We start from the raw sequence: 57,671 nt of genomic DNA on the forward strand, positions 1-57,671 counted from the left end.
CCGCGGTGCTTGCCGGAACCGCGGCACTTCGTGCAGGTGCAGGAAAGCTCACGCTGGCAGTTGCCGAGTCCGTGGCAGTGCAGGTGGGAGTCGCGCTGCCGGAATGCGGGGCCATGGGCTTGCCGGAAAACGCCAACGGGTCCGTCACTGGAGAAGGGCTGGACCGGATTTCCTCTGCTCTGGATCGGGCCGACACCATCCTGGTCGGTCCCGGTTTGGACGATCTGGACCTGGCCGAGGAGTTGTTGCGCAGGCTGCTCGAGCGAGAGAATTCGGTCGGTAGGTCGGAAGACGCACACCGGCCCGCCATTGTCATCGACGCCTACGCGTTGGCTGGGCTGCTCAAACTCGAAGAGAGACTGGACCCGTGGCGGGGCCGGCTCATCCTGACGCCCAACATGCCCGAGGCGGAAATCCTGTTGGGCCGGGGACTGAAGGACCTGGAATCCGATGTGATGTCCATAGCCCGCCGTTTCGACGCCGTGGTGAGCTGTCAAGGCGTGATCGCAGGCTCCCCCGGCGATGGGTCCGGGAACGCCGAACTGTGGAAGATCACGACGGGATACGGGGGGCTGGGGACTTCAGGAAGCGGAGACGTTTTGGCAGGTGCCATCGCCGGGGTCCGGGCACGCGGAACCAGCGGCCCCCAAGCCGCCTGCTGGGGAACCCATCTTCACGCGGCCGCAGCCGACCGCTTGGCCAGCAAACTCGGGCCTCTTGGATTCCTGGCGCGTGAACTGGCCGATGAACTCCCCGCGCTGATGCTGGAACTAAACACCTGACACCGCCCCCGATGGGGACGAGACACCCGGCTCACCTCGTGCTGCCGCACCCGATTCCGGATGCCGGGCATTCGGCCTGTTCGCCACCGGGCCCACCGGTCAGGAAAGGAACTTGTCCGGGGTCAGCGGCAACTCGCGAACCCGGATTCCGGTGGCGTTGTAGGTGGCGTTGGCTATGGCCGCGGCCGCACCCACGATGCCGATTTCACCAATCCCCCGGGCCCCGAGGGGACCGGCGCGGTGGTCGGTTTCCTCGAGCCAGATGGCATCCACGTCCTCTATGTCCGCGTTGGCGGGTATGTGGTATTCGGCCAGGTCGTGGTTCATCACTTTCCCGAACCGGGCATCCATGAGCCCGTCCTCGTGCAGCGCCATGCCAATACCCATGGTCATGCCGCCGATGAATTGGGAGCGCGCCGTGCGGGGGTTGATGATCCGTCCGGCGGAGAACACCCCGAGCATCCTCGAGACCCGCACCTCCCCTGTGTCCGCATGCACGCGGGCTTCAGCGAATTGCGCGCCAAAGGAGTGCATCGCGTAGCGCTCGGTGTCAGGGTCCTTCATCCCCTGGGCCTGCGCCTGCGCCCCGGCCTCCGGATTGTCGCCATGCTGGGTGCGGAAGGCCGCGGCTGCGGCGATGATCGCACCTCCCCAGCTCGCGGTGCCCGAGGACCCGCCGGCCACCGAGGCAACGGGCAGGGAGGTGTCGCCGATTTCAAGTCGTATTCGCTCCACCGGGCAATCCAGCGCGTCAGCCGCGATCTGGGTCAACGTGGTCCAGGTCCCGGTGCCCAGATCCGCCGCACCGATTTGCACCGCGTAGTTGCCGTCGGCATTGAAGCGAATCCGCGCGGTGTTCTCGGGAACGCGGGAGAACGGGTAGGTCGAACTGGCCACGCCCAACCCCACGAGCCAACCGTCTTCTTCCCGGCTGCCCGGACGGGCATTGCGCCGGTCCCAACCGAAACGCTCGGCGCCCTTGGCCAGGCACTCCAGCAGATGGCGGCTGGAGAACGGCTTCCCGGAATCCGGATCGAGCTGCGGTTCGTTGCGGACCCGCAGCTCGATGGGGTCCAGCCCGCAGGCCTCGGCCAATTCATCCATGGCAACTTCTGGGCCGAACATGCCAGGACATTCCCCTGGCCCGCGCATCCACGACGGGACGGGGATGTCCAACTTGGCCAGGCGGTGGGTGGTCTTGCGGTTCGGCGACGCGTACATCATCCGTGCCGGCACGCCCGTTTGCTCGGCGAACTCCTTGATCCGGGAAGTCGGCTCCACCACGTCCTGGCAGACCGCGGTGAGGTGGCCGTCCTCGGTGGCGCCCAGGCGCACATGCTGGATGGTGGGGGTCCGGTAGCCGGCGAGGGAAAACATCTGCTGGCGGGTCAGGGCGAACTTCACCGGCCGGCCGTCGCTGCATTGGGCGGCCAGTGCTGCCAGGACCACGTGTGCGTGCGGCAGGCCCTTGGATCCGAAGCCGCCGCCCACATGGGGTGCAATGACACGGACGTTTTCGGGTTCCAATCCGAAGATCGGCGCAATGGTCTTCCGCACCGGATGCACACCCTGGGTCGAGTCGTACAGCGTCAGCGCACCGCCCTCCCACACCGCCACGGTGGCGTGCGGCTCCATGGGGTTGTTGTGCTCGGCCGGGGTCGTGTAGACGTGGTCAATGACCACTGCGGCCTCGGCGAGCGCTGCCTCGACGTCGCCTTCGGCGGTATCGGTGTCAAACCCCCCGTTGACCTCTTCGGGTGCATAGAGGCCCGGATGGTCGGATGTCAGCAGGGCGTCGTGCTCGTCCGCTTCGTATTCCACGGCCACCAATCCGGCCGCGTGACGCGCGGTTTCCAAGCTCTCGGCAATCACCGCGCCCACGAACTGGCCGCGGAACCCCACCTCGGGGCCCTGCAGCACGGTGTATTCGGCATCGTCGGTCTGGGCCAGCTTCGGTGCGTTCAGATGGGTGATGACGGCAATCACGCCGTCAAGGGCCTCGGCAGCACCCGTGTCGATCCGGCTGACCTTGCCCAGCGCGATGGTCGCCTGCACCGGGTAGAGGTAGGCAGGGTTCTCCACCGGCTGGTCGAAGGCGTAGGGCGCGGTGCCGCGCACCTTGGCCAGGCCGTCAAGGCGACGCAGGTCGGTGCCGATGGCCCTGGATTCAATCAATTCAGACATTGCTTATCCCTCCGGTGACCTCGCGCAGCACGGCTACCATGGTGTTGCGGGCCATGGGTATCTTGAAGGCGTTGTCCCCGAGCGCCGAGGTCGATTCAAGTTCCGCCTCGGCTGCCCGGCGAAAATTCTCCTCCGAGGCCTGCGCCCCGCGCAGGATCGCCTCGGCGCGTTCTGCCCGCCAGGGCTTGTGTGCCACTCCCCCCAGCGCCATGCGGACCTCGCGGATGGTTCCGTCCCCGTTCATGGAAACCACTGCAGCCACGGACACCAGGGCGAAGGCGTATGAGGCGCGGTCCCGCACCTTCCGGTATGCCGAGTGGCTCTGCGTGGCCGGCGGCAGCAGCACCGCGGTGACCAGCTCCCCATGTTCCAGGACGGTGTCGCGTTCCGGTTCGTCGCCGGGAAGCCGGTGGAACCCCGCCAGCGGAATGTTGCGTTCCCCGCTGGGTCCCCGGACCACGACCTCGGCATTCAGTGCCGCCATCGCGACCGCCATGTCCGAGGGGTGGACGGCCACGCAGGCTTCCGAGGCGCCGAGGATGGCGTGGTTGCGGGTGTAGCCCCCAATGGCCGAGCAACCGGTACCGGGCTCGCGCTTGTTGCACGGGGTGCTCACGTCCTGGAAGTAGAGGCATCGGGTGCGCTGGAGCAGGTTCCCTCCGGTGGTGGCCATGTTGCGCAGTTGGCCGGAAGCCCCGGCCAGCAGTGCCTGGGAAAGCACCCGGTAGCGTTCCCGGATGAGTGGATGGGCGGCAAGGTCGCTGTTGCGCACCGTCGCGCCGATCCGCACGCGGCCATCGGGCAGCTCTTCCACGCCATCCAAGGGGAGCCTGCTGATATCCACCAGCAGGTCCGGGTTGGCAATGCCAAGCTTCAGGTGGTCCACGAGGTTGGTGCCGCCTGCCAGGAACATGGCGTCGGGTTCTCCGGCCACCGCGGCCACCGCATCGGCCGGGTCCTCGGCACGCCGGTACTCGAAGGGCTTCATGATCCTGCACTTCCCTTCGGTGCCGGGGCTGCGACGCCGGTTGTGGACGCCGCTTCCTTCGCCGCCACGTCCCTGATGGCGGCAACGATGTTCACGTAGGCGCCGCAGCGGCAAAGGTTCCCGCTCATGCGTTCACGGATTTCTTCATCGGTGAGTTCCACCGGGGCGCCGGCATCTGCGGTGACGTGGCTTGGGTGGCCCTGGGCTGCTTCCCTCAGCATTCCCACGGCGGAACACACCTGGCCGGGGGTGCAGAACCCGCACTGGAAACCGTCCCTGTCCAGGAAGGCCTCTTGCATGGGATGCAGCTGCTCTCCCTCGCCCAGCCCCTGGGCCGTGGTCACGTCCGCGCCGTCCTGGGCCACGGCGAGCACCAGGCAGGAGGTCACGCGCCGTCCCTCGAGCAGCACCGTGCAGGAGCCGCACTGTCCGTGGTCGCAGCCCTTCTTGGGAGACGTGACCGCCAATCTGTCCCGCAGGGCGTCCAGGAGGGTCGTGCGGGTGTCAACGGTCAATGACCGCTTGGCACCGTCTACCAGCAGGGTGATCTGAACGTTCATGGATGAGCAACTCCGTTGGTCCGAGCGGATTTTTCGGCCATTCGGACTCGCGCCGAATGCCAAACGTGCTTGTCCCGAACCTATCCCAGCGCTCCGGGGCGGACAACCCCTTTGTGCATGGACCCGGTTGGCCCCGACCCGGCGCCGGCAGTGCGGAGTGCGCCGCGGAAAGCTCCTTGTTTCCCGGGTTCCAGCGTCGCTGCGCTCGCCGGTGGGTGTTCATGGGCAACGCGACAAAACCTGCCCACCGATCCTCCATGGGGGGTCCGGTCGAAACCGAAGGGACGATCTCTGGTACATCCCGGCAACCACCTTCACGTCCACGGGATTGGTGCCCGGAATTGGTGCCCGGACAGTGTCCGCTATCGATGACGCACCCCGCTCTTGTGTGACGGGCCCCGGTACGTATACTCCGAAAGGACAGCAGCGAAAAAGGGATGGTTCCGATGCCCGTTCCGCGATTCGCCGGAGGGAACCTTGTCAGATCCCCGCCACCCGGGCGGGAAGTAGATGATGCATTGCTCTTTCAGTCCAGGAAGTGCGTGACCAAGCAAGGAGCCGCCGGTGTTCGAACCTCCCAGCATTGTCTTCGCCGCGGCGGGGGTCGCCGTCTTCGCCGCCGCTGTGCTGCCGCGGATACTGCGAAAAGTCCCGGTATCCATGCCGATGGTCTTCCTTGCGGCCGGGCTACTGGCCTTTACCGCGATCGGAACCCTGCCGGACCCCGATCCGGTCAAGTACGGGGAATTCACCACGCACTTGACCGAAATCTGCGTCATTGTCTCGCTGATGGGTGCCGGCCTGGCCCTTGACCGTCCCGTGGGCTGGCGGCGGTGGTCCACCACCTGGCGGATGCTGGGTGTGGCGATGCCGTTGTGCATCGCGGGCTTGGCACTGCTGGGGTTGTGGGTACTGGGGCTCGGGCTGGCGGCTGCCGTGCTGGTCGCCGCCGCTCTTGCGCCCACGGACCCGGTACTGGCGTCAGAGGTCCAGGTCGGGGAACCAGCGGATGACGATTCAGAAGCCGATCAGGAGGACGAAGTCCGTTTCGGGCTCACGTCCGAGGCCGGAATGAATGACGGACTGGCCTTCCCTTTCGTGTATCTGGCCATTGCGCTCAGCATGGCCGGGGCCTCCCCGGCAGAATGGTTTCCGCAGTGGTTCGCCGTGGATGTGGTGTGGCGGATCGGCATCGGAATCCTGGCGGGCCTTGGAACCGGAAAGCTGCTGGGGCGGATTTTCTTTACGGCAAGGCACGGCAGTATCCGTCTGGCTGAGCATTCGGAGGGGTTCGTGGCCTTGGCGGCAACGTTCCTGGCCTATGGCGTGACCGAGATGGTCGAAGGCTATGGCTTCGTCGCCGTCTTCATCTGCGCGGTCACCATCCGGGCCGCCGAGCACACCCACGGCTACCACCGGGTGTTGCATAGCTACGTCGAGCAGTTGGAACGACTGATGACAGTCATCATCCTGGTCCTGCTCGGTGGTGCCATCGCGCGGGGGCTGTTGCACGGCATCGGGTGGGCGGAAGTGCTGGTGGCCCTCACTTTTCTTCTTCTTATCCGGCCGGTGGCGGGCTGGATTGGTCTTGCCGGAGGCAGGACCGGTCCGCGGGACCGCATCGCGCTTTCGTTTTTCGGCGTTCGTGGCATCGGTTCGTTGTACTACCTGGGCTACGCGCTGGGGGAAGGGAACTTCGAGGGCCAAGCCGAAAGGCTGTGGGCGATCGTCGGGTTGGTTGTGACACTGTCCATTGTCCTGCACGGGGTTTCCGCCGGACCGGTCATGACCTCGCTGGACCGACTCCGCGAACGGCGTGCCCAGCAGCAGTTCGGGGACCAAGGACAGGCCCCGACCGTCTAGCGGCAGTCAATCGTCGGGGTGAATCAGCCTCTGGCACATCCATCCACGGCGCAAAATGATGCGGCAGCCCAAGCTTCTGGGCAAAATTGGTGTCATGGACATCAGCGACGAAGTTACCACCCAAGGATCAACGGTTGAGGACTGGACGCGGGCCTTGGCGCAATCCACCGGCTCCCCCGGCGGGGGCGCCGGGACTGATGCTCGCCATCGCCGCTTCGCTGACTTCCATGGTGGCCGGCTACACCGAAGCCGAAGAACATGAGCGCGGGGAGCTAGACAGCATTCGGGCACGGGCCCGGTCCCTCCGGAATGACTCTCTCGAATTGGCCGATCAGGATGCGTCTGCGTCCCGCGCCTTTGGAGCCGCATTTCGCCTGGAACCCGGAACGGAACGGGAAGCGGCCATATCCCGGGCATCAGTCGATGCTGCGAAGGCATCCGCCGTGCTCGGCAAACGAGCCATGGACGCCATCAACGATTTGGCGTGGCTCGCCGCCAACGGCAACCCCGCACTTGTTGCCGACGTCGTCGTCGCATTCGGCGCCCTCAGGGCAACGGTGGCCGGCGCGCGCACCAACGTCAGTTTCGACCTCGCTTCGCTCACTTCCGGCGGCAGCACCATGGAGCAGATCCGCGAGGAACATCCCGCCCTCTGGGCGATGGTCGGCGATCTCAACGACGCCAGCGAACGGATCGACGCACTCACGGCCGAGATCGATCACCATGCCGCCCCAACCGACGCCGTCTAAGCCGGCCACCCTTGGATCCGTCCTGAACGCTTAGCTGCTGTGTCGGATCGAGGATGGCCCGACCACCGGCCGCCAACACTGCAACCTCCGCCCAAAACATCCCGGTAGTCTGGGAGGGCAGACTAACGATGGAAAGGTGGTACACATGGGCACCGGCAGAGCACCGCGCCGCCATCCCATTGCGGCTTTCCTCCCTTTACCTGCCCTTCTGGGAATGGTCCTGCTCATCCTCGGGCTCATGGGGATGCACACCATCTCCGGCGGCCACGCCGAAACATCCAAGCCCACCTCTTCGGTGTCGGCTTCCACGGTTGGCGAAGGCCATCACCATTCCGGCCCAGCGGACCACACCCACGTTCCGTCGGCGTCTTCCCCCGCGTCAGCATGGGCGGACTTGCCTTGCCTCAGCTGCTGCGGCGACATGTCGCAGGCCTCGGCGTGCGACCTGGTGCCGGTGGCCAGTGGCCTGTCGTGGCTTTTCCTCCCGGTACTCATGGTCATGCCCGGCGGCCTGGGATTGCGCGGACCGCCAATGGTCACCGGAGCCACAAATCACGTCCCACCTCCTCCTTCACTGATCGAACTGTCCATCAGCCGTACGTAAGACACCGGTCCCCCGCCACAGCGGACGGGCCAGCTTGCGCATGCCCGCACCGCCGCGGGCCGATAGACAGAATCCAATCGATTTTTGAAGGAAAACTCTCCCATGAAACGCCTTACCCTTATTTCAGCGACGGCCGTTGCAGCCACCTTGGCACTTGGCGGGTGTGCCTCGGAGACCGGATCGGAATCCACCATGCCGGGCATGGACCACGGCACCGCTTCCGCATCCCCGTCCGCCGAATCATCCGCAGCCGCAGAGCACAACAGCGCCGATGTGATGTTCGCCCAAATGATGATTCCGCACCACGAGCAGGCCGTGGAAATGAGCGACATGGTGTTGGCCAAGGACGGCATCGACCCGTCGGTCACCGAGCTGGCCGAAGATATCAAGTCAGCCCAAGGCCCGGAAATCAAGACCATGACCGGCTGGCTCAACGCCTGGGGTGAACCGGTCGCCATGTCCGGGGACCACGGGATGGAGGGCATGATGACCGAGGACGACATGGCCGCCCTTGAAGCAGCCCAGGGAACCGAGGCAGCCAGGCTCTTCCTGACGCAGATGGTCAAGCACCACGAGGGCGCCGTCAAGATGGCCCAGGAAGAAACCGCCAACGGGTCCAACCCGGACGCCGTCGCCCAGGCGGAAAAGATGGCCAAGGACCAGAGCGGAGAAATCGACAAGATGAAGGAACTGCTGGCCGGCCTCTAAGGAAGCATGCCGTTTGGTTGCGGGGCGCGATGCGCCCCGCAACACCCTCGTCATTTCTTTTTTCTGTTCTGGAGACTCCATTCATGATCCGCCCTGCCCTTTCCCCTGCCCGCACTAGGGGCCGTGCGGCTGCTGCCGCCGCCGCCCTTCTCCTCCTGCTGACCTCCTGCACCCCGGCGTCCCCCCAAGGCCCGCAACCCGAAGCGCCTGCCCAACCCTACGCCCACATCCATGGCATGGCTGTCGATTCCGAGACCGGAAAAGTCATGCTGGCCACTCATGACGGGCTCTTCGGCCTCGGCTCCGGATCCCCGGAAAAGATTGGCCCCGCCATCGACCTGATGGGCTTCGCACCCGCCGGCAATGACCACTACTACGCCTCCGGACACCCGGCACCGGACACCGGTCTGCCCGAACCGGCAGGACTGCTCCGCTCCCAGGATGGCGGGGAAACCTGGCAACAGGTCTCCTTGGGCGGCGTCTCCGATTTCCACGCCCTGGCGGTCACCCGCAGCGGAATCATCGGTTTTGACGGAACCCTGAAGACCACCGCGGACCTGGAAACCTGGACCACCCGCGAGGTCGGGTTCGACCCCTATCACCTGTCTGGGACACCGACCGGCGATGTCGTCCTGGCCACCACGGCTGCCGGCGTGCACCGTTCCACCGACGGCGGTAAAACCTGGGCGGCACCCTCGACCGGGCCGGTCCTGCTGCTGACAGCCTTTGCCACCGCTTCAACGGTCATCGGCGTGGCACCGGACGGGGCAGTGCATGTCAGCTCGGACGCGGGCCGGACCTGGCGGGCAACCGGGACCGTCACCGGCCACCCCTCGGCACTGACCGCCGCCGGCCCGGATGAGCGCCCGCAGATATGGGTTGCCACGCCCACCGGCATCGAGCATTCCGTCGACGGCGGAGAAACCTTCAGCACGGAGACCAAGTGAATCCGTTCGGTAACCGCCCCAAAAGCCGGAGGAACACCAAGCCAATGCCCCTTCCTGCAGGCGTCACGATTCGCCGCGCCTCATCCTCCGATCTTTCCCTGACGGGCCACTGGCAATGCCGGTACCTCCGCGACGGGTTGTTTCCCCGGCTGGGTCCCAGGTTCGTCCGGCACTGGCATGCGACCTTCCTCGACGCACCGCGCGGGTTCGCATTCATCGCCGAAGCCCAGGGCCCGGACGGCCGGGTACCGTTGGGCTTCCTCTTCGGCTCCAGCGACCAGCTCCGCCACGTCGATGACGTGCTCCGAGTGCACCGGACGCGGCTGGCCGTCCAGGGCGGCCTCGCCCTGGTGATTCGGCCCAAGCTGTTCCTGGGATTCTTGCGCACCCGCGGCAGGTCCTACCTCAGACGACTGCTCAAGCGACCGGTCACCGTGGTGGCTCCTGCGGCCCCCCGTGTGCCTGTGTCCGTGCCTCGTGTCGCTGTCATCACCGCTCTTGTGGTGCATCCGGAATCCCGGGGCCACGGCGTGGGCGAACGGCTGGTGAAACATTTCCTCTCCCAGGCTTCGGACGCTGGGGCGCCGTTGGCCGAACTGGTGACCAAGGCAGGTCCGGGCGGAGCCGGGCGCTTCTACGAACGGCTCGGATGGGCACCCGTGCATGCACATACAACTAAGGACGGAGAAACAGCGAAGACCTATCGTGTCGATTTGTCCCAGGGGAAACCCGAGGGGGATCGCCCTTCAGCGCAGGAGTTGCCGCCGGAGTAGTCACCGAGCAGTCATTGGCCGAACCTTGGTTTGTGCCCGGACCCCGCCCTTCGTGATCTCCGTGCGAGCGCCCATCGTCCACTGGTATCCGCTCGCCCAAGAACACCATCGTGTCCAACAGCCGGATAGGGTTTGGCGAGCATCTGCTACATGAGGCACCGATCGAATGTGCGAGTGCTCTCGAAGAGTTCCGGCGAAGTCTTCATAAATGGCCATGAGGCTCACATACTGATTTGACGGGACCGTCCCCGTTGCGGGGCGGCCGAAATGCTGGACGCGTCAGAGCAGGAGTCCCTCATGAATTCCAAAGACAGATCGCAGTCAATCATGCGGCGGAAGCCCATCGACGAGATCGAGGAAGAGAACAAACACAGCGGCCTGCACAAGTCTCTCGGACTGTGGCAACTGACCGCAATCGGCGTCGGCGGCATCATCGGCGTCGGCATCTTCTCCTTGGCGGGCCTGGTGGCCCACGGCAGCGATACCGAGCCCGGCGTCGGCCCCGCCGTGCTGATCTCCTTCCTGATCGCCGGCCTGGCATCTGCGGCTGCGGCCCTGTCATACGCCGAGTTCGCCGGCATGATCCCGCGCGCCGGCTCGGCCTACACCTACGGGTACGTGGCCCTCGGGGAAATCATCGGCTGGTTCATCGGCTGGGACCTGTTGCTCGAATACATCGCCATCGTGGCGGTGGTGGCCATCGGCATCTCCGGATACTTCGATGCCTTCCTCGCCGGCATCGGCATCGACCTGCCAGACTGGGCCGCCTCCACCGCCGACGAAGGCCGCGGCGGCATCGTCAACATCCCCGCCATCGTCGTCTGCGTCCTGGTGACCTGGATCCTCTCCCGCGGGACGCGCACCTTCGGGCGCTTCGAACTGGTCGCCGTCGCCATCAAGGTCGTGCTGATCCTGTTCATCATCGGCTTGGGCATCTTCTACATCAACACCCAGAACTACGACCCGTTCATGCCCAGCGGATTCGGCCCAGTCGTGGCCGGCGCCGCTACCGTGTTCTTCGCGGTCTTCGGCTACGACGCCATGAGCACGGCGGCAGAGGAGTCCACCGACGGCAAGAAACACATGCCCAAGGCCATCATCTTCTCCCTGATCATCGCCATGCTCCTCTACGTCGCCGCAACGCTGGTGCTCACCGGCATGCAGAACTACCAGGACATCGACCCGACCGCCGGATTCGCCTCCGCATTCAACGGCGTGGGGCTCCCGGTCATCGCGACGATCATCTCAGTCTTTGCTGTCCTGTCCATCCTCACCGTGATGCTCACATTCCTGCTGGGCGTCACCCGCGTCTGGTTCTCCATGAGCCGCGACGGTCTGCTTCCGGGCTGGTTCTCCAAGACCGACCGCCACGGAACCCCTCAACGCGTCACTTGGATCGCCGGCATCGCCTCCGCCTTCCTGGCCGGCGTCTTCCCCATCAAGGCCGTCGCGGACCTGACCAACATCGGCATCCTGGCCGCCTTCGTGGTGGTCTGCCTCGCCGTCATCATCTTCCGCTACAAGAAGCCCGACGCCCACCGCACCTTCCGGCTCCCCTTCATGCCGGTGGTCCCGGCCTTCGGGGTGCTGGCCTCCGGATTCCTGATGCTGCAGCTGCACTGGGAAACCTGGCTCAGGTTCGGCGTCTGGCTCGTGGTCGGCCTGGCCATCTACTTCTTCTACGGCCGCAAGCACTCCCTCATGAACCCGAACAGCCCGCGACACGACGAACGCGTGGTCCTGCCCCACGGGGATACCTAGGCCGCCACGGAGCAGTATTTTGCAGACCCATCCCCACCGCGAAGACGTGCTCCGAAGAAGCCGGGCACTACCTGAACGACAAGATGCAGCCCTGGTGGGATCACCAGGTTGGTGCCATGTGCCGACGCTGCGCCCACAAGCCGATGAGCTGGCTGTGGGTTGTCCCCGTCCACGGCGGCAGGGGACATCTTGGCCCGAGCGAAACGGGCGGGAAGTGAAATCCGTTGAGCCATTCTCTATCAGATAGTTTGATAAGTGAGAGAACCCGGTTCGGAGTCCTGCAGATATTGAAGGGTCTCCGCAGCCGAGGATGCCAGCAGGGGGTGCCCATCAACTGGAACTCATTGAACCAACACCTACTCCGGCAGGCCCCTGAATCATCCTCTGCGTGTCAGTCTAGGCAGCACATCGGTGACGTCGTCCTGGGCCCGGAAGGCAGGGACAGGGAAATTGCCGGCAGCGATCTGTAACTTGACCTGCTCAAGCTCAATTTTGAGCTGGTCAACGGTGGCACGGTACTTTTCGAAGTCCGCTTTCCGGCGCCGGGCACGGTTGAAACTGATGATGGCTGCGACGACCGCCAACGGGAATGACACCAGCAGGGCCCAGCCGGACGTGGCAAAGAATTCAAGCGCTACGGGAACTGCCTGCTTGAACGCCAGGAATTCGTTCACCCCGCCAATCACTGACTGCAGAGCCGAATCCAAGGGGGCCAAATACTCCCCCACGACGGGCGTCCCGGAAAACGACGGAGCGCTCAGCGACGGTTCTGCCCCGGCAGACCAGCGCGAATCACCAATATGGCCTAGGACGTACATCCCGGCACCAGCATTGAGTGCCGCGAAAAGCACGACGGAACCGAGCGCGGTCCAATGGAGACTGCGCCAGCGCAAGATTCCGAACACAAGCAAGTAGGCGGCGGCGATACCCCACGAATAGATGTGGAACTGATCGCGGCTCATGCTGCCCAGTAGATCCAATGACTTCCCCGCCCGTTGCCGTTGGAGTCAAGGTTTGCTCCAGACCGAAGCGATCCTATCCCAGTCATCCCCGGAATGCCGCGGAGGTTACTGGCGCAGAGACCTGAAGTTTGCAAGTGTCATCGATGCCTGGTTCTCGCAGGTTTCGTGAGCACCAGTGCGTTCACGAAACGGAGGACTGTCACCTCCCGAGCCAAAGGACCTAGTGACATCTTCGACGCGGCCAGGAGGGTGGCCGATATGGATTGGCGCGCCAACGCACTTGATAATGCAAACATCACAGAGCTTCGAGATCGGCACATCCGAGTCCGGCACCGTCGTGCGTGGGCAAGAAGCCGCAAAAATCATGGCCGCTCCATCCAGCATCCGGCACTTGTATATGTGCAGTATTCAAAATTCGCGGCGGCGCAGATCCGACGGGGGCCCTGCATTCGGCTAGCCACGTTGTCGGGCACTCGCTTAGGGTGGAAAGTGGACGAAAGGAGCACTTCATGAAGAAAATCCTCATGGTTCTTACCAGCGTTTCCGAGCTCGGCGATACGGGAGAGAAGACCGGCTACAACGTGGCCGAGGCCGCACATCCCTGGAAGGTTTTCAAGGATTCCGGGCATTTCGTCGACTTCGCCTCGATCAAGGGCGGCCAGCCACCGCGCGACGAGGTCGATACCGAAGATCCCATCCAGGTTGCCTTCACGGAAGACGAGACCACCCGCGCCGGCCTCTACAACACGGCCCGGGTCGACGTCGTTGATCCCGAACAGTACGACGCGGTGTACCTCGTGGGAGGCCACGGCACCATGTGGGACTTCCCGGACAGCGAGGGCCTGCAGAACCTGGTGGCCAGCGTCTACAACACGGGCGGAGTGGTCGGCGCGGTCTGCCACGGACCAGCAGGCTTGGTGAACGTGGAACTGCAGAACGGGCTTCGCCTCGTCGAAGGCCGAAGGGTGGCTGCCTTTACCAACGACGAAGAGGTTGCCGCGGGGAAGGACAAGGTCATCCCATTCTTCCTGGCAGACCGGCTGGAGGAACAGGGTGCCACCCACGTATCCGCGGGCGTCTGGGCGGAAAACGTAGTGGTGGACGAACGCCTGGTGACCGGCCAGAACCCGGCCTCCGCTGCAGGCGTCGCCAAGGAAATGGAAAAGCTTCTGGCACAGATCATCCACCGGGAAAAGGCCGAGGAACAACATGAAGCCGAGGCCCTTCGCGCCGAGCATGACGCCGAGAAGGCCGCCAAGAAGGCGTCCGACGCAGCCACCGAGCACTGACCTCAAGAACGCACCACAGCTGGCGGCCACCCCGGACAACGGGCGCCCGCCAGCCGTCTTTTCCGACAAGTCCGCGCATCGCCAGGCCGGGATTGGACTGCGGTTTCCAATATTTGTTGTCGTCCTCTTCGCGAAGCTAAACGTCACTGCGCCACTCATCAGGGGGGCCAGGGTGCCGGAATCTTTTAGCAGTGTCCGCAATAAAGGAACCTTGCCGTGCCACTCATTCCCAACAAGGCACGCCGGCTGCAAGCAGCACCGGAACGGACTCCCAGGAAGCCCGTCTCGGATCGGAAAAGGAAGGCTGTCGGCTGACTTCCTGTCTGCAGAGGGACATGCCAAAGTCTGTCGCTGCCACGAACATGGCCAACAGCTCCTTGGCAGAGGCTTCCCCACACTTCGAGGAATTGATTCGGTTAAGCATGATCGGCATGTGGCATTTTGCCGGGTCCTTCGCCCAGAATTCGTCGCCTTGTGCTGTGTCGTCAGAGAACTCCCTTACAGTGAGCAGTGCTCACAGCGGTCCACCGGCTGTCCTGAACGATGCTGCGAGAGTCACTACTAGTTGCGCGTCGATAACCAGAGCCCCTTGGAGTTCTGATTTCGGGCAAAAAAATTCCCCGGTTCCCTTTGACGGGAACCGGGGAATTTCAATCAAACCTAGCGACGCAGGCCGAGGCGCTCGATCAGCGCACGGTAACGCTCGATGTCGGCACCCTTGAGGTACGCGAGCATACGACGACGACGACCAACCAGGGCCATCAGGCCGCGGCGGGTGTGGTGGTCATGCTTGTGCATCTTCAGGTGCTCCGTCAGATCCAGGATGCGGCGCGACATCACGGCGATCTGGACCTCGGGGGAACCGGTGTCGCCTTCGCTGGTGGCGTAGGCCTTCATGATTTCCTGCTTGATAGCGGCGTCTAATGCCACAATAACTCCTAGAGTTGTACCGCGTTTCAAAACACCGTCACCGGCAGGTGCACTCGCAACCGCGGACTGCAGCGGGCACCGCAGATAAGTCTAGCAAACGGATGCCCGCCCTCGGCACCCTTGCGACCCAAGCCACATGAGTGCTGGTGTCCGTCTTCGTGCTTGAACCTTAGGCGCGCAGGCGGGCCCGCCATGCATGGGTCAGGTACGGCAGGCCAAAGGGGACGCCGGGGACATGCCCGAGGTGGTCGAAGAGATACCACGTCAGGTTGTGTTCCACGCGGGCCCTCGTCGCCGCCCCGGCGCGCAGGTAGTAGCTGCGGGACTTGGCCAACGCAATGACCTGCTCAGGGGTCAACGCCTGTTCCCAGGTCCAGGCCCCGGATTCGGGCGCGTGGAACTCGGGACCCAGAGGAGGTACGAAGTCGGGGCGGTGCACATCCCCGGCATGCATGATCCGTGCCAATCGGTGGACCCAGGGCACCGAGACATCAAGTTGGTTCCAGACCAAGGCGAGCTGGCCGTTGGGGCGCAACAACCGGGAGGCCTCGGCGCTGGCGGCCTTCGGATCCACCCAGTGCCACGCCTGGGCATAGGTGATGACATCCGCACTCGAAGCATCCAGCCCCGTCTCTTCCCCGGTGCCGGGAACGGCGTCAACCTCGGGCAGCCGTTCGCGCAGCACGGCAAGCATGTCCTCGGAGGGTTCCACGGCGCCGACCTTCAGGCCGCGGCCCAGCAGCTGCGCGGTGAAGATCCCGGTGCCGGCCCCCACGTCCACGGCATCGCGCGCGGCCGGCGGCACCATGAAGTCCAGGGCGGCATCCGGATAGGACGGGCGCACGGCGTCGTAGTGCGCTCCCCCGGCCTTGAACGCCCTGGCCAGTTCCCGGCGGCGCTTGGCATCCATGGTGAACGCGCGGGCGGGCAACCCGGGGACCGGCCGCGGGGTTGCCCCGGTTGGCCCTGGGCCCGAATCAGGCATCAAGAAGGACGGTACGGGTGCGTGCCACGTCCTCACGCATCTGTTCGATCAGTGCCTCGATACCGCGGTAGGCCACCATCGGTCGCAGGTGCTCGACGAACTCCACCGCGACCTGCTGCCCGTACAAGTCGAAGTCCTCCACGCCCTCGGCCGGGCGGTCGATCACGTGGGCCTCCACCTGGCGGCTGACCCCCTCGAAGGTCGGGTTCGATCCCACGGAGATGGCGGCGGGCCAGCGCACCTGGGCCTCATCGACCAGCCACCCGGCGTACACGCCGTCGGCGGGGATGATGCCCGAGGCCGAAGGGTCAAGATTTGCGGTGGGGAATCCGAGTTCGCGGCCGCGCGCGGCCCCGTGCACTACCTCGCCGCGCATCCGGTGCGGGCGGCCGAGGATCTGGGTGGCGGTGGCAACTTCCCCGCGGTTCAGCGCCTCGCGCACCCAGGTGGAGGACCAGCGGCGGTGCTCTCCCACGTCTTCGACGCCAATGACGTCAAACGCGTACTGCTTGCCCAATTCGACCATCGCGTCGAAGTCCCCGGTGTTGTTGCGCCCAAAGCGCACGTCGTGGCCAACCACCACGGTGCAGGCGTTCAGCGCGCCGACAATGACCTTGGCGACGAATTCCTCGGCGGTGGCCCGGGCAAAGTCCAGGGTGTAGCGGATCATGAGCAGTCCGTCGAGGCCCTCCTCGGCGAGGGTCTCGATGCGATCCTCGAGTCCCATGATGAGTTCGGGGGCGTCGTCGGGGCGGTGCACCTGGGACGGGTGCGGGTCAAAACTGATGGCAACGGCCTTGGCCTTGCGCTCCCGGGCGGTGGCCACCACGGCGGCGAGTACCTCGCGGTGCCCGCGGTGGACGCCGTCGAAGTTGCCGATGGTCACTACCGAGGGGCCGATGCCGGGCGGTACGGCTTCGAGGCCTTTCCAATAGTGCACGTTGCTCCTTCGCTGGTCATCCGGGCGGCCGCGTTGAGAGCGGCCATAACCATTATGAACGACAAATACGCCAAGTGCCGATTCCTGTGTCCACCTTGCGCCCATTGACGTGGCGTGGGACATAGGATGGGCGCGTGGCCGCAAATCCGACCGGCCCGTTTGGCAAAGGAGCCCTGATGGCCGACTTGAATGAACTGCTTGACATGATCCCCCTTGACCAGCTCGGCGCGAAGCTGGGCGTCGATCGCGACACCGCCCGCGCCACGGCAGCCACGGCACTTCCCTCGCTGCTGGCCGGGCTGCAAAACAATGCCGCCTCCCCCGAGGGCGAGGACGCCTTGGCTTCGGCCATCAAGCAGCACGACGCGACATTCCTGGACGGCGGGGTCGACATCGACGCCGTTGACACCGCGGACGGCCAAAAGATCGTGCAGCACGCCCTGGGAGAGAACCAGCCGGCGCTTGCCTCACAGCTCAACGGCGCAGCACCGGGCGGAGTCGACCTGGGATCGCTGGTGCAAAAGGCGTTGCCGATCCTGGCCCCGATCGTCATGTCCTATCTGGCCAAGAAGCTGTCCTCCTCGCAGGGCGGGCTGGGCGGCATGCTCGGCGGGCTACTGGGCGGCCAAGGCGGGGCCGCAGGACAACAGCCCGGCGGCCTTGACCTCGGCGGGATCCTGGGCGGACTGATCGGCGGCGGAAACACCCAGCAACAGCAGCCCCAGCAGGGCCAGGCTGCCGGAAGCCTTGACCTCGGTGGAATCCTCGGCGGGCTTTTCGGCAAAAAGTAGCCCGGTCTCCACAAACACGGGAGCCGGAGTTCCCTCGCGCTGCCCCCATGGGCGGGGCGAGGGAACTCCGGCTCCTTGCATCTGTGTGGAACTAGGCCGCGGGCTGCGCCTGTCCGCCGTTCATGCGGTGGCGCGCCAGCCACCACAAGCCGATCAGCGGCAGCACCAGCGGCACGTAGCCGTAGCCGGAACCGAAGTGTGACCATACGGCGGGGTGGGCAAAGAGGCTCGGCAGGACGAAGCTCAGCGTCCCGACCACCAGCACGCCGATGAGCTCAAAGAGCACCGCGTACCACGACAGCCTCCAGCTGCCCGGCTTCTTCGAGGCCATTGCGAGGGTCGCCACGATGTAGACCAGCCCGGCCAGGGCGCTGAGCAGGTAGGCCAGCGGGGCCTCGGAGAAGTCCATCAGGATCTGGTAGACGGCACGGACCGTGGCCGAGAGTGCCAGCACCCCGTAGACAGCGATGATGATCCGGCCCAGCCCGGAGCTGCGCCCTCCGTTGGAGCGCTGCTTTTTTCCCGCGCTGCGGGTCGCCGCGTCGGCAATGCGCGAACGCTTCGCCGTGTTCTTTCCCTGCTCGCTCATGCCGGCAGTGCTCCGTCCCAAATTTGTTCCATCCTGTACAGCATGACAAAGACGATCGCCCCGGAGACCGCCAACACCGTGTTCGAGTACCGCGACTTGTCGGTGACCGCCCAGATGAACGCGAGCGCCGGTATCAGCAGCGCCGTAAGCAGGTAACCCCAGAATTCCCACGGTTCCCCGCTGATCGGCTGTCCCCCGGCCTGTCGGATGGCCGCGGCGATCCCGTAGACCACCAGGAACACCTCCAGCAGCGCCACCGACACCAGGGCAAAGTCGTCCGGGTAGGTGCGGATGATGGTTGCCACCACGCCCAGCAGCACGGCCACGGCACACAGGATGGCCCCGGCAATAAAGAATCCGTCAACGATCACGGCGGAAGTTGCTCCTTAGAAGATATTCGTTCATCCAATACCCCGGCCACCGGTACCTTCCGGTGCGTGGGCACCTAGGATGCGGTGGCAAACACCAGTTCGGGCTTGGCGTTCTCGCCCTTGTTCTTCAGCAGCGCCACCAGGGTCCCGTCCGGGGCAAACGCCGCGGTCACGTCCTCGGTCTCGTTCAGGCCGATCCTCCGGCCGAAGGAGAGCTCGGTGCGCTCGTGCTCGGTGAGGTCGCGCCGGGTGAAGAGCGCATCGGCGGCCTTTTCCAGGGGCAGGTACTCGAAGTCCTTGGCCAGCTGTTCCAGCGTGCGCGCCCGTTCCAGCGTGTAGGGCCCGACCTCGGTGCGTCGCAGCGCGGTCAGGTGTCCGCCCACCGCCAGGTCCTCGCCCAGGTCGCGGGCCAGCGCCCGGATGTAGGTGCCCGAGGAGCATTCGACGGTCACGTCGATGTCCAGCACCTTGCCGCCGCGTTCGCGGCGGATGTCGTGCACCTCGAAGCGGTGGATGGTGACCGGGCGGGAGGCCAGCTTCACATCTTCCCCGGCACGCACGCGGGCATAGGCCCGCTCGCCATTGACCTTGATGGCACTGACCGAGGAGGGCACCTGCTCAATGGGGCCGGTGAGCTTGGCAATGGAGTCGCGGATCGCGTCCTCGGTGACGGCAGCGGCGATCCGCACCTGCACGATCTCGCCCTCGGCGTCGTCGGTGACTGTCGACTCACCCAGGCGGATGGTGGCGGTGTAGGTCTTGTTGGCGCCCACGATGTAGGTCAGCAGGCGGGTGGCCTTGTTGATGCCCAGCACCAACACGCCGGTGGCCATCGGGTCCAGCGTGCCCGCGTGACCGACCTTGCGGGTGCCGGCCAGGCGGCGCGTACGGCCCACCACATCGTGGCTCGTCCAACCCTGCGGTTTGTCGACAATGACCAGACCTGAGCCAATGGGTTCCGTGGGGTTCTGCGCGGCTGTTTTCACGCCCTCCAGTATAGGCCGGTTCCCTGGGGGCTTTTGCCTTGCCTAGTTCCACGCCACGGCCCATCGCCGGTGTCGCGCCTGGACTCAGTCCTGCTGCACGACGGTGCTGGTGACAGCCGCACCCAATTCGACGGTTCGTGAGACGGTGCAGTACTTGTCGTGGGAGAGCTTCACGATCCGCTCGACCATGCCGGCGGCCTTGCGGCCTTCCTCCGAATCCGGGAACGCCAAATCGAAGGACATGCGGATATCGTCCATCCGGCCGGCGCCGTCCTCGACAATCTTGTTCCCCTGGGCAGCCACCACGAAGCGCTCCGGTTCGGTGCGGCGCGTCGTGGCAGCGTCAACGTCGATCGAGGAACAGCCGGCAATGGCCGCCAACAGCAGCTCCACCGGGGTCATCAGCCCCTCGCCCTGCCCGAACTCGACGGAGGCTCCCTCGGGGTTCGTCGCGCGGTAGTGCATGGAGGAGAGCCGTTCGAGGCTGATCTGTCGAAGTTCTTTGCTGTTTTCGCTCATGAAACCATCCTCGCATGAAGGCCCGCCCGCAATGTCGCACTGCGCGGCCTCGTAGTCGATCCAGCGGGGGCATTGACTTGCCTTGGGCCCGGCCCCTACCGTCGGGGCAAGTGATGCCGGGGAATCACAAGGGGGATGGAGATCATGAGTGGGCACGAGCGCACCGTGCTGTGGGTCGCCGTCCTCGCATCCTTTGTCGCCTTCCTGGACGGCTCAATCGTCAATGTGGCCCTGCCGGCCATGGCCAGGGAGCTGGGAGGAGGCATCACCACCCAGCAATGGGTACTTGACGGATACCTGCTCACTCTAGGTTCGCTGATCATGGTCGCCGGAAGCCTGTCAGACATTTTCGGGCGGGTGCGGATCCTGCGGATCGGGCTGGTCTTTTTCGGAATCGCTTCGCTCCTGTGTGCCGCGGCGCCGACCGGGGCCGTGTTGATTGCAGCGCGCCTGCTGCAGGGTGCCGCAGCAGCGTTGCTGGTCCCCAGCTCGCTGGCCTTGATCACCTCCACCTTTCAGGAGGGACCCCGGGCGCGGGCCATCGGAAACTGGACCGGGTGGACGGGCACCGCGTTTGTTGCCGGTCCACTACTCGGCGGGCTGCTGGTGGACACCGTCTCCTGGCGCCTGGTGTTCGCCATCAACGTCCTGCCGATCACCCTCACCATGCTCCTGTTGGCCAGGCTTCACGACCCCGCCGGGGACGGCACCCGAAGGTCGATCGACATCCCCGGCGCCCTGTTGGCGGCCTTCGGGCTTGGCGGAACCGTGTTTGCCTTGATCTTCCAGCACGAGCGGGGCTGGGGAGATCCGATCGTCTATGTGCCGTTCGTTGCGGGCCTGGCGTGCCTAGCCGCTTTCATCCGGCGCGAGGGCAGGATCCCGCATCCGATGATGCCGTTGCATCTGTTCCGGGAGCGGAACTTCGGCATCGGGAACCTGGCCACCGCGGCGTTTTATGCCGGCATCACGCTGGGGACGTTCATCATTCCGGTCTTCCTGCAGGAGGCTGCGGGCTTCACCGCGTTTGCCGCGGGGATGGCAACCATCCCGCTGACACTCATGTCGCTGGCCCTGTCCGCATTCTTTGGGACGTTGTCTGGCAAGTACGGGCCAAGGCTGTTCATGTCCGTGGGACCGGTGATCGGTGGAATCGGCTTCCTGCTGATGCTCGCCGCCGAGGACCCGGTGGACTACTGGCGGCAGATCCTGCCCGGTGTCGTGGTGTTCGGGCTTGGCCTCGCGGTGACCGTTGCCCCGCTGACCGCCGCCATCCTCGGTGCTGTCGATCCGGCGCAGAGCGGCATCGGTTCGGCCATCAACAATGCGGTGTCCCGGGTGGCGGGGCTGCTGGCCATTGCCGCCGTCGGCCTGATCGCGGGCCCGGTGCTGGACTACACGGCCTTCCACCGTGTCGTATGGGTGGCCGCGTTGCTCATGATCGGTTCCGGCATTGTCTCGGCCCTGGGCATCAGCAATGCCAGGCCCGCCGGCGCCCCACCCGTTCCGCCCGAGGCCACTGCCGCCTGTCATGACCGTGTGGTGCCGGACGGGCCCCTTCCGGGACACCACCACACCTGAGATCGCACGTCGAGGCACTGACGCCCTCCGGAAAGCTGGTGATCGCCCGGTTCAAGTAGCCACAACGAGGAAACCCCGCAGCGGGAACCCTGTCGAAACAGGGCACCGCAACGGGGTTTCCTTGTGCCCGGGACTCCGGGCGGAAGAGACGGAGGACTTAGGCGTCTTCGTCTTCCTCGTCATGCTTGTACGGATCTGCGTCGCCGGCGAAGTTCTTGCCTGCGGCCAGTGCTGCAACCTCTGCGTCCTTGGCCTTGGCCACGCGCAGCAGCGCCTCGAGGTTCGAGGCGTTGACTGGGATCTCGTCGGCAACGAATTCCAGGGTGGGGGTGAGGCGAACGGTCACGTTCTTGCCGACCTCCTTGCGCAGGACGCCCTTGGACTTCTCCAGGGCGGCTGCCGCGTCGGACTTCGCTTCGTCGTCGCCGAAGACCGTGTAGTAGATGGTTGCGTGCTGCAGGTCGTTGGTCACGCGCGCATCGGTGACCGTGATGGCCTCCACGCGGGGATCCTTGACGGCCTTGCCCAGTGCCTGGGCCACGACCACCTTGATGCGTTGGGCCAGTTTTGCGGCGCGAGCTGAGTCAGCCACGTTCACTCCTTTTCCCGGCACCCGCCAAGGGTGCCGCTTAATGCGCTTCGACGGCGGGGAGCCGCAACCCCTGTGAGGTTGCGGCCCCCACCGTCGATGAGCAGCGCTTGATAATGACTAAGCGCGCGGCTTTTCGCGCATCTCGTAGGTCTCGATCGTGTCGCCGTCCTTGACGTCGTTGAACGAGCCCAGGCCGATACCACATTCGAAGCCCTCGCGGACCTCGGTGGCGTCGTCCTTGAACCGCTTCAGCGAATCCACGGTCAGGCCCTCGCCGATGACCTTGCCATCGCGCAGGACGCGTGCCTTGGTGTTTCGGCGGATGGTGCCCGAGCGGACGATGGATCCGGCAATGTTGCCGAACTTCGAGGAACGGAAGACCTCGCGGACCTCCGCGGTGCCCAGCTGGGCCTCCTCGTATTCCGGCTTGAGCATGCCCTTGAGAGCCAGCTCGATGTCATCGATGGCGCCGTAGATGACCGAGTAGAAGCGCATGTCGACGCCTTCCTTGTCGGCCATGTCTGCAACGCGCTCGGCAGGCTTGACGTTGAAGCCAATGATGATGGCATTGTCAACGGTCGCCAGGTTGACGTCGTTCTGGGTGATCGCACCCACGCCGCGGTGGATGACGCGCAGCTGCACGCCTTCTCCCACGTCGATCTTGAGCAGCGAGTCTTCCAGGGCTTCCACGGCACCGGAAACGTCACCCTTGAGGATGAGGTTGAGGGTGTCGATCTTGCCGTCGGCAACAGCCTGGTCGAAGTCTTCCAGGGTGATGCGCTTGCGACGCTTGGCCAGGGCCGCGTTGCGGTCCGCTGCTTCGCGCTTCTCGGCGATCTGGCGGGCGGTGCGCTCGTCGTCGGTCACCAGGAAGGTGTCACCTGCACGCGGCACCGAGGACAGGCCGAGGACCTGGACCGGGCGCGAGGGCAGTGCAACGTCGAGGTTCTCGCCGTTCTCGTCGAACATGGCACGCACACGGCCGTGTGCGGTGCCGGCGACGATGGTGTCGCCGACGGCCAGGGTACCGGACTGGACCAGCACGGTCGCAACCGCACCGCGGCCCTTGTCCAGGTTCGCCTCGATGGCGATGCCGCGGGCGTCCTTGTCCGGGTTGGCACGCATGTCCAACGCGGCGTCGGCGGTCAGCAGCACTGCGTCAAGCAGTTCGTCGATGCCCATCTTCTGCAGGGCGGAGACGTGGATGAACATGGTGTCGCCACCGTATTCCTCCGGAACCAGGCCGTATTCGGCCAGCTGGCCCTTGACCTTGTCAGGGTTCGCCGCGTCCTTGTCGACCTTGTTCACTGCGACGACGATCGGAACACCGGCGGCCTTGGCGTGGTTCAACGCCTCAACCGTCTGCGGCATGACGCCGTCATCCGCTGCAACCACGAGCACGGCGATGTCGGTGACCTTGGCACCACGGGCACGCATGGCGGTGAACGCCTCGTGGCCCGGGGTGTCAATGAAGGTGATCGCGCGATCGATGTCTTCGTGGATGTGGTGGATCTGGTACGCACCGATGTGCTGGGTGATGCCGCCGGCTTCGCCCTCGATGACGTTGGACTTGCGGATCGCATCGAGCAGGCGGGTCTTACCATGGTCGACGTGACCCATGATGGTGACCACCGGCGGACGTGCCTCAAGCATGTCTTCGGTTTCGGCATCAAGCTCGGCGTCAAAGTCGATCGAGAACGAGGCGAGCAATTCGCGCTCTTCGTCCTCGGGGGACACGACGGTGACAACGTAGCCGAGCTCGGCACCCAAGACGTCAAAGGTCGCCTCATCCAGGGACTGGGTGGCGGTAGCCATTTCGCCCAAGTGGAAGAGCACGGTGACCAATGCTGCCGGGTTGGCGTTGATCTTGTCGGCGAAGTCGGTGATCGAGGCACCACGACGCAGACGGATCTCGGTGGTTCCGTTGCCGCGGGGCACGCTCACGCCGCCGAGGCTCGGAGCACTCATCTGCTCCAATTCCTGGCGCTTTGCGCGCTTGGACTTGCGCTGCTTGCCGCGGCCTGCGCCGCCCTTGCCGAAGGCACCCTGGGTTCCACCGCGACCGCGGTTGGGACCGCCGCCGCCCTTGTAACCGCCGCCGCCACCGGCTGCACCGGGAGCTGCGCCCGGGGCGCCGCCCGGACGTGCCGGACCGCCGCGGCCGCCCGCTGCCGGACGTCCTCCGGCCGGAGCCGGACGTTCGGTGCGGTTGGGCATCATGCCGGGAGTAGCGCGAGCGCCTCCCGGGGTGCGCGGGCCTGCACCGGGGGCACCGGCCGGACGCGGTGCGCCCGGACGTGCTCCACCGGCACCTGCCGGGCGGGGACCGCCGGCACCTGCTGCGGGACGGGGTCCACCGGCACCTGCCGCGGGACGCGGGCCACCGGGACGGGGACCGCCCGGACGGGGGCCTCCGGCGCCGGGACCTGCAGCGCGCATGCCCTGCTGGGATGCGAACGGGTTGTTGCCCGGACGCGGTCCGCCGGGCTTGGCACCCGGACGCGGGGCTGCTGAACGATCGGAACGCTCGGGGCGGTCCGTACGCTCGGTGCGCTCGGGACGTGCGTTCTCACCGGCCGGGCGCATGCCCTGCTGGGAGGAGAACGGGTTGTTGCCCGGACGCGGTGCGCCGGGCTTGGCACCCGGACGCGGTGCGGCCGGAGCCGAGGCTGCCGGAGCGGCCGGGGCCGCCGGGGCCGAAGCAGCAGGTGCCTCGGGAGCGGCAGGGGCCGGGCTCGGCGTGGTGCCGGCCGGCTTGGGTGCGGAAACGGCAGGGGCTGCAGGCGCTGCGGCCGGAGCCTTCGCTGCCGGTGCTGCCTTGGGTGCTGCCTTTGGAGCTGCCGGGGCAGCGTCGGGGAACGCGGAGCGCAACTTGCGCACTACCGGTGCCTCGATGGTTGAGGATGCGGAACGGACGAATTCGCCCATTTCCTGCAGTTTGGCAACTGCATCCTTTGAAGTGATTCCGAGCTCTTTGGCGAGCTCGTGTACGCGGACCTTAGCCACATTTCTCCTGTCTGAAGGTCCGCACCACTTCTAAAAAGTTTCTGGCACGAACCAACGTTTGCTGTCTAGCCCAGCATCCAAAACGGATGCCACAGGCGCTGCGACGCATAACCGATTCATCATCGTTAGGCGCTCATCGCTTGGAACTCATCGGGTTTCCATCAGATTTCTGACCCGCTTTCAGGTTGGACGTTTATACAGGCAGGTTTCCCAGGTTGGGCCCTTGCCTTGGCCCGCTGCTCCGCCACAAGTGCGGAAACATCCACGTTGGTCCGAAAGGACCGTGCGAATGCCCCGCGTTGCACGGCGCGTTGGGCACATTCCGGATGGGGGTGCAGCCAAGCACCCCGACCGGGGAAGCTCCGGGTGGGATCGGGAACCGGAACGAATTTTCCGTCCCTTGCCCTCAACACCCAGCGCTCCAGCTGGTTCTGGTCCGCCACCACGCGGCAACCAATGCACGTGCGCTGCGGCTGTTGCTGCAATGACACGTTGGTTCTTCTTCCGACATTGATTTACCACGATGCATAGTGGACCACAGACAAGTCTAGCGCGTTTCGTCAATCCGTGGAGCGTGCCGTGGAACACTAGGGACCGGCTCCCGGGTCGGGCCTGCGGGGCCGGGAAACGGGAAGCAAAAGGCCGTCGGCCCGTGGACTTTTGGCACCCAGGCGGTGCCGAAAGTCCACGGGGCGCGACGGCCCTGTTGCGGGGGGTGCGGCTACTTGGCGTCGACCGCGTCCGAGATGATGTCGATGCGCCAGCCGGTGAGCTTGGCAGCCAGTCGGGCGTTCTGCCCTTCCTTGCCGATGGCCAGCGAAAGCTGGTAGTCGGGAACCACGACGCGCGCCGAACGGGTTGCCTCGTCGGTGATGGTCACCGAGACGACCTTCGACGGGGAGAGCGCCGAGGCGATGAACTTCGCCGGATCCTCGTTGAAGTCGACGATGTCGATCTTCTCCTCGCCCAACTCGTTCATGACTGCCCGCACGCGCGAACCCATCTCGCCGATGCAGGCACCCTTGGCGTTGACGCCCGTGATGTTGCCCTGCACGGCGATCTTGGTGCGGTGTCCGGCCTCGCGGGCCAGGGCGATGATTTCCACGGCTCCGTCGGCGATCTCCGGGACCTCAAGCTCGAAGAGGCGGCGCACCAGGTTCGGGTGCGAACGCGACAGCGTGACGGCCGGGCCCTTGGGGCCGCGGTTGACATCCACCACGTAGCAGCGGATGCGGTTGCCGTGGGTGTACTTCTCCCCCGGCACCTGCTCCGGCGGCGGCAGCAGGGCCTCGACGGTGCCCAGGTTCACCTGGATCATGATCGGGTTGTTGCCCTGCTGGATCTGTCCGGAGACGATCTCGCCGATCTTGTTCTTGAACTCGCCTACGACGTTGTCGTCCTCGGCATCGCGCAGGCGCTGCAGGATGATCTGGCGTGCCGTCGAGGCCGCGATGCGGCCGAACCCGCTGGGGGTGTCGTCGAACTCGCCAATGACCGTGCCGTCTTCCTCGGTCTCGGTGGCGAAGATCGTCACGTGGCCGTTGCGGCGGTCGACCTCGGCGCGTGCCTGCGGCATCGCGCCCGGGGACTTCTGGTAGGCAATGAGCAGTGCCTGCTCAATGGTGGGGATCAGCACCTCGAGCGGGATTTCGCGTTCTTTTTCGAGCATGCGCAGCGCGCTCATATCAATGTCCAACTCAGGCCTCCACGTTTTCGTCGTCTTCGTCGTCAAGTTCTAATTCAGTCAGGTCCGCGCTCTCGGCACGGGCAAACTCCACCTCGACGTTGCCGCGGCGGATCGATCCAAATTCAATGGTGCGTGGTTCGCCGACCTTGGGCTTCATGCCCTTCTTCACGGTGATCTCCGGGACGATGGTGATTCCCGTTTCGGTGACCTCCATGAGACGTCCGAGCAGGTTGTCCTCGCCAATCACGTTGACCTTCACCATGCGCCCGACATTGCGGCGCCAGTGGCGCGGCAGGGTCAGCGGGCGGGACGTGCCCGGAGAGGAAACCTCGAGCTCGTAGGGGTCGGCGGTGTCGTGCGGGTCCTTGTCCAGGGCCTCGGAAATGGAGCGGGAGACCTCGGCCACCTGGTCGAGCAGGATGCCCTCGGTGCCTTCGGTAACGTCGACCACCACGTGCACGATGCGCTGGTCCCCGGCGCGGCGGACCTCGACTTCTTCAAGCACCAATTGGTGGGAGGCAACGGTGGGCTCCAGTAGTTCGGTGAGGCGGGCCGCCTCGAGCTGGATGTCTGCCGGCTTGCCGGTCATGAAAGTCCTCCCACATTATTCGATGTTGTGAATCCTAGGGTAGCGACTTTTGGGGTCATCCGTCTGCCCGATTCATCACGGGCATGCCCACGGCCGGGTCCATGGGATGATCAAGGTGATGGATCAGCACCCAATTGACCCCAGTGATCGCGTTTCCCGCCGACCCCGCCGCGGTGCCGCCCGGCGGCTCCTGGTGGCCCTGGCGGCGATGCTTGCCGTGGCCGCCGGAACGCTCGGCACGGCGGTCTACCTGAACCGTGATTCCCCTACATGGCAGGCGATCCTGGGCACCGAGCCGGTCATCGAGGCGGCCCCTGATCCGGCCGCGGACCTGCCCGTCCTGCTTGATGCGCTGGAGAACATGACGGCCACCCCGGAGGCCTCCGGAACCGCCAGGTTGGCCACTGCGCTGCAGGGCACACGCACCATGCTGGCGGAGCATGTCGAATTACTCACACCCGGGATCCCGGCGACCTCCCAGGCCGCCGCCGAGGGTGACGCAACGGAAACCTCGGCCAACGATCCGGCTGCGGTCGCGCTGGATGCCGCCGATTTTTCCCGGCGCCTGGCGCAGACCGGCAACGCCCTGCTGACCCAGTCGCTGGGGGCCCCCGAACAGGAAGCCCGCAGGCTTTCCGGGGCCGGGATTGAGCTGCTGGTCCAGGCCCGCACCGTGCTCTCCGCCTCCGGGGCAACGCAGGCGGCCCTCGATGCCCTCCCCGCTCCCGGCATCGCCGAAGAGTCCGCAGCGGCTGCGACGGCAACGAAGGATTCTTCCACCGAATCCGCGCCGGCCGCCGACGGCGCCACCACCAGCCGCGCCGCCTTGGCGACGATGCCCGAATTCGCCGCCTCCGCCTGCCCCTCCCCCGCACCGTCGAATCCCGAGGCACCTGACTCCGGCCAGCTGCTGGGCAAGGTAGCCGACGCCGCCTATCGGATGGGCTACGCCTACGACGTTGCCGGGGCGCGGACCAGCGCCGGTCTGCGCACCGCCGCCTGGGACAGGTCCGGGTTGCTGGTGGACTTCGCGCAGGCGGTGGAAGGCCAGTTCGCCGAAGAGCTCGACTGCGAACCCCTGCGGCAGCCCGCCTACCAGCTGCCGGCCGACGCAGCGCAGAACCCCATGGATGCGGCACGCAGCGGCGAGGCGCAATTGGCCTTGCTGTTGCGGGACGCCGCGGCAACCCAGACCGGGGATTCCCGGGCCTACCTGTTGAAGGCCGCCTGGGCCCAAGCGCTACACGCCCGCCAGGTCACCGGCGTCGTGCCGGACTTCACCATGGTGGACGGCGCACCCGAGTCCACCGGGACCGCTGCCGAATCCACCGAGTCTTCCGGCCGATAGCGGCAAGACCCCTCCTTTGCCGGGTCGTTTGCGAATCTTCGCGGACACACGGTACTGGCTCCCATCCGGCCCAACGCCCCCCTCTGATGCGTCGACGCTTTCGGCGCGCATGCCGTGCACCGGGGCCATTCCCAGACTTAACGCCCATGTGAGGCGTGTCACGGCAGGGCGGTGGCCGGTTGGCCAAATACGTTGGCAGTATCCCACTCGCACCGCCAACAAGGAGAACCCCTGTGTCACGCAGATTCATTCATGCCTCGGCCTGCGCCGCGGCACTCACGCTGGTCGCCGGAGCGATCACTGCCGCCCCCGCCGTCGCGGAACCGCGGCAAACCGAAAAACAGGCCACTGCCACCGGCACCGGAGGGGCGGTGAGCACCGTCGATGCCGAGGCTTCGGCGGCCGCCATCGCCGTGCTGCGCAAGGGCGGCAACGCGGTGGACGCCGCCGTCGCCGCGGCGGCCACCCTCGGTGTCACCGAACCCTACAGCGCCGGCATTGGCGGAGGCGGGTATTTCCTCTACTACGACGCCGCATCGGGAAAAGTCAGCACCATTGACGGACGCGAAACCGCTCCGGCGACCATGCCGACGGACGCGTTCATCGATCCCGAGACCAGCGAACCCTACCCGTTTACCCCCGAACTGGTGACCAGCGGCGTATCCGTGGGTGTTCCCGGCACGGCAGCGACCTGGCAGCGGGCACTGGAAAAGTGGGGGTCGCTCAGCCTTGGGCAGGCCTTGCAGCCTGCCATCAAGGCAGCCACCCGCGGCTTCGTCGTGGATGAGACATTCCGCGAACAAACGCTGGACAACAAGGAGCGCTTCGCCGCGTTCGATTCCACCAGCGAGCTCTACCTGCCCGGGGGCGATGCCCCTGAGGTCGGCACCACCATCAAGAACCCGGATTTGGCCCGCACCTACCGGCTGTTGGCCCGCGACGGTATCGAGGCCTTCTACAACGGGGCGCTGGCCGAGGACATCGCCGAGGCCGTCCAGGCGCCGCCGATTTCCGATGACACCGAGCTTCCCGTGCCCGTTGGCCACCTGAGCACACAGGATCTTGCCGACTACGCCGTGATCGACCAGGCTCCCACCAAGGTGGACTACCGCGGGCTGGAGGTCTTCGGCATGGCTCCCTCCAGCAGCGGCGGAACCACCATCGGGGAAGCCCTGAACATCCTGGAAAACTACGACCTCTCCGCCATGGAAGGCCCGGCCGCCATCCACCACTACCTCGAGGCCAGCGCGCTGGCCTATGCGGACCGCGGAAAGTACCTCGGGGACCCGGCGTTCGTGGACGTTCCCACCAGCACCTTGACCGATGCGCTCTTCGGCGCCGAGCGCGCCTGCGCGCTGGACCCGGAGCAGGCTGCCACCAAGCCCGTGGCCCCCGGCGATGTCGCCGACTATGACGGTCTCTGCCCGGCTGCCACCTCCGCACCGGCGGAGGAAACCGACACCGAGAACATCTCCACGACCCACCTGTCCGTGGCCGATGCCCAGGGCAATGTGGTGTCCTACACGCTGACCATCGAGCAGACCGGCGGATCGGGCATCGTCGTTCCGGACCGCGGCTTCCTCCTGAACAACGAGTTGACCGATTTCTCCACGGTCTACGACCCGGCCGACCCCAACCGGATCGAACCGGGCAAGCGTCCGCGCTCGTCGATGGCCCCGACCATCGTCCTCTCCGACGGCAAGCCCCTGTTGGCCTTGGGCTCGCCGGGCGGTTCGACCATCATCACGACGGTGTTGCAGACCCTGGTCAACCGCGTGGACCTTGGCATGAGCCTGCCCGAGGCGATTGCCGCACCGCGTGCCTCGCAGCGCAATTCGGCCAAGGTCACTGCCGAACCGGAGTTCATCGAATCCCAGGGGGCCGGCTTGGAAGCCTTCGGCCATGAGTTCGTCGCCTCGGGCGATTCGTTTACACCGCAGGCGGAGATCGGCGCGCTCGAGGCAATCGAGTTCGGCCCTGATGGATCGATGACGGCGGCGGCAGAACCGACGCGTCGCGGTGGCGGCTCGGCCAGGGTGCTCAAGCCCGCGCGTTAGCCACGCGGGCAGGGCCCAAACGCGCGGTGCGCTGCTCCGTCGAAAACCGACACTGGATTTCCAGGTCCGGTTTTCGGCGGAGCAGCGCCATTCCCGGCGAAGGACGGGGGGCAACGGCGAGGCCCATGACGCAGGGAACAGCACGGCACCCCCTGGCAGCGTTCAGCCGGAGGCCACGTTCCGCAGGCCACTGGTCGACAATTCCTGTGCCGGGTTGCCGCCGAATAGGCTGTTCTCGGGTACGTCCGAACCCTTCATCAGGAACGAATCGGCTTTGAGCTCCGCCCCGTCCTGCATGGTCACGCCGTAGTGCACAAACGCGCCGACACCTATCGTGACCCTGGAGCCGATCGAGATGGGCTCGAGCTTGAAGGCCCCGTCTTCCATCGAGTGGCATTGGAAGATGCTCCCCGAATTCAGGGTCACGTCATCGCCTATGGAGACGATTGTCTTCTCCGGGATTGCACATCCGTCATCGAAAAGCCTCTTGCCCACGCGCACACCCAATAGACGCAAAATGATCGATTTGAAGGGCGTGCCGCTGAACAAGCCAAGTGCTGCACCGCCGATGAACTTCCAAAAACGCTCGTGCTCCCAAAAATAGACCTCATAGATGGAACAGAAGGTCGGGACAAGCTTGTGGCGAATCTGGGTGATGCGTTCGATCGCAATGGTGAGCCCTTCCAACGCCACACCCAGGGCCAGTGTGCCGATCATGACGGCCAGTGCGCCGACCTCTTCAAAATGGGTCAGGACGACCGATGCGAACCATAGGGAGACAAAGACCTCGAACCAACGGAGCAAAAGGAACAGCGCAATGGTGAGGCCGTTGTGGCGGTTCTTGGCGGGAAGCCGGGTTTTGAGTTGCTCTGCCGTTTTCATCTCATCGAAGGCGCTGTCCCGCTGAACCGACCGGGGGATCTCGAAAGGCGGGGACCCCAGGAGTCCGACTCCTTCACGGATGGGACCGTCGATCGGGACCATGGTCATGGTCCCGAACAAACAGTTCTCGCCGGTCTTCCCCGCAGGTGGATAGGTGATGGCGTTGCCTAAAAAGTTCTTGGCACCGATGGTGCTGGGTGCGATGCGGAATGAGGTGTTCGATACCTCTGCGGTAATCATCGACAGACCATCCGACACCATCGTTCCGGAGCCAACGGTAACCGCATAGGGTGTGTCGTGTTTGACTGCGGGTCCGAAGTTGGACCCCGTTTGCACCGGGTTCGGCTGGTGATACCCGAGATAGCTCAGGTAATAGAGAATCAGCGAGCTGTCGCCTGTGAGGTTTGCGAAGAACGGGATATTCGTGAGCCGCGTGACCGTCCGGTGAAGGGCATAGTGGAATCCGTAAAGGGGATAGACCTTGCCGGGTGTCAGGAAAAGATAAAGCAGCCGCGGTACGACGCCCACTGCCACCAGGCCGGTAACAATACCGCCGACTGTCAGACCGAAGGAAATGACAACCAAGTCGGCATAGAACCCACCGGTCTCGTTCCAAAGCAAACCTGATGCGAGGTAGTCCGGCAGGAACAACGCAATCAGGAAGGTAACGAGGGACCCGAACCCGGCAATGCTGAGGCACACGACCCAGAAACTATAGGTGATCTTCCTTCTCATGGTGACACGCGCCGGGTCGACAGACTTGTAATTGGAATCGCAGCGCCGCCCGGGCGAGCCATGCCACGTTTCATTGGGCGGCACCGTCTGCCCACGATGCAGCGACGATGAATGACCAAGCTGGGAGTTGTCTCCCATCTCCGTATAGATGTCTATGACCGTTTGCTCACCCACCCAGACGTTTTTGCCCAGTGTCACCGGTCCCACCTGAATGATTCCCCGTTGGGCGCGATAGCCCTTGAACACGCAGTCCTTTCGGATCACGGTGCCGTCACCAATGGTGAGCAAATCGCTGCACAGCGGCACTGAAGTGGAGAAGATTGCGACGTCGTGCCCGATCTTGGCCCCCAGCGCCCGCAAATAGACGTTAAACAACGGTGTCCCGGCAAACATTCGAAGTGGATTGCTGCTGATGAGCACCCGCACGAACCAGAAGCGGACATATGCCAATGACCAGACAGGAATTTCCATTTCCTTCCACCGCCCGACAATTACCCATTTCAGGACAATGGGTATCACTGACAACGCGACAAACATCGCGACGGTGAAAATGAGGGATCGTTCCCAAACATTTATGGCTTCCGTTGCCGCAGCTGCCCAGTGATATCCGGCGACCGCCAGGACCGTCAAGCCGTAGGTGTACGCCAGGAAGATCAGGGCTTGCAGAACGCCCGTCGTCACGAACTGGCGGGTGCTGGCCAGTCTGACTTCCATTGTCTCGGGATACGCGGTCGGCGGCGTGGCGGCGTTGCTGTTTTCGAGCACCCCGGCCAGCTTTTCAATGGTCGGGTTTTGGTAGGCATCCCTCATGGCCAGCGGGGGCAGGTCGGTGTTCTTTCTGGTCAGGGAACAGAAGTGTGCAAGTAAAAGGGAATTGGCTCCGAGATCCGTAAAAAAATTCGCCCGCGTCGATACCTTCTCAACGTGGAGCACCTGTGCCAAGGCCAGCGACAGCTGTTCCTCGGTCTCATTTGCCGGGGCCACATATTCCTGGCCGCCGGCATTGTGGCTGGGTGTGGAAGGCGGGGGCAGGTTTTTTCGATCGGCCTTGTCGCTGGGTAGCATCGGAATGGCTTTCAGGCATTCAAAGTACGCCGGCACCATATAACTGGGGAGCTGGGATTGCAACCGTTTCCTGAGATCCGCGGCATCGATTTCAGGGGTGTCTTTCCTCAGGCTGTAGTACGCCACCAGCTCGGTAAAACCGGGTTCCCGTTCGTAGGTGTCAACGACCGCTTGGGCAACTCCGGGCACCTGCAACAGCACCGATTCGATCTCCGTGAGTTCGATCCGGTAACCGCGGATTTTCACTTGGGTGTCGATACGGCCAAAATATTCGATCTCACCCATATCATTGATCCGCCCCAGGTCGCCGGTGCGGTAGATCCTGCCCGAAGGGTTGTTGTCTATCCCCAGAAAGTCCGGGATAAAGGCCTTCCCTGTGAGGTCATCACGCTTGACGTAACCCTTGGCCAACCCAATGCCTGCCAAGCCGATCTCGCCCTGGGTGCCGGCCGGTAGCGCCTTGGGTTCGTCGGGATCAAGGATGACCACGGCATAGCTGGGCAATGGCACTCCCAAGGTGACAGGACGTGTGGGATCGGCAATCGCGTAGGTTGCCGTGACAGTGGCCTCGGTGGGGCCGTAGACATTCAAGAAGCGACGACCCGGCCGATGCCACCGCACCATCAGGTCACGTGGACAAGCTTCCCCGGAAACCAGAAGAAAGCGGAGGGATGGAATATCTTCATCGAGTGTCGCCAACAACGTTGGAACACAACAAATGGCCGTGACCTTGTGGGCAACCAGAAACTCTGCCAGCTCCAGTCCAAGCAGCGCGGTGCCGCTGGGTTTGGGAACCAGGGTGGCCCCGGACATCCACGGAACCCAAATCTCTTCAACGGAGAAGTCAAAGGCAATGGTCATGCCCTGGTAGACCCTGTCCTGCTGCTCGTACCCATAGGAGAGCGCAGCCACCCTCACGAAATTGCAGATGCTGGCATGCTCAATTGCCACGCCCTTGGGCCGGCCGGTCGTTCCGGACGTGTAAATGATGTAGGCCAACTGGTCGCTGGGGGATCCCTTTTCCTCCGCTGCAAGTCGAGTGGAATCCATCGACTCGATCCTTGGGTCCTCCTCATCCAGGCAGCGGACCGAAGCCATGACATCCACGAGTCGATCCCTCAAATGCGACAGCGTCAAGACCTGGGCGACATCGGCATCGGCGATGATGTAGGCGATCCGGTCGGCGGGATAACCGGCATCCAGGGGCACATACGCAGCGTGGATCTTCAACACCGCGAGCATACCCACCAGCGAACGAACCGGATCGTCGAAAAGCAACGCTATCCTGTCCCCGGGATTGCACCCTTGGGCGATCAGGTACCGGGCCAGTTGGTTGGCCTTGGCGTCCAACTGATCATAGGTGAGCCTGACCGCACCCGTGTCCACAGCCAGATGCAATCCTTTCCCGGTCTTGCGCAACAGGTCGCACTGTCCCTCAAAGAGGTGATCCAGGCGTTCCCCCGGGACCCATCCGGCTGTCTGGTCCACCTCCACGGAGTGCAATACAGGCCCGTGCATGAGGCTAAGTGCCCTGTGTCTTCCCGGATAGGCAAGGTTTTCCCGCGTATCAACTTGCTTGCTCAAAGCGACCTCCCTGGTCATGTGTGTTCCAACCAATCGAGCCGGGTGATTACGGTGCGGGCACATCGAGCATCGAAGCCAGCCGAACGATGCAATCGACCAGAATGTGACAAGCGGTCTCCATGACTTCCGCGGTGACATTGAGCGGAGGCAGCAGGCGCACGACGCTGCTGTCGCGGCCGCCGAGTTCCAGGATCAGCCCCCGGTTCAAGGCCTCGCTCTGAACTTCGGCGGCTAAATCTCCCGCCGGCATTTCCGTTCGTGGATCTATGAGCTCGACGCCCACAAGCAATCCCTTCCCGCGGATTTCCCGAACCCACGGATGCTGCTGCAGCGGCTCCAGCAGGCCAAAACATTGTTCGCTGCGGCGCCGGACGTTGCCCAGGATGTCGTCGCGTTGGAATATTTTCACTGCTTCGACACCGGTGGCGAAGGCGAGTTGGTTGCCACGGAAGGTACCGATGTGTGCGCCGGGCTCCCAGACATCCATCGCCTTGTCGTACATGATCAGCGCGATGGGCAGACCCATGCCGCTGAGTGCCTTCGAGGCAACGATGACATCTGGTTCGATTCCGTACTGCTCAAACGAGAACCAGGTTCCGGTACGTCCGCAGCCCGTTTGCACCTCATCGACGATCAGCGGGATCCCCAGTTCTCGGGTCACTGCACGCACTCGCTGGGCGAACTCGATTGTGGCGGGAATTGATCCGCCCTCGCCTTGAACGAGCTCGAGAATTACGGCGGCCGGCAGCGGAATTCCGCTGAGATCGTCCTTCAGCGAATGCTCCAGGAAAGTCGCGCAGTTCGTGGAACAGGTGGCGGGGCTCATGCCGAGAGGGCATTGCGAACAGTATGAATAGGGAAAGAAGTGGACCCCTGGCATGCCATTTTGCACGTGACTTTTTGGTGCCACCAGTCCGGTGAGGGCCATTGCCGCGGCAGTGCTCCCATGGAATCCTCCCTGAAAGCTGATGACCTCTCCGCGACCGGTAGCCGTCTTGCAGAGCTTTATCGCAGCCTCGACGGCATTGGCGCCGGTGGGTCCGCAGAAGTGGATCTTCATCCGGTCCTGCATATCCACGGGAAGCATCGAGAGCTGGGTATCGATGAAGGCGTCCTTTACCGGCGTCGGGAAATCCAGGCCGTGGGTTTCAACCAGCATTTGGTCGGCGGCAACACGTACCAATTCCGGATGGTTGTGCCCGAACGGGAGCACCCCTGCCCCGTTGAGGAAGTCTATGAACACATTTCCGTCAACATCCCGAACGAAACTACCTGCGGCTTCGGCGATCGCAATCGGCAAATGGCGTGGGTAAGTCCGGGCGTTGGATTCCCGGGCTTCCTGACGCGCCAAGAAGGCGGCGGACTGTGGCCCCGGTATCGGGCCCGACACGAGCGGACCCGTCCAGTCCGCGAGTTCCGTTTTATTTATCATTGAAATCTCCATTCATAAAAGAAATAGAGGCAGGCAATCTGGAATCGGGGAAATTGTTTAGAGGAGATTCGGAACCGAAAAATATCGTCGATATTGGCCAAAATCCGGCGCTTTCCCAAGCAATCGACGGCATTAGCACGGATGCCCCTGCAGGCCGACGTCTCCGGTGGGCTCGTAAATTGCACAGATGTACCCTCGGCCGATCAAAATGCCCCAAGTCCCAAGTCCCCTGATTCCATCGCTACTTCACATAAACTGTCTGCCCAAGCTGGAATTAATCGGCTATTTCTTGATCGTAATCAAAATTCCTAGCCTTTGTGATTAACGGATTGATTTATATGTTTTTCCCTATACCCTTTCCCCAAGTCATCGGATAGGTTGAACGCCTCGCGCATTGCGTGGACCCCAAGCCCCAGCATCTCTAGGTCCGTTACGGCGGATAGGCAAACCGAAGAGTCGGAAAACAGTCGAATCTTGATGCCGGCATCGGAAAGCACACCCAAGAACCGGCAGAGCACATCGGGCTCCAGACGCATGCCGAAACCCGACAGCGAAAGTTTGCCCACTTCTTCGCATTTCAACCACTGGAAGCCAATGGTCTCCTGAGCCTTCGAGACAGCAGCCACGACAGGGGGGATTTGGCCGGCGGGCAAGATGAATGAAATGTCCGTAGACCCGTCCACCACGTCATTTTTATGAGTGATCATGTCTGGGCAAACACCTAAAGCGGCGGTGACACCGAACAGCTGCGCCGGGCCTGGCCCCATGGGGACACCGGCCACGGTGACTTGGATCTGGGTCCGGTCTTGGATGACGCCCATGATCAGCGGTTCTTCCAAGGTCGCCGAATGCTCGGCGCCGGGCTCGTCCTCGAGCCCGGAAACGACCATCGTCCCCTCATCCGGAATAAACGGTGAACGCACATGGATCGTTACTCCAAGGCGGCGCGCATATTCAATGCACCGCCGCGGCAGAACCTTGGCTCCTGCAGCGGCCAGTTCCATCATTTGCACGCTTGTAATCGTTTGGACCTTGCGAGCTGCCGGAACGATGCGTGGATCTGCCGTGTACAGGCCGTCAAAGTCGGAATAGATTTCACAAACCAATGCATTCAAGGAGGCGGCGAGAGCAACCGCCATCAGGTCCGATCCATCTCGCCCCATGGTCGTGACCATATTGGCCTCGCGGTTTGTTCCCTGGAAGCCGGCCACGATGGGGATCTCCCTGCGAGCCAGGGAAGCCGCCACGGCCAGTGGATCCACGCCAACTATGTGTGCTTTGCCGTGGATGCCATCCGTGATCAGCCCTGCTTCTCCGCCCGTAAACACATGGGAGGCTGCACCTAGCTTGGAAATGGCCATTTCCAGCGAAGGTTCGAAGATCTGCTCACGCCGACCCACCGCAAGGTCCAACCCACCTGATTCACCCGACGGGGCGAGTCCAGCTGGATGGGTCGCGAATTCATTCGTGGCACTTTCCATCTCGGGTAGCACCACCACCACCGAAAATCCCGCGCGTTGCGTATCCACGATCCTTCGCGCAACCCGCTGAATTCCTCTGTGGTCTGCTACAGAGGAACTACTGTATTTTTGGATGATCAGGCTTTCACGAAGCCTCCAAGCAGGCCAAGTGTCCGATTGCATGGGAATTTCCTGTCACTAGAATTACTAGTTTTTTCCCGGCCCCAAGATTCTTGCAAATGACAAGTCATGGCCGTGATTCGGCTCCCCAGCCGAATGAGACGATTCATTCAATTCAAGCGAATACGGTATCACTGGCCGGTAGTCCCCCCGGAACCGACCGCGACTTCTCCATATGGAGTCGCATCATTGGGTCAGTCTTACACCGCGTACGGGGAGATGCAAGGCAATGGCAAGTCGCGCGAAAGAAATCTCCGCAAGAAAGGGAACATCGCACCAGACGAATCTTCCGCGCGTAATTGTTGGCGTTTTGCGTATCGTTGTTCCCGGTTTGGGGCGGAATCGGAAAACCCGTCAGGCAATGGCCACGTCGATGACCAGGGGCGATCGGAGGCCCATCGCCATGGGCAGGCTCTGCCTCTAAGGGCGCCGCACCCGTTGGAAATCCAGGACATTACCGACACAGGTCTCCCTCCAAGGGCTGATTGATCAGCTGATTTTCGAGGGCTACTCACGGAAATGGGCGAAGCACGGGGTCACCAAGACTGGCCTTTAGCGCTCTGACCCGAGGGCATCCTGAAGAGAGAGATTGACCCACCGCGGCGGCCCGGAGCATGGCGCACATGTGGAGCTCGCCGATGCCTGGTCTGAGCCCCGGAAAGACGTGGTGTCTGTAAGGCGCACAGCGCATTGCAGACACCCTCGCCTACGAAAGTGGTTGTCCGGGGCAAAACGGGGACCCTTCTAAGCGGCCGGAAACAACACGTCGTAGCCCAGCTTGAGGATCAGGGCGCCCACCACGGCAAGGAAGACAATGCGGATGAACTTGCTGCCCTTGGACACAGCCATGCGCGCGCCGAGGTAGCCGCCAACCATGTTCGCCGCCCCCAGCACCAGGCCGATCCCCCACAACAGGTGCCCGGAAGGCAGGAAGAACGCCAGTGCGCCCAGGTTGGTCGCCATGTTCACGATCTTGGCCTTGGCACTGGCTGCAAGGAAGTTGTAGCCCATGAAGGCGACCATCGCGATGATCAGGAACGATCCGGTGCCCGGGCCGATCAGCCCGTCGTAGCCGCCGATGACCAGCCCGATCACCGCCGCCACCGCGTGGTGGCGGGAGCCGGTGTGGCGCAGGTTGGTCAGTTCCCCTGCCGTTGGTTTGAAGAGCGTGAACAGGCCAACCGCGATGAGTGCGGCAATGATGACGGGTTTGATGACTTCTTCGGGCAGCAGCGTGGCCAGGATCGCCCCGCCGAAGGAGCCCGCCAGCGCCACCGTGGCCATTGGGATCGCGGTCCTCAGATCCGGATGGGCACGGCGGTAGTAGGTCACCGCACTGGTGGTGGTGCCGAAGACGGATCCCAGCTTGTTGGTGGCAAGCGCCTGCACCGGGGAGATCCCCGGGACCAACAGCAGGGCTGGGAGCTGGAGCAGTCCCCCGCCGCCGACCACCGCATCGACCCAGCCCGCGGCGAATCCTGCGAGCACGATCAAGGCAATGGTTCCGGGCTCCATTCCCTGCAGCCCGGAACCATCAAGCAGGGTCGCCGCCTCGATCATCCCTAGCCCTTGGCGAGGGCGATCAGCTGCGCGACAACTTCGTCGACGGAGACGTCGGTGCGTTCCCCGGTGGCGCGGTCCTTGACCTCGACCACTCCGTCGGCCAAGCCGCGGCCGATGACCACGATCGTGGGCACGCCGATGAGCTCCGCGTCGGAGAACTTCACGCCTGCCGAGACCTTGGGACGGTCATCGTAGATGACCTCGACGCCGGCTGCGTGCAGCTCGTCGGCGATCTTCTGTGCCGCCTCGAAGAGTTCTGCCTGCTTGCCGGTGACCACCAGGTGCACGTCGGCCGGGGCCACGTTGCGGGGCCAGACCAAGCCGTTCTCATCGTGGTTGGACTCGGCCAGGGCGGCGACGGCACGGGTGACGCCCACGCCGTAGGAGCCCATGGTGACGACCTTGAGCTTGCCGTTCTGGTCCAGCACCTTCAGGTCCAGGGCCTCGGCGTACTTGCGGCCGAGCTGGAAGATGTGGCCCATCTCGATGCCGCGGGCGGTTTCCAGCGGGCCGGATCCGTCCGGGGCCGGGTCCCCGGCGAGCACCTCGACGCACTCGATGGTGCCGTCCCAGGTGAAGTCGCGTCCGGCGACCAGGCCGAAGACATGCTTGCCGGCCTCGTTGGCGCCGGTGACCCAGCTGGTGCCGGCAACCACGCGCGGGTCAACCAGGTACAGGATCTTGGAAGCGCCTTCCAGGCCCAGGACCGCCGCATCGGTGCCCAGCGCCGGGCCGATGTAGCCCTTGATGAGCGTCGGGTGCTTCTTCAGGTCATCCTCGGTCGCGGCCTCGAGGCCGACCTCGCCGCCGGTTTCCAGGTGCGCGGAGATGTTTGCCTCGACGCGCTTGAGGTCCACGTTGCGGTCCCCGGGCAGGCCGATGGCCACCAGCTGGCGTTCGCCAGTGGGCAGCGTGGCGGCCAGCACGACGTTCTTCAGGGTGTCAATGGCGCTCCAGGCGCCGTTGGCGCGCGGGGCGATCTCGTTGGCGCAGGCCACCAGGGTATCGATGGTCGGGGTGTTCGGGGTGTCCAGGACCTCGAAGGCCGGGGCATCGGTGAAGTCGATGTCCTCGGGCACCACGGTGGTCACCGCCTCGACGTTGGCGTAGTAGCCTCCGGGAGAGCGGACGAAGGTGTCCTCGCCGACAGGAGTCGGGTGCAGGAATTCCTCGGACTTCGATCCGCCCATGGCTCCGGCCGTGGCGAAGACCGGAAGGATCTCCAGGCCCAGGCGGCCGAAGATCTTCAGGTACGCGGCGCGGTGGGCCTGGTAGGCCTCTTCCAGGCCCTCGTCGTCGATGTTGAAGGAGTAGGAGTCCTTCATGATGAATTCGCGCCCGCGCAGCAGGCCCGCGCGGGGACGTGCCTCGTCGCGGTACTTGTTCTGGATCTGGTAGAGGTAGGCCGGCAGGTCCTTGTAGGAGTTGTACAGGTCCTTGACCAGGAGGGTGAACATCTCCTCATGGGTGGGGGCCAGCAGGTAGTCGGCGCCCTTGCGGTCCTTGAGACGGAAGAGTCCGTCGCCGTACTCGGTCCAGCGGCCAGTCGTCTCATAGGGTTCGCGCGGCAGCAGCGCCGGGAAATGGACTTCCTGGGCGCCAATGGCGTTCATCTCCTCGCGGATGATGGCTTCCACCTTGCCCAGGACGCGCAGGCCCAGCGGCAGCCAGGTGTAGATCCCCGGTGCCGCGCGGCGGATGTACCCGGCGCGAACCAGCAGCTTGTGGCTGGCGACCTCGGCATCGACCGGATCTTCGCGCAGCGTGCGCAGGAACAGGGTGGAGAGCTTTAGGACCACGCTAACTTTCCATTTCCGCGGCCATATTCCAGGCCACAACATAGTGGTGGGGTGCAAATCTTTGGTGCCGCGGCTTTCGCCCCGGGCGGGCAACCGCTTCCGTGCACGGGGTTCCGCGTCGGGGCATGGCGCCGCAAGGCACTTGTCCCATCCTACTTTGCCGACCCGGTGCCCCTTGGCATCGAGGGCAACATGGCTGTGGCCGAGCGGCAATGACCAAGGCGTGTCCGAGGCCCCTTGCGAACTGATCGTATGACGCGGGATAAATTGCTGCTGTTGGACCCGGCCCGGCGTATCTGGCCCCACTTCATGAATACTGCCTGCACGGAGCGGTGGCGACACCTCCGCCGGCCAGTTACTTGCAGCGCGCTCGGCGCCGGTAGGCCATGGGCAACATGGCCCACCCCTTGAAGTCAGCCGCGGGAGGAAGAATCCGCACGGAATCCGGCGGCCCCGAAACACGGCACGGCCGGGCCGCCCGTGACGGGAGGCCCGGCCGTGCCGGTGGAGCATGCGGGGTGTTACTGCTTGGGCAGCTGCGGGTCCACGCCGTAGTGGTTCGCCAGTTCGGTGATCACCGCGTGGGCGCCCTGGATGCTGACCGAGGCCAGGAAGATGGAGTCGTCGACCGGAAGCTTGTCGCCCTCGAGGCGGTTCCAGAGCGGGTTGGACTCGTATTCGGCCTTCTGGGCGCGCGAGGCGTCGCCTTCAGCGCCCGGCGGGGTCCAGGCGCTGACCATGATCAGGCCGGCGTCGCCCTCGAGGATCTGCTCCGCACCCAGCGGGGCAAAGATCGAGTCGGTGGAGTCAAGTCCGCCTGCGGGGCGCGGGATCGCCATGTCGGCCATGATTTCGCCGATGAACGAGTCGGTCGCGTAGAGCCGGGCGGTGTCGCCGCCGGAGAAGCGGATCAGCGAGTAGGTCAGCTTCGGGTCCTTGGCCAGGATGGACTTGCCGACGGAGGCGGCGCGGTCCTCGTATTCCTTCACCAGGGTCTCGGCCTTGGTCTTCTCCCCCAGGGCCTCGCCGAGGAAGACGACGTTTTCCTTCCAGGTCGGGCCGGTGCTGTCGGAGAAGATGGTCGGCGCGATCTTGGAGAGCTGCGGGTACAGCGCCTCGTGGCGCACCTTGGCCGAGACGATCAGGTCCGGCTGCAGTTCAAGGATCTTCTCGAGGTTCGGCTCGGCGAGCGTGCCCACGTTGACGGACTCGGCGGTCGCCTCCTTCACGTCGCCCAGGTAGGGGGCGAAGGGGTCCTTCGGGTCCTGGCGGTACTGGACATAGCCGACCAGGTCGGCGTCGAGCAGCAGGGCCGCGTCGATGTAGCTCGGGTCCAGGGCGACGACGCGCTTGGGCTGCGTCTCCAGGGTGGTCGACCCCATGATGTGGTCCATGGTCAGGGGGTAGCCGGCGGCGTTGGCGGCCGGGGACGCCGCGGGGGCTTCGGTCGCGGGGGCGGCGCAGGCGGAGGTGGCGAGCAGGGCAATGCCGGCAAGGGCGGCGGCCACGCGGCGAACGGTCGACTTTTTCATGGGCGGGTACTTTCAGCGAGTGGGAAGTTACGCGGCAGCGGCACAAAAAGTTAGGGTTGCCTTGCCAAGGCAGTACACTAGCACAGTGCCGATACATAGGGCACGAAATTGTTTCGTAATCAAAAAGGGAGTCCTCGTGCCCGTCCTCGCCACCGCCGCGCAGGCGCCCGCTGCGGATCCGCGCACCGGCGGCCGTCCCGTCGGGCGGGCCCGCCGCCTGCGCCGCCTGGGGCTGGCCGCGGCGGCGCTGCTGCTGGCTGTGCTCGCCAGCATCTGCATCGGCGGCCAGCCCTCCTCGCTGGCCGAGGCCTGGCACGCCGTGGCCACCCCGTCCGGCACCGTCATGGACGTAACGATTCGCGAGCTGCGCTGGCCGCGCACGCTGACCGGGATCGTGGTGGGCGCCTGCCTTGGGCTGGCCGGCACGCTGGTCCAGGGACACACGCGCAACCCGATCGCCGATCCGGGGCTGCTGGGCATCAACCAGGGCGCGGCACTGGCGATCGTTGCGGCCACCACGTTCTGGGGCCAGCAGACCGCCGGCGTCGAGGCCACCCTCGCCTTCACCGGCGCCCTGGGGGCCAGCATCCTGGTCTTCCTGCTCGGGTCCGCCAGTCGGCACGGGGCCACCCCCATCACCCTGGTGCTGGCCGGGGCGGCGGTGACGGCCCTGTGCCACGGCCTGGTGTCCGGGCTGGTGCTGCTCAACGAGGAGGCGCTGGACACGCTGCGCTTCTGGCAGATCGGCTCGCTGGCCGGGCGGGACGGCGGCCTGGACCTGGTGGCCCCCTTCATCCTCGCCGGCCTGCTGCTGGCGCTGGCAAACCTCGGCGCGCTGAACACCCTGGCCCTGGGCGAGGACACGGCCACCGCGCTGGGCACCGGCGTGTTGCGCTCGCGCATCGTCGGGATTGCCGCCATCGCGCTGCTCTCCGGCTCGGCGGTGACACTGGCCGGCCCGATCGCCTTTGCCGGCCTGGTCATCCCGCACCTGGCGCGCGCCGCCATGGGCGGGGACCACCGCTGGTTGATGCCCTTCTCGCTGCTGGCCGGCGCCACCCTGGTGCTGCTGGCCGACACCGCCGGACGGGTCGTGGCCCGGCCCGGCGAGCTCTCCGTCGGCGTCGTGCTGGCCGTGATCGGCGCGCCGCTCTTCGTGCGCCTGGCCCGGCGCAAGAGGCTGGTGGCCCTGTGAGCGCCGGGACGACGGGGACCGGCACGCGCTTTGCCTCGGTGCGGGTGCTGCGCCTGGGGCCGGTGTCGCTGCGCACCGACCCGCGCACCCTGGCCGTGACGGCGCTGCTGCTGCCGCTGGTGCTGGCCGGCGCGGCCCTGCACATCGCCTTCGGCGGCACCCCGCTGGCCTTCGGCGAGGTGGTGCGCGCCCTGCTGGGCGATGATTCCAATCCCTTGGTGCACCTGGCCGCCACCGAGTTCCGCGCCCCGCGCATGGCAGCCGCGGTGCTGGTGGGCGCCGCCCTGGCCGCGGCCGGGGCGCTGACCCAGACCGTGGCCCGCAACCCGCTGGCCAGCCCCGACGTGCTCGGGGTGACCTCCGGCGCCGCGGTGGGAGCGGTGGGCGTGCTGGTGCTGGCCGGCGGCGGGCATGCCGGGCTCAGCGGCGCCGCAGCGATGCTGGGCATGCCCGCGGCGGCCTTCGCGGCCGGGCTGCTGGCCGGCGGCGCGGTGTACCTGCTGGCCTACCGCCGCGGCCTCGACAGCCAGCGCCTCATCCTGGTCGGGCTGGGCGTCTCCGGCCTGGCCGCCAGCCTGACCACCTGGATGCTGACCCTGGGCGATGTCACCAGCGCGGGGCTGGCCCTGACCTGGATGATGGGCTCGCTCAACGGCAAGGAATGGACGCTGGTGGCACCGCTGGCCGTGGCCGCGGCGGTGCTGCTGCTCGCGGCGCTGGGCATGGGCCGCTGGCTGGCCCTGTCCAGCCTGGGCGACGACGTCGCGCTCGCGCTGGGCTCGCGGATCGGGACGGTGCGCACCGTGGCACTGCTGCTGGCGGTGCTGCTGGCCGCGATCGCCACCGTGGTGGGCGGGCCGATCGCCTTCGTGGCCCTCGCCGCCCCGCAGATCGCGCGGCTGCTCTGCGGCGCGGCGCTGCCCCCGGTGGGCGCCAGCGCCCTGGTCGGGGCGCTCTTCGTGCTGCTCTCCGACGTGGCGGCGGCGAACCTGCTGGCCATCCCGCTGCCGGTGGGCGTGGCCACAGCGGTGCTCGGCGCGCCGTTCCTGATGTACCTGATCCTCAAACACCAACGGAGAACCTCATGATCCCGGCCGCATCCCGCCTCTGCGTCGAAGAGGTCACCCTGGGCTACGACGGGGACGACATCGTGCACCAGCTCAGCCTGGCCGTGCCCGACGGCGCGGTGACCTCGATCATCGGCCCCAACGGCTGCGGCAAGTCCACCCTGTTGCGCGCCATGGCCCGGCTGATGGTGCCGCGCTCCGGGCGCGTGCTGCTGGACGGGGAGCCGCTGCACCGCCAGCCGACCCGCTCGGTGGCGACCCGGCTGGGCATGCTGCCGCAGAACCCCACGGCCCCGGCCGGGCTGACCGTGGCGGATTTGGTCTCGCGCGGGCGCAATCCGCGCCAGCGCTGGTACCAGCAGTTCTCCGTCGGCGACGAGCGCGTGGTCGCCGAGGCGCTGGAGGCCACCGGCATCGCCGCGCTGGCCGACGTGCCGATGGACGAGCTCTCCGGCGGGCAGCGCCAGCGCGCCTGGATCTCGATGGTGCTGGCCCAGGAAACAGACATCGTGCTGCTCGACGAGCCCACCAGCTTCCTGGACCTGGCACACCAGGTCGAGCTCCTGGAACTGGTGCAGCGGCTGAATGCCGAGCACGGGCGCACGATCGTCATGGTGCTGCACGACATCTCACTGGCCGCCCGCTACTCGGACCACATGGTCGCGATGCGCCAGGGCCGGATCCATTCGGCGGGTTCCCCCTCCGAGGTCGTCACCGAGCGCGGGCTGGCCGAGATCTTCGGGCTGAGCGCGCAGGTAGTTGCCGACCCGGTCGCCGGACGCCCCCATGTCATCCCGCTGGGCAACGGGCCGCTGCCCGAAGCGCTGGCCTCCTCCGCGGAACGGACCGCGGAGGCCGCGGCGAAAGCCTAGCGAAACCCCACGGGCATTTCCGCTGCGGCCCGGGGTTCCCTGCGTGGCTTGGGGCCGCCCGGCCGGGTTACGGGGCGGGAGTCGCCGCGGGCGGTGCCGCGCGCAGGATCGTCAGCAGGCCCTCGGCATCCTTTAGCGCCTGCGCAGTGGCTGCTTCGGGGGTACTCTTCACGGCGCGGGTAGCCGTCAGCATCAGGCTGCCGTCAATGAGTCGGACCGACACCTGTTTGTTCTTCGCATTCCCGTTCACGCTTTCCAACATGGTGGCAGTGGTGAAGTGAGCGGAACTCGTGACCTCAAGCGGGGTCAGCTTGGAGGTGATCGTTTGGCCGCCCGCGGTGACCGCGTAGGTGCTGCAGGACTGGTCCAGGTGCTGCTGCGCCGCCACGTTGGCCACCAGGCCGGCACGGTCGCGGTAGGAGGCAATTGTCAGGTCGCCGCCGGCGTTCTGCGGCAGGACGGCTGCCGCCATGGCCGCCTGGTCCAGCTGGTCGGTCAGGCTGCCCACCCCGTAGAGTCCGCACTCGGCAGGAACCACTGTGACGCCCTCAAGCCACTTTTGCGCCTCCGGCAGTTGCTTGCGCAGCGCTTCCTGGTCATTGACGACTGTTCCGGGGGTCGCTGCCGCCCATTGCTGCACAGCGCTTTTCAGTGCAGCGGCATCCAGGTAACCCAGTTCGGCCCTGCCCGACGGACCAGCGGTCGGGCTGGCGGAGCCCGGCTCGGTGACGGGCACCTCGACGGCGGTCGGCGATGATGCGCTGGGGCCCGGGACCGGGGCATCGGTGCAACCGGCAAGGGCCAGCAACAGGCCTGCTGCCGCCAGTGCGGTGGAGGTCCTGCGAATGGTTTCGTTGGTCCTTGGCATATGGGACGTCACGTCTAGCTTTCAGGTCGGCGGTCCTCAAGGGGCACGCTGTGGCCGTGGTGGATGGTTCCGGCACCCGCCGGAAGGTCAGAAGAGGATGGTGGCGAACTCGCCGACCTCTTCGAAACCGACTTTGCGATAGGTCGCAAGGGCAGGTGCGTTGTAGTCGTTGACATAGAGGCTGGTGGTGGGGGCAAGTCGCAGGGCGTAGTCGGCGACCGCGGCCATGTAGCCGGCAGCCTTCCCGCCGCCGCGGTGCTCGGGGTTCATCCAGACCCCCTGGATCTGTGTGGCCCGGGTGGTGACGGTTCCCAGTTCGGCCTTGAACCGGATCGCGCCTTCAGTGTCCAGGGCGATCAGCGAATGTCCCGAATGGATCAGCGAGCGGACCCTCGAACGGTAGAACGACCCCCCATTGACCAGCGGGGAGTAACCCAGCTCTTCCTCGAACATCAGCGCGCAGGCCGGCAGCACCAGGTCGTACTCCCCCGCGTGGCTGGCCCGCAGGGAGGGCTCCGGCTCGATGGCGGGGGCCTTGGAGAGCGTCATGAAGGGCTGGTTGGGCCGCACGCTGAAGGCCTGCTGCGGACCCTCGGCGAGGACCTTCCACATCCCCATGACGGCATCGGCCGGGCCGAAGCAGGAAGCAAAACTCCGGTTCAGCGATTTCACGACGTGCCCGAATTCCCCGGCGTCCTCGGCGGTGACATTGATCGGCACGATATTTGCACCGATCCAGCAGGCCGAGACCAGCAGCGCCCCGTCGAACCGGCCCACGATGAGCGATCCGCCCAGACCCGGCCTGGCGGATCCGGTGACGGCCAGCTGCGCATCCATGAAGATGTTGGCGACCGGATCGATGGAAACGAGGGCGCGGAGAGCCGCGGTATCGGCGTCATCGAGGACACGGATACTTGCGGAGAGCGACTCTCCGGCGCCCGGGTTGCGTCTAGCTGACGGTAACCACGGGGCCACCTTGGACAGGATTTTCTCCATCCACGTTCCCCATTTCCTCGGCGATGCGCATCGCCTCTTCAATCAGTGTCTCAACAATTTGGTCTTCGGGCACCGTCTTGATGACTTCGCCCTTCACAAAGATCTGCCCCTTGCCGTTGCCCGAGGCAACACCGAGGTCGGCTTCGCGTGCCTCGCCGGGGCCGTTGACGACACAGCCCATGACTGCCACGCGCAGTGGGACCTCAAGTCCTTCCAGCCCGGCGGTGACCTGGTCGGCCAGCGTGTAGACGTCGACCTGGGCGCGTCCACAGGACGGGCAGGAGACGATTTCCAGCTTGCGCGGGCGCAGGTTCAGGGATTGCAGGATCTGCGCTCCAACCTTGACCTCCTCGACCGGCGGGGCCGAGAGCGAGACGCGGATGGTGTCGCCGATGCCCTTGGAGAGCAGCGCGCCGAAGGCGGTGGCTGACTTGATGGTGCCCTGGAAGGCGGGTCCCGCCTCGGTGACGCCCAGGTGCAACGGCCAGTCGCCGCGTTCGGCCAACAGCTCGTAGGCACGGACCATGACGACCGGGTCGTTGTGCTTGACCGAGATCTTGAAGTCGTGGAAGTCGTGTTCCTCGAAGAGCGAGGCTTCCCAGACGGCGGATTCGACCAGCGCCTCGGGGGTCGCCTTGCCGTACTTCTCCATCAGGCGCGGGTCCAGCGAACCGGCGTTGACTCCGATGCGGATGGAGGTGCCGGCGGCCTTGGCGGCCTCGGCAATCTGCTTGACCTGGTCGTCGAACTTGCGGATGTTGCCCGGGTTCACGCGGACGGCGGCGCAGCCGGCGTCGATGGCGGCAAAGACGTACTTCGGCTGGAAGTGGATGTCGGCGATCACGGGGATCTGCGACTTCTTTGCGATGATCGGCAGCGCCAGCGCGTCGTCGGCCGACGGGCACGCAACACGCACGATGTCGCAGCCGGTGGCCGTGAGTTCGGCAATCTGCTGCAGCGTGGCGTTGATGTCGGTGGTCGGCGTCGTCGTCATCGACTGGATGCTGACGGGGCTGTCGGAACCCACACCGACGGAACCGACCTTGATCTGTCGGGTCTTGCGCCGCGGCGTGAGGACCGGGGGTGGCGTCGATGGCATGCCGAGACTGACCGGGATCGAGGTCAAGATTTCCTCCGAGGTGTAGAGAATGGAAGCTTTTTCCATTATCCCCCCGCAACCCGGCCCGCGGGGCCGTAATCTCGCAGGGCGAAGCCGGACGCGCGTCCGCGACATCAAAGTGCCGTGATCACGCGGGTTTGCTACCTAGGCGTGGTGACTGAGCTCACCCGTGACCGGGCTCCATTCGGTGATCCGCAGGGCGGCAATGGAGCCGCTGACCGCGAACGGGTCGTCCTTCAGGGTCTCGGCCAGTGCCGCCTGGCTCGGCGCCGACAACAGCAACAGGGCGCCGGATCCGTCCACGTAGGGGCCGGAGGCGACCAGCGCAATTTCGCCGGCCAATCCGGACAGGAACTCGCGGTGCCCGGGGCGGTGCTCATCACGGATGGCATCGGAACCGGCCGCGTATACATATTCGACTGCAAAAACACTCATGAGCTACAGCCTAATGCTTGCGAAAGCCAAATGGGTTGCGTGGCACAGTCAAGCCGCGCGGAGGGCCCCTGCCATGTCCCGGGAGGGACCTCAGAGGCGCCGTTTAGGGAATCATCCGGTCAGCCAAGGAGCGAGATGTGCGGCCTTGCGGTGACGGCCGCAATGAATGTGATCGATCCCAGGCTCAGGGAAAAGCTTCCAGGGGTCAGAACATCATCAGCATGAATCCCGCCACGGTACACAGGATCCCGGTCCCCGTGAGTATCCAGCCGATGAGCAAGGCGTGGTTGTCACGCGGGGGCGGCCCCAGTCCCCACCGGGCGGGATGGCACTTATCGTAATGGAGTTCGACTTGCGTTCCCACATCCAGGATTTGGACTTCTGCGGGGTCGTGCAGGGCGAGGCGCGGCGTGTTTTCACTATCTGACCAGCGGAAGCCTTGAAATCCACCGGCTTCGAAGACCTCGGCAGTGGTCGTGGTCCACTGGCACCGGCGCCTTGCCACGATCCAGCCCGCGATGAGCAGCGGAATCCCAGGGACAAATCCCACCCACGTCATCATTTCCAACATGGGGCCCAAGGCACCTGCGGGTCCGGTCATGCTCCAATCTTATCCGCTGCCAAGTGCAGTCATCGTTGCCGGCTGCCGCTGCGTTGTAGCACTACGACTGGCTGTGGTGATAAGCGCCGGGGTGCACCGAGTCGGCCTCGTGGGACTTGACGGACAGTGAACACTCGTCTCGGCAATCCTAAGGCGCGGAGCGGGGTACCGGTCACCTGGACTGGACCCAAATCCACGGGAGACGCGGGCACTTCCGTCGAGGGCGACTTTCCGTCATCCTGAAATCGGAACGACACGGAGTCTCGCGAAGGATTCAGGGGTGGTCATGTCACCGAAAGGCGGGGGGACATGGGACCCCTTGATCGTGGGGGTCATTCCCCGGCAGCACCCCGAGGTCATCTCACACGGGTTGGTGCTTGCCGAGCAGCTTGATCGTGCCATGATCTTCGCTTACGTGGAGACCAACAGTTACCTGACGGAGTGGAACCTCCAGGAAGACATCAGGGATCTTTCGTTGCATCCACGCGACCTCGATGAGGACATGACCGCGGATGCCCTGGAAATCCTTGCCGTTGTTGAAGCGAGGATGGAGGGAAGTTCTACCGTCTGGACCTTGCGTATCCTGGCGGGCGAGATCTGGAAGGCATTGGCGCGCCTGGCCTCGGAAACCGACGCTTCAATGATCATTGTGGGGACCAGGAAGCCCACGTTTGGGGCGCATGTTTCCCAACTGCTCAACGGTGCCACGGCTTCACATCTCGCCGCGCACCAGCACCGGCCGGTTCTGGTGGTGCCAAGCATGGCCAAGCCCAAAGGGCGCCGGGTGTAGTCCGTGTATGTTTGCGCTGTGGGCCCACAAGGGGCCGGCGGATACACGGCGCCGGAGCGCCGTCGGGCACTCCTGCCGTCCTACAGAAAGGGTGCGCTCCTTCACGAAGCGCACCCTTGTGTACGTAGTTATGAGGGCATGGATGGATTTAGCCGGCTACGACGAGGCGCTGGTACTGTCCTGCACCTCTCCGACCAGTTCCTCGATGATGTCCTCCAGGAAGAGCACCCCGGTGGTGGCGCCCTCGGCGTCAAATACGCGGGCTACGTGGGCGCCGGTGCGGCGCATGGCGGCCAGCGCGTCCTCCAGCTCGCCGCCGCAGAAGGTGGAGGCCAGGGAGCGGATCCGCTTGGTCGGAACCGGCTCGTGGAGCTTCTGGGTCGTGGTCAGGTCCATAACGTCCTTCAGGTGCAGGTAGCCAACGAGTTCCCTGTCGTCGTTCACCAGGATGTAGCGGGAATAGCCGTGCTGGGCCACCGCGGCCTGGATGGCGGCCGGGGAGGAACCTTCCGGCAAAAGGACCATCGCATCGAGCGGCACCTCCACGTCGGAGACCTTCTTCGTGGTGAATTCGAACGCCTTGCCCAGGGTGCCGTTGGCATCGGACAGCATTCCGTCGCGGGTGGATTGCTCCACAATGGCCGCCACCTCGTCCAGGGTGTAGGCGCTGGTGGCCCCGTCCTTGGGCTCCACCCGGAAGAGACGCAGGATGGAGTTGGCGATGCCGTTCAGGGTCCAGATCACCGGTTTGACGATGCGGGCCACCATGACCAGCGGCGGCGCCAGGATCAGGGCGGCGCGCGTGGGCACCGAGAAGGAGATGTTCTTCGGAACCATCTCGCCGATCACCACGTGCAGGAACGTGACCAGCAGCAAGGCCGCGACGAAGGCGATGATGCCGATGGCCTCCGCGCTCAGTGAGGTGAAGCCGAGCGGGATTTCGAGCAGGTGGTGGATCGCCGGCTCTGAGACGTTCAGGATCACCAGCGAGCATACGGTGATGCCCAGCTGGCTGGTGGCCAGCATCAGCGTCGCGTGCTCCATGGCCCACAGCGTGGTCTTGGCCGCCTTGGAGCCGGCCTCGGCCTTCGGCTCGATCTGCGAACGCCGGGCGGAGATGACGGCGAATTCGGCGCCGACAAAGAACGCGTTGATGACCAGCAGCACGACGAGCCAGATGATTCCGGGAAGATATTCACTCATGGGTCAGGTCCTGGGTCATGTTCTCGATGATTTGGTCGTGTTCGCTCTGGGAGGGGTCGCCCGGGGTGAATTTCAGGCGTTCGATGTGGGTGCCCAGCACGCGTTCGACGCGCAAGGTGCCCTCGGGGAGGGTCACTTCGTCGCCGAGTTCGGGGATCCGGTCCAGTTGGTCGGTGACGAAGCCTGCGAGGGTGTCATACTCCTCGCCGTCCGGGACGTTGATCCCGGTGCGGTCCAGCAATTCGTCGGGCCGCAATGAGGCATCGAAGGTCACGGATCGTCCGGTTTTCACGACGCCGACACGGACCTTGTCGTGTTCGTCCTCGAGTTCCCCTACGATCTCCTCGACGAGGTCTTCGAGGGTGACGATTCCGGCAGTGCCGCCGTGTTCGTCGGAGACGATGGCAACCTGCAGGCCCTGCTGGCGGAGCAGTCCCAGGAGCGATTCAACGCCCATGGACTCGGGGATGCGCAACGGTGCATGCATCAGGTCGGTGGCGAGCAGTGTCGCGCGTTGCTCCATGGGAAGGGCAAAGGCCTGTTTGACGTGCAGCACGCCCAGGATCTCGTCGCGGTCCCGGCCAATCACCGGGAATCGGGAGAACCCGGTCGCGATGGCCAGGGCGATGATGTCCTCGGCGTGGTGCTCCGCATCCACCGCGACCATGCGCACCCGCGGGGTCATGACATCGGCGGCACTGTGTTCGGAGAAACGCAGCGTGCGGTGCAGCAGCGTGGCGTGGTCCTGGTCAAGGACCCCCTCCAGTGCCGATCGGCGCACCAGCGAACTGAGCTCCTCGGCACTGCGCGCCCCGGAGAGTTCTTCCTTGGGCTCGATGCCGAAGGAGCGGATGATCCCGTTGGCAGTGTTGTTGAACAGCAGGATCACCGGCTTGAAGACGGTGGTGAACAAGGCCTGGAAGGGCACAACGATCTTGGCGGTGGCCAGCGGCAGGGCGAGGGCGAAGTTCTTGGGGACCAGTTCGCCGATGATCATGGAGAAGACGGTGGCGAGGAAGATGCCGATCACCGCTCCGATGCCCGGCACGATCGCTTCAGGAACCCCGGCGCCCAGCAGTGGCCCACGCAGCAGGGAGCTGATAGCCGGTTCGAAGGTGTAACCGGTGAGCAGCGTGGTCAAGGTGATGCCCAGTTGGGCGCTGGAGAGGTGGGTGGAGGTGATCTTCAGGGCCTTGATGGTGGGGCCCAGGCGTTTTTCACCGCGCGCGGCGCGGGCTTCAAGGTCGTTGCGGTCCAGGTTGACCAGCGCGAATTCGGAGGCAACGAACAAGCCGGTGCCCACGGTGAGGACCAGGCCAATGCCGATCATGATCCATTCATACATTGGGGCGCCCCTCTCCGGTGGGTGTCGGAATCAATCCGGCAGACGTGGAGAAGGGCCAGGGCATGTGGGAAGGGGGGTCATCCATAGTGGAACAAACTCTATACGAATTAGGTGCGAGGTTTCTGAGCACCCCCGCTCGTCGCGGCAGCAACGAGCTGTCGCCGGCGTCGGCAATCCCAGACGGAATGAATCAACGGACTGGCTGCCTTGAATCCAGCACCACCGGTGAAAGCATAGGCGAGACATTGGTTAGGCGCCTATCCCCGACTGGACGTAGCATCCCGGACCTCACCAACCAGTTCCTCCAAGACATCCTCGAGCGCCACGACACAAATGCCACTGACCGGATTCGAAGTTCCCTCAATGAGTGCCAGATGGGCGTTGAGTTTCTGCATTTCCTGCATCACCGGGCGCAGCTTCGCATCTCGTGGAACCGAAACCAAGGGGCGGATCGAACCCGGGGGAAGCGTTTCGTGGCGATGCTCTGCGGACATGGAGAGGATGTCCTTGACATGTACGTACCCCACCAGCAATCCGTCATCGCCTTGTACCGGAAAGCGCGAGAAGCCGGTTTCCACGCACAGCTTTTCCAGCTCGGTGACGGTGGCGGAACAGGAAACGGTTCGTAGCTGATCCGCGGGAATGGCTACATCGGCCGCGGTCAAGCTCTCGAAATCCAGGGCGCCGGTAAGCAGCGCAATTTCGTCCTCATCCAACAATCCTTCCCTGCCGGATTCGGCGATGAACCCACGGACCTCCTCGGAGGTGAACGCAGAGGCTACTTCGTCGCGGGGTTGGGCCTTGAAAGCCCAGCGCACCACCAGGTTGGCGCTGTGGTTCATGGTCCAGATCACCGGACGGAAGACCATAACGAACACCCTCAGCGCCGGGCCAAGGATGAGCGCCGAGGGGACCGGACGGACGATTGCCATGTTTTTGGGCACCATTTCCCCCAGCACCATGTGCAGGAAGGTCACTATCAGCAGGGCCAACAGCAATGCGACCGGGTGTATGAGCTCCACCGGCACACCTACAGAGGTCAGCGGACCTTCGATGGCTGGGGCTATCGCGGGTTCACCGACGGCGCCGATCAACAGGGAACACGCGGTGATGCCCAGTTGGGTGGCGGCCAGCGAGGTGGAGACGTCTTCCATTCCCTTGAGCGCCCAGCGGGCGGCCCAGGCGCCGGTGGCGGCCTTCGGTTCGATCTGGTCGCGGCGGGCCGAGACCATGGCGAACTCGGCACCCACGAAGAAGGCATTGCCAGCCAGCAGCAGGGCCAGGAGCAAGAGCGCGGTTCCCTCGATCACCGGCGCTCACCTTTGTCCCCGTGCCCGCCAACACCATCAGGGGTGCGGCCCGGGGATCGGCGGGCAATGATCCGGTCCACCCGGTGCCCGTCCATCTTCAGCACCACCAGGGAAACCTCGATGGGTGTGGGCAGGCCGTTTTCGTCAAGGTTCACCCGGTCGACCGCGTGGAGGGTGATCTTGTCTCTTGTGCCGGGCAGGTGGTCGAGCTCTTCGGCCATGAGCCCGCCGAGGGTGTCGGATTCCTCGCCCTCGGGTATTTCCAGGGCCATGATGTCACCGAGTTCGTCCGGACGCAGCAATCCGGAGATCCCGAGGGCACCATCTCGGTAGCGGCGGTAGCGTTGGACCTTGGCGTCCTGCTCGTCATCGATTTCCCCGACGATTTCCTCGATCAGGTCCTCAAGGGTCACGATGCCTGCGGTCCCGCCATATTCGTCGATGACCACCGCCATCTGGAGCCCCGGCTGGCGCAGCTCGCGCAGCAACGGGTCAAGGGTCATGGATTCGGAGACCACCGGTATCGGGACGGTGATCTCCCGGACCAGGCGGGTTGCGCGCTGCTGGTAGGGGACGGCCAGGGCGTGTTTGAAATGGACCGCCCCAAGGATCTCGTCCACGGTGTCCCCGTGGACAGGGAAGCGCGAGTATCCGCTGGAGGCCGAGAGGTCGATGAGTTCCTGCACGTTGTGCCGACTCAGGAACATCACCTGTGGGCGAGGGCGCATGACATCCGAGGCGGTGCGGTCACCGAATTCGATGGAACGGGCCACCAGTTCGGCCGTGCCCGGATCCAGGGTACCTTGCTGCCCGGAACGAGAGACCACTGCGGCAAGTTCCTGGGGGGTGCGGGCGCTGGCAAGTTCTTCCGCGGGGGTGAATCCCAGGAGTCGCAGGATCCCGTTCGCCGAGGAGTTCAGGATCTTCACCAACCAACCGAACAGGAACATGAAGATCCTCTGCGGGTGCACCACTAGTTCGGCCACTCGAATCGGTTCGGCGATGGCCCAGTTCTTGGGCACGAGTTCACCGAACACCATTTGCGTGAACGTGGCGATGATGAAGGCCGCGGTGAGTGCCGTGCCCGTCGCGGTGGCCCGTGGGATGTCGGCCAGGGCAAACGCCTCGGTGAGCAGGACGCCGAGGGACGGTGCCATGAGGAACCCGGCAACCAAGCTGGTGAGGGTAATGCCCAGCTGCGCACCGGAGAGATTGGTGGAAGTCTTCTTGAGGGACCGTTCCAGCACAAGGGCGCGTTTGTTACCGGATTCCCCGGCCGCACGCACGGTGTTTCGGTTGACGGTGAGAAAAGCGAACTCGACGGCCACAAACAACGCATTGGCCAGAATGAGAAGAACAAATACCCCCAGCAGTATCCAGGCGCTCACCAGGTTCTCCCACCCCTGGACACCGTGCAGCGAAGGCTACTCGGAAGCTCACTGTTCAATCTGCAGGAGGGGAGGCAACGCGACGGTAAGCGCCGGCAGTCGGCACCGGCCATCTGTCCTCGAGGTTGCTCTGTCCGGGGGACGAAGGACCTACCTTCGAGGACATCACAACCCAGGCGGTCATGGGCAGCGGAGCTCCTCTGGGTGGCCGGGGTCATGTCGCGAACTATTCAGGGGCTCTGTTGGGCACCACGAGCATTGGCAAAGAAATATGCTGCAACAACGCTTGACTGACCGACCCGTGCATCCACCCGGACAGGCCGCCGAAACCCCGGGTCCCGACAACGAGGAGGACCGCGTCCCCGGCGGCGTGAGCGATCTCGGGGACCGGCTTGCCTGCCACGTAATGGAGGCTGATTTCCAGCCCGATAAACCGCTCCTTGGTGTGGGTCAGAAGCTCGGTCAGGGAAGAACCATAGGATTCCTCATGTTCGGTGGCAGCAACGGTCACCACGCTCAGGGAAAGACCATCGCGCTGCGCAAGACCCGCTGCGGTGTGGAGCAGGCTCATCGCCCCGGGCCCGGGTTCGACCGCAACGACGACGCGTCCCACGGATAGAGCATGCCCGTTCTCCGTACCTTGGCCGGACGGGCGGGACTCCCAGCCATGGGGAATGACGGCCGTGGGACTATGCGCGTGTGCGGCCAGTGCAGAGGAGACACTGCCCAGCCGGGCGCCGATTGCCGAGTGGTGTCTTCGTCCAACCACAGTTAAGCCCGCGTCGTTCGAAAGCTTCACCAAGACTTCGTTGGCGCGTCCCGGGAGCGCGATGCCCTGCGACGAGACGCCTAGGCGGCGGGCCTCGGTTTCCAAGCCTTGAAAGAGTCGTTCCGCATCACGATGGGCGGTTTGCAAGTACGCTGAGTCAATCGACGGATCTGCAATCGTGGGACTCGGAAAGACGTTGGCGAACCATACGGGCCATTGTCGGAACCCCGCCTCACGCACGGCCCAAAGGGCTGCGCCTCGGCTTTCCGGCGAACCATCTACACCAGCGAGAACAACGTTCTCCATGGCTTCATCCTAGTGGAAAACCGCTCAGGATCG

At 64.8% G+C, this 57,671-nt stretch carries 48 protein-coding genes (1 of these 48 running past the window's edge); 16 read left to right on the plus strand and 32 right to left on the minus strand.

Annotation, left to right across the window (positions count from 1 at the left end):
• Positions 1–782: the 3' portion of an NAD(P)H-hydrate dehydratase gene (locus Q2T94_RS01540; protein ID WP_302262633.1), read on the plus strand. The gene continues 148 nt to the left of window position 1, outside the view; 782 of the gene's 930 nt are visible here — the last part of the coding sequence; its start codon lies off the left edge, out of view; it ends in the stop codon at positions 780–782.
• Between the two features lie 99 nt (positions 783–881).
• On the opposite strand, the gene Q2T94_RS01545 is transcribed toward Q2T94_RS01540, so the two are convergent.
• From Q2T94_RS01545 to Q2T94_RS01555, 3 genes are read right to left on the minus strand one after another with little or no spacing between them, the layout of a single operon-like run.
• On the minus strand, positions 882–2,966 hold the full coding sequence (locus Q2T94_RS01545; RefSeq protein WP_302262634.1) for a xanthine dehydrogenase family protein molybdopterin-binding subunit: 2,085 nt from the start codon (positions 2,964–2,966) through the stop codon (positions 882–884).
• Positions 2,959–3,954, minus strand: coding sequence for an FAD binding domain-containing protein (locus Q2T94_RS01550; protein WP_302262635.1), 996 nt, complete (start codon positions 3,952–3,954; stop codon positions 2,959–2,961). The genes Q2T94_RS01545 and Q2T94_RS01550 overlap by 8 nt, the downstream gene beginning before the upstream one ends.
• Complete coding sequence (locus Q2T94_RS01555; protein WP_302262636.1) at positions 3,951–4,514, minus strand: 2Fe-2S iron-sulfur cluster-binding protein; 564 nt, start codon at positions 4,512–4,514, stop codon at positions 3,951–3,953. The genes Q2T94_RS01550 and Q2T94_RS01555 overlap by 4 nt, the downstream gene beginning before the upstream one ends.
• A gap of 564 nt (positions 4,515–5,078) precedes the next feature.
• Between Q2T94_RS01555 and Q2T94_RS01560 the strand changes: the two genes are divergently transcribed.
• The 6 genes from Q2T94_RS01560 (at position 5,079) to Q2T94_RS01585 (ending at position 11,919) form a co-directional block, all read left to right on the plus strand.
• Entirely contained in the window at positions 5,079–6,377 is a 1,299-nt protein-coding gene (locus Q2T94_RS01560; protein ID WP_302262637.1) for a cation:proton antiporter, read from the plus strand.
• A gap of 134 nt (positions 6,378–6,511) precedes the next feature.
• Positions 6,512–7,126, plus strand: a complete 615-nt coding sequence (locus Q2T94_RS01565) for a cyclodeaminase/cyclohydrolase family protein (RefSeq protein WP_367281512.1) — start codon at positions 6,512–6,514, stop codon at positions 7,124–7,126.
• A gap of 706 nt (positions 7,127–7,832) precedes the next feature.
• Positions 7,833–8,438 (plus strand): DUF305 domain-containing protein, encoded by a 606-nt coding sequence (locus tag Q2T94_RS01570; RefSeq protein WP_302262639.1) that lies wholly within the window; start codon positions 7,833–7,835, stop codon positions 8,436–8,438.
• 83 nt (positions 8,439–8,521) lie between these two features.
• Positions 8,522–9,385, plus strand: coding sequence for a F510_1955 family glycosylhydrolase (locus tag Q2T94_RS01575; protein WP_367281513.1), 864 nt, complete (start codon positions 8,522–8,524; stop codon positions 9,383–9,385).
• A 44-nt stretch (positions 9,386–9,429) separates the two neighbouring features.
• On the plus strand, positions 9,430–10,158 hold the full coding sequence (locus Q2T94_RS01580) for a GNAT family N-acetyltransferase (protein ID WP_302262641.1): 729 nt from the start codon (positions 9,430–9,432) through the stop codon (positions 10,156–10,158).
• A 297-nt stretch (positions 10,159–10,455) separates the two neighbouring features.
• On the plus strand, positions 10,456–11,919 hold the full coding sequence (locus Q2T94_RS01585; protein WP_302262642.1) for an amino acid permease: 1,464 nt from the start codon (positions 10,456–10,458) through the stop codon (positions 11,917–11,919).
• A 377-nt stretch (positions 11,920–12,296) separates the two neighbouring features.
• On the opposite strand, the gene Q2T94_RS01590 is transcribed toward Q2T94_RS01585, so the two are convergent.
• Positions 12,297–12,881 carry a hypothetical protein gene (locus Q2T94_RS01590; protein ID WP_302262643.1) on the minus strand — a complete coding sequence of 195 codons (585 nt, stop codon included), beginning with the start codon at positions 12,879–12,881 and terminating at the stop codon, positions 12,297–12,299.
• Positions 12,882–13,390: 509 nt separating this feature from the next.
• On the opposite strand from Q2T94_RS01590, the gene Q2T94_RS01595 reads away from it, so the two are divergent.
• Positions 13,391–14,170, plus strand: a complete 780-nt coding sequence (locus Q2T94_RS01595) for a type 1 glutamine amidotransferase domain-containing protein (RefSeq protein WP_302262644.1) — start codon at positions 13,391–13,393, stop codon at positions 14,168–14,170.
• A 660-nt stretch (positions 14,171–14,830) separates the two neighbouring features.
• Here the strand turns inward: Q2T94_RS01595 and rpsO are convergent.
• The 3 genes from rpsO to Q2T94_RS01610 form a co-directional block, all read right to left on the minus strand.
• Positions 14,831–15,100, minus strand: a complete 270-nt coding sequence (rpsO, locus tag Q2T94_RS01600; protein ID WP_264268046.1) for a 30S ribosomal protein S15 — start codon at positions 15,098–15,100, stop codon at positions 14,831–14,833.
• Positions 15,101–15,269: 169 nt separating this feature from the next.
• Positions 15,270–16,010, minus strand: coding sequence for a class I SAM-dependent methyltransferase (locus Q2T94_RS01605; RefSeq protein WP_302262645.1), 741 nt, complete (start codon positions 16,008–16,010; stop codon positions 15,270–15,272).
• Positions 16,011–16,077: 67 nt separating this feature from the next.
• Positions 16,078–17,025 (minus strand): bifunctional riboflavin kinase/FAD synthetase, encoded by a 948-nt coding sequence (locus Q2T94_RS01610; RefSeq protein WP_302262646.1) that lies wholly within the window; start codon positions 17,023–17,025, stop codon positions 16,078–16,080.
• 176 nt (positions 17,026–17,201) lie between these two features.
• On the opposite strand from Q2T94_RS01610, the gene Q2T94_RS01615 reads away from it, so the two are divergent.
• The gene (locus tag Q2T94_RS01615; protein WP_302262647.1) at positions 17,202–17,816 is read left to right on the plus strand and encodes a DUF937 domain-containing protein; all 615 of its coding nucleotides are present in this window, start codon (positions 17,202–17,204) and stop codon (positions 17,814–17,816) included.
• 91 nt (positions 17,817–17,907) lie between these two features.
• On the opposite strand, the gene Q2T94_RS01620 is transcribed toward Q2T94_RS01615, so the two are convergent.
• The 4 genes from Q2T94_RS01620 to Q2T94_RS01635 form a co-directional block, all read right to left on the minus strand.
• The gene (locus Q2T94_RS01620; RefSeq protein ID WP_302262648.1) at positions 17,908–18,405 is read right to left on the minus strand and encodes a hypothetical protein; all 498 of its coding nucleotides are present in this window, start codon (positions 18,403–18,405) and stop codon (positions 17,908–17,910) included.
• A complete protein-coding gene (locus Q2T94_RS01625; protein ID WP_302262649.1) occupies positions 18,402–18,776 on the minus strand; it encodes a hypothetical protein in 375 nt (124 codons plus the stop codon). Before Q2T94_RS01625 ends, Q2T94_RS01620 begins: the two co-directional genes overlap by 4 nt.
• A gap of 74 nt (positions 18,777–18,850) precedes the next feature.
• A complete protein-coding gene (gene truB, locus Q2T94_RS01630) occupies positions 18,851–19,729 on the minus strand; it encodes a tRNA pseudouridine(55) synthase TruB (protein ID WP_302263340.1) in 879 nt (292 codons plus the stop codon).
• 117 nt (positions 19,730–19,846) lie between these two features.
• Complete coding sequence (locus Q2T94_RS01635) at positions 19,847–20,281, minus strand: OsmC family protein (protein WP_302262650.1); 435 nt, start codon at positions 20,279–20,281, stop codon at positions 19,847–19,849.
• A 144-nt stretch (positions 20,282–20,425) separates the two neighbouring features.
• Here Q2T94_RS01635 and Q2T94_RS01640 point away from each other — a divergent pair, with 144 nt between their 5' ends.
• Positions 20,426–21,862, plus strand: a complete 1,437-nt coding sequence (locus tag Q2T94_RS01640) for an MFS transporter (protein ID WP_302262651.1) — start codon at positions 20,426–20,428, stop codon at positions 21,860–21,862.
• Between the two features lie 157 nt (positions 21,863–22,019).
• On the opposite strand, the gene rbfA is transcribed toward Q2T94_RS01640, so the two are convergent.
• From rbfA to rimP, 5 genes are all read right to left on the minus strand, one after another.
• Positions 22,020–22,454 carry a 30S ribosome-binding factor RbfA gene (gene rbfA / locus Q2T94_RS01645; RefSeq protein WP_264268054.1) on the minus strand — a complete coding sequence of 145 codons (435 nt, stop codon included), beginning with the start codon at positions 22,452–22,454 and terminating at the stop codon, positions 22,020–22,022.
• A gap of 117 nt (positions 22,455–22,571) precedes the next feature.
• Entirely contained in the window at positions 22,572–25,460 is a 2,889-nt protein-coding gene (gene infB, locus Q2T94_RS01650) for a translation initiation factor IF-2 (RefSeq protein ID WP_302262652.1), read from the minus strand.
• Positions 25,461–25,621: 161 nt separating this feature from the next.
• A complete protein-coding gene (locus tag Q2T94_RS01655) occupies positions 25,622–25,951 on the minus strand; it encodes a YlxR family protein (protein ID WP_264268056.1) in 330 nt (109 codons plus the stop codon).
• Positions 25,952–26,181: 230 nt separating this feature from the next.
• On the minus strand, positions 26,182–27,156 hold the full coding sequence (gene nusA, locus Q2T94_RS01660) for a transcription termination factor NusA (protein ID WP_302262653.1): 975 nt from the start codon (positions 27,154–27,156) through the stop codon (positions 26,182–26,184).
• A gap of 1 nt (position 27,157) precedes the next feature.
• Entirely contained in the window at positions 27,158–27,736 is a 579-nt protein-coding gene (gene rimP / locus Q2T94_RS01665) for a ribosome maturation factor RimP (RefSeq protein ID WP_264268058.1), read from the minus strand.
• Between the two features lie 118 nt (positions 27,737–27,854).
• On the opposite strand from rimP, the gene Q2T94_RS01670 reads away from it, so the two are divergent.
• Complete coding sequence (locus Q2T94_RS01670; protein WP_302262654.1) at positions 27,855–29,084, plus strand: hypothetical protein; 1,230 nt, start codon at positions 27,855–27,857, stop codon at positions 29,082–29,084.
• A gap of 233 nt (positions 29,085–29,317) precedes the next feature.
• The gene (ggt, locus tag Q2T94_RS01675) at positions 29,318–31,141 is read left to right on the plus strand and encodes a gamma-glutamyltransferase (RefSeq protein ID WP_302262655.1); all 1,824 of its coding nucleotides are present in this window, start codon (positions 29,318–29,320) and stop codon (positions 31,139–31,141) included.
• 162 nt (positions 31,142–31,303) lie between these two features.
• Here ggt and Q2T94_RS01680 read toward each other — a convergent pair whose 3' ends face one another.
• From Q2T94_RS01680 to Q2T94_RS01705, 6 genes are all read right to left on the minus strand, one after another.
• Positions 31,304–35,407, minus strand: a complete 4,104-nt coding sequence (locus Q2T94_RS01680; RefSeq protein WP_302262656.1) for a Pls/PosA family non-ribosomal peptide synthetase — start codon at positions 35,405–35,407, stop codon at positions 31,304–31,306.
• Positions 35,408–35,453: 46 nt separating this feature from the next.
• Positions 35,454–36,851, minus strand: coding sequence for a diaminobutyrate--2-oxoglutarate transaminase family protein (locus Q2T94_RS01685; RefSeq protein WP_302262657.1), 1,398 nt, complete (start codon positions 36,849–36,851; stop codon positions 35,454–35,456).
• Between the two features lie 296 nt (positions 36,852–37,147).
• The gene (locus Q2T94_RS01690; protein WP_302262658.1) at positions 37,148–38,482 is read right to left on the minus strand and encodes an aspartate kinase; all 1,335 of its coding nucleotides are present in this window, start codon (positions 38,480–38,482) and stop codon (positions 37,148–37,150) included.
• Positions 38,483–39,223: 741 nt separating this feature from the next.
• Positions 39,224–40,039: a sulfite exporter TauE/SafE family protein gene (locus tag Q2T94_RS01695; RefSeq protein WP_302262659.1), complete on the minus strand. Its 816-nt coding sequence runs from the start codon at positions 40,037–40,039 to the stop codon at positions 39,224–39,226.
• Between the two features lie 2 nt (positions 40,040–40,041).
• Complete coding sequence (locus tag Q2T94_RS01700) at positions 40,042–41,841, minus strand: proline--tRNA ligase (RefSeq protein ID WP_302262660.1); 1,800 nt, start codon at positions 41,839–41,841, stop codon at positions 40,042–40,044.
• 521 nt (positions 41,842–42,362) lie between these two features.
• Positions 42,363–43,373, minus strand: coding sequence for an ABC transporter substrate-binding protein (locus Q2T94_RS01705; protein ID WP_302262661.1), 1,011 nt, complete (start codon positions 43,371–43,373; stop codon positions 42,363–42,365).
• Positions 43,374–43,509: 136 nt separating this feature from the next.
• Between Q2T94_RS01705 and Q2T94_RS01710 the strand changes: the two genes are divergently transcribed.
• The 3 genes from Q2T94_RS01710 to Q2T94_RS01720 are packed head-to-tail and all read left to right on the plus strand — an operon-like array spanning position 43,510 to position 46,507.
• Positions 43,510–44,568, plus strand: a complete 1,059-nt coding sequence (locus tag Q2T94_RS01710; protein ID WP_302262662.1) for a FecCD family ABC transporter permease — start codon at positions 43,510–43,512, stop codon at positions 44,566–44,568.
• Complete coding sequence (locus Q2T94_RS01715) at positions 44,565–45,656, plus strand: FecCD family ABC transporter permease (protein ID WP_302262663.1); 1,092 nt, start codon at positions 44,565–44,567, stop codon at positions 45,654–45,656. Before Q2T94_RS01710 ends, Q2T94_RS01715 begins: the two co-directional genes overlap by 4 nt.
• A complete protein-coding gene (locus Q2T94_RS01720; RefSeq protein ID WP_302262664.1) occupies positions 45,653–46,507 on the plus strand; it encodes an ABC transporter ATP-binding protein in 855 nt (284 codons plus the stop codon). The genes Q2T94_RS01715 and Q2T94_RS01720 overlap by 4 nt, the downstream gene beginning before the upstream one ends.
• A gap of 67 nt (positions 46,508–46,574) precedes the next feature.
• On the opposite strand, the gene Q2T94_RS01725 is transcribed toward Q2T94_RS01720, so the two are convergent.
• The 5 genes from Q2T94_RS01725 to Q2T94_RS01745 form a co-directional block, all read right to left on the minus strand.
• A complete protein-coding gene (locus tag Q2T94_RS01725) occupies positions 46,575–47,375 on the minus strand; it encodes a hypothetical protein (RefSeq protein ID WP_302262665.1) in 801 nt (266 codons plus the stop codon).
• An 87-nt stretch (positions 47,376–47,462) separates the two neighbouring features.
• Complete coding sequence (locus Q2T94_RS01730; protein WP_264268072.1) at positions 47,463–48,371, minus strand: GNAT family N-acetyltransferase; 909 nt, start codon at positions 48,369–48,371, stop codon at positions 47,463–47,465.
• Entirely contained in the window at positions 48,325–49,470 is a 1,146-nt protein-coding gene (ispG, locus tag Q2T94_RS01735) for a flavodoxin-dependent (E)-4-hydroxy-3-methylbut-2-enyl-diphosphate synthase (protein WP_372342856.1), read from the minus strand. The genes Q2T94_RS01730 and ispG overlap by 47 nt, the downstream gene beginning before the upstream one ends.
• A 165-nt stretch (positions 49,471–49,635) precedes the next feature.
• A complete protein-coding gene (locus tag Q2T94_RS01740) occupies positions 49,636–49,926 on the minus strand; it encodes a YciI family protein (protein ID WP_264268073.1) in 291 nt (96 codons plus the stop codon).
• A 205-nt stretch (positions 49,927–50,131) separates the two neighbouring features.
• Positions 50,132–50,527 carry a hypothetical protein gene (locus Q2T94_RS01745; RefSeq protein WP_264268074.1) on the minus strand — a complete coding sequence of 132 codons (396 nt, stop codon included), beginning with the start codon at positions 50,525–50,527 and terminating at the stop codon, positions 50,132–50,134.
• Positions 50,528–50,813: 286 nt separating this feature from the next.
• Here Q2T94_RS01745 and Q2T94_RS01750 point away from each other — a divergent pair, with 286 nt between their 5' ends.
• Positions 50,814–51,317 (plus strand): universal stress protein, encoded by a 504-nt coding sequence (locus tag Q2T94_RS01750; protein ID WP_302262666.1) that lies wholly within the window; start codon positions 50,814–50,816, stop codon positions 51,315–51,317.
• Between the two features lie 156 nt (positions 51,318–51,473).
• On the opposite strand, the gene Q2T94_RS01755 is transcribed toward Q2T94_RS01750, so the two are convergent.
• The 5 genes from Q2T94_RS01755 to Q2T94_RS01775 all read right to left on the minus strand — a co-directional run bounded on the left by Q2T94_RS01755 (position 51,474) and on the right by Q2T94_RS01775 (position 57,638).
• On the minus strand, positions 51,474–52,520 hold the full coding sequence (locus Q2T94_RS01755; protein ID WP_302262667.1) for a hemolysin family protein: 1,047 nt from the start codon (positions 52,518–52,520) through the stop codon (positions 51,474–51,476).
• Positions 52,513–53,865: a hemolysin family protein gene (locus tag Q2T94_RS01760; RefSeq protein WP_264268077.1), complete on the minus strand. Its 1,353-nt coding sequence runs from the start codon at positions 53,863–53,865 to the stop codon at positions 52,513–52,515. Before Q2T94_RS01760 ends, Q2T94_RS01755 begins: the two co-directional genes overlap by 8 nt.
• A gap of 257 nt (positions 53,866–54,122) precedes the next feature.
• Positions 54,123–55,175 (minus strand): hemolysin family protein, encoded by a 1,053-nt coding sequence (locus Q2T94_RS01765; protein WP_302262668.1) that lies wholly within the window; start codon positions 55,173–55,175, stop codon positions 54,123–54,125.
• Entirely contained in the window at positions 55,172–56,563 is a 1,392-nt protein-coding gene (locus Q2T94_RS01770; RefSeq protein ID WP_302262669.1) for a hemolysin family protein, read from the minus strand. The genes Q2T94_RS01765 and Q2T94_RS01770 overlap by 4 nt, the downstream gene beginning before the upstream one ends.
• 226 nt (positions 56,564–56,789) lie before the next feature.
• Positions 56,790–57,638, minus strand: coding sequence for a universal stress protein (locus Q2T94_RS01775; RefSeq protein WP_302262670.1), 849 nt, complete (start codon positions 57,636–57,638; stop codon positions 56,790–56,792).
• Positions 57,639–57,671 lie beyond the last annotated feature (33 nt).

This window comes from Paeniglutamicibacter sulfureus (assembly GCF_030512175.1).
Classification (GTDB): Bacteria; Actinomycetota; Actinomycetes; order Actinomycetales; family Micrococcaceae; genus Paeniglutamicibacter; species Paeniglutamicibacter sulfureus.

What these genes read in the sequence shown, in the direction of transcription:
- Q2T94_RS01545 (WP_302262634.1), bottom strand. Translation starts at nt 2,966, where the DNA reads ATGTCTGAATTGATTGAATCCAGGGCCATCGGCACCGACCTGCGTCGC.
- Q2T94_RS01550 (WP_302262635.1), bottom strand. Translation starts at nt 3,954, where the DNA reads ATGAAGCCCTTCGAGTACCGGCGTGCCGAGGACCCGGCCGATGCGGTG.
- Q2T94_RS01555 (WP_302262636.1), bottom strand. Translation starts at nt 4,514, where the DNA reads ATGAACGTTCAGATCACCCTGCTGGTAGACGGTGCCAAGCGGTCATTG.
- Q2T94_RS01570 (WP_302262639.1), top strand. Translation starts at nt 7,833, where the DNA reads ATGAAACGCCTTACCCTTATTTCAGCGACGGCCGTTGCAGCCACCTTG.
- Q2T94_RS01575 (WP_367281513.1), top strand. Translation starts at nt 8,522, where the DNA reads ATGATCCGCCCTGCCCTTTCCCCTGCCCGCACTAGGGGCCGTGCGGCT.
- Q2T94_RS01580 (WP_302262641.1), top strand. Translation starts at nt 9,430, where the DNA reads ATGCCCCTTCCTGCAGGCGTCACGATTCGCCGCGCCTCATCCTCCGAT.
- Q2T94_RS01585 (WP_302262642.1), top strand. Translation starts at nt 10,456, where the DNA reads ATGAATTCCAAAGACAGATCGCAGTCAATCATGCGGCGGAAGCCCATC.
- Q2T94_RS01590 (WP_302262643.1), bottom strand. Translation starts at nt 12,881, where the DNA reads ATGAGCCGCGATCAGTTCCACATCTATTCGTGGGGTATCGCCGCCGCC.
- Q2T94_RS01595 (WP_302262644.1), top strand. Translation starts at nt 13,391, where the DNA reads ATGAAGAAAATCCTCATGGTTCTTACCAGCGTTTCCGAGCTCGGCGAT.
- Q2T94_RS01605 (WP_302262645.1), bottom strand. Translation starts at nt 16,010, where the DNA reads ATGGATGCCAAGCGCCGCCGGGAACTGGCCAGGGCGTTCAAGGCCGGG.
- Q2T94_RS01615 (WP_302262647.1), top strand. Translation starts at nt 17,202, where the DNA reads ATGGCCGACTTGAATGAACTGCTTGACATGATCCCCCTTGACCAGCTC.
- Q2T94_RS01620 (WP_302262648.1), bottom strand. Translation starts at nt 18,405, where the DNA reads ATGAGCGAGCAGGGAAAGAACACGGCGAAGCGTTCGCGCATTGCCGAC.
- Q2T94_RS01635 (WP_302262650.1), bottom strand. Translation starts at nt 20,281, where the DNA reads ATGAGCGAAAACAGCAAAGAACTTCGACAGATCAGCCTCGAACGGCTC.
- Q2T94_RS01640 (WP_302262651.1), top strand. Translation starts at nt 20,426, where the DNA reads ATGAGTGGGCACGAGCGCACCGTGCTGTGGGTCGCCGTCCTCGCATCC.
- rimP (WP_264268058.1), bottom strand. Translation starts at nt 27,736, where the DNA reads ATGACCGGCAAGCCGGCAGACATCCAGCTCGAGGCGGCCCGCCTCACC.
- Q2T94_RS01670 (WP_302262654.1), top strand. Translation starts at nt 27,855, where the DNA reads ATGGATCAGCACCCAATTGACCCCAGTGATCGCGTTTCCCGCCGACCC.
- Q2T94_RS01685 (WP_302262657.1), bottom strand. Translation starts at nt 36,851, where the DNA reads ATGGAGATTTCAATGATAAATAAAACGGAACTCGCGGACTGGACGGGT.
- Q2T94_RS01690 (WP_302262658.1), bottom strand. Translation starts at nt 38,482, where the DNA reads ATGCAATCGGACACTTGGCCTGCTTGGAGGCTTCGTGAAAGCCTGATC.
- Q2T94_RS01695 (WP_302262659.1), bottom strand. Translation starts at nt 40,039, where the DNA reads ATGATCGAGGCGGCGACCCTGCTTGATGGTTCCGGGCTGCAGGGAATG.
- Q2T94_RS01705 (WP_302262661.1), bottom strand. Translation starts at nt 43,373, where the DNA reads ATGAAAAAGTCGACCGTTCGCCGCGTGGCCGCCGCCCTTGCCGGCATT.
- Q2T94_RS01720 (WP_302262664.1), top strand. Translation starts at nt 45,653, where the DNA reads ATGATCCCGGCCGCATCCCGCCTCTGCGTCGAAGAGGTCACCCTGGGC.
- Q2T94_RS01725 (WP_302262665.1), bottom strand. Translation starts at nt 47,375, where the DNA reads ATGCCAAGGACCAACGAAACCATTCGCAGGACCTCCACCGCACTGGCG.
- Q2T94_RS01730 (WP_264268072.1), bottom strand. Translation starts at nt 48,371, where the DNA reads ATGGAGAAAATCCTGTCCAAGGTGGCCCCGTGGTTACCGTCAGCTAGA.
- ispG (WP_372342856.1), bottom strand. Translation starts at nt 49,470, where the DNA reads ATGCCATCGACGCCACCCCCGGTCCTCACGCCGCGGCGCAAGACCCGA.
- Q2T94_RS01740 (WP_264268073.1), bottom strand. Translation starts at nt 49,926, where the DNA reads ATGAGTGTTTTTGCAGTCGAATATGTATACGCGGCCGGTTCCGATGCC.
- Q2T94_RS01745 (WP_264268074.1), bottom strand. Translation starts at nt 50,527, where the DNA reads ATGACCGGACCCGCAGGTGCCTTGGGCCCCATGTTGGAAATGATGACG.
- Q2T94_RS01750 (WP_302262666.1), top strand. Translation starts at nt 50,814, where the DNA reads ATGTCACCGAAAGGCGGGGGGACATGGGACCCCTTGATCGTGGGGGTC.
- Q2T94_RS01755 (WP_302262667.1), bottom strand. Translation starts at nt 52,520, where the DNA reads ATGAGTGAATATCTTCCCGGAATCATCTGGCTCGTCGTGCTGCTGGTC.
- Q2T94_RS01760 (WP_264268077.1), bottom strand. Translation starts at nt 53,865, where the DNA reads ATGTATGAATGGATCATGATCGGCATTGGCCTGGTCCTCACCGTGGGC.
- Q2T94_RS01775 (WP_302262670.1), bottom strand. Translation starts at nt 57,638, where the DNA reads ATGGAGAACGTTGTTCTCGCTGGTGTAGATGGTTCGCCGGAAAGCCGA.